The sequence below is a fragment of the Nostoc sp. CALU 546 genome (genome assembly GCF_048836525.1).
The window spans coordinates 1-44,494 of sequence record NZ_JAWJTF010000083.1; the positions used below are offsets into that span (position 1 = coordinate 1).

Annotated in this window: 40 protein-coding genes, 1 tRNA gene, 1 other RNA gene and 1 pseudogene; 22 read left to right on the forward strand and 21 right to left on the reverse strand. The window is 42.2% G+C overall.

Features of this window, described 5'->3' with window-relative positions; genetic code table 11:
- Positions 1 to 143: 143 nt before the first annotated feature.
- Positions 144 to 1,191: pseudogene (locus RRG12_RS30390) on the reverse strand (IS630 family transposase); the annotation flags it as partial.
- Positions 1,192 to 1,313: 122 nt separating this feature from the next.
- Here RRG12_RS30390 and RRG12_RS30395 point away from each other — a divergent pair.
- The 3 genes from RRG12_RS30395 (at position 1,314) to RRG12_RS30405 (ending at position 3,668) form a co-directional block, all read left to right on the forward strand.
- Positions 1,314 to 2,087: an SDR family oxidoreductase gene (locus RRG12_RS30395; RefSeq protein WP_420761799.1), complete on the forward strand. Its 774-nt coding sequence runs from the start codon at positions 1,314 to 1,316 to the stop codon at positions 2,085 to 2,087.
- Positions 2,088 to 2,149: 62 nt separating this feature from the next.
- On the forward strand, positions 2,150 to 3,241 hold the full coding sequence (locus tag RRG12_RS30400; protein ID WP_420761776.1) for an alpha/beta hydrolase: 1,092 nt from the start codon (positions 2,150 to 2,152) through the stop codon (positions 3,239 to 3,241).
- A gap of 148 nt (positions 3,242 to 3,389) precedes the next feature.
- Complete coding sequence (locus RRG12_RS30405) at positions 3,390 to 3,668, forward strand: aldo/keto reductase (RefSeq protein WP_420761777.1); 279 nt, start codon at positions 3,390 to 3,392, stop codon at positions 3,666 to 3,668.
- Here RRG12_RS30405 and RRG12_RS30410 read toward each other — a convergent pair.
- Positions 3,632 to 4,240 carry a hypothetical protein gene (locus tag RRG12_RS30410; RefSeq protein ID WP_069072765.1) on the reverse strand — a complete coding sequence of 203 codons (609 nt, stop codon included), beginning with the start codon at positions 4,238 to 4,240 and terminating at the stop codon, positions 3,632 to 3,634. The genes RRG12_RS30405 and RRG12_RS30410 overlap by 37 nt on opposite strands.
- A 191-nt stretch (positions 4,241 to 4,431) precedes the next feature.
- A complete protein-coding gene (locus tag RRG12_RS30415; protein ID WP_420761778.1) occupies positions 4,432 to 5,019 on the reverse strand; it encodes a thylakoid membrane photosystem I accumulation factor in 588 nt (195 codons plus the stop codon).
- A gap of 317 nt (positions 5,020 to 5,336) precedes the next feature.
- Between RRG12_RS30415 and RRG12_RS30420 the strand changes: the two genes are divergently transcribed.
- A complete protein-coding gene (locus RRG12_RS30420; protein ID WP_420761779.1) occupies positions 5,337 to 6,674 on the forward strand; it encodes a MurT ligase domain-containing protein in 1,338 nt (445 codons plus the stop codon).
- Between the two features lie 142 nt (positions 6,675 to 6,816).
- Positions 6,817 to 7,635 carry a type 1 glutamine amidotransferase gene (locus RRG12_RS30425; protein ID WP_420761780.1) on the forward strand — a complete coding sequence of 273 codons (819 nt, stop codon included), beginning with the start codon at positions 6,817 to 6,819 and terminating at the stop codon, positions 7,633 to 7,635.
- 252 nt (positions 7,636 to 7,887) lie between these two features.
- Here RRG12_RS30425 and RRG12_RS30430 read toward each other — a convergent pair whose 3' ends face one another.
- Positions 7,888 to 9,171 (reverse strand): alkaline phosphatase PhoX, encoded by a 1,284-nt coding sequence (locus RRG12_RS30430; RefSeq protein ID WP_420761781.1) that lies wholly within the window; start codon positions 9,169 to 9,171, stop codon positions 7,888 to 7,890.
- Between the two features lie 1,001 nt (positions 9,172 to 10,172).
- Between RRG12_RS30430 and RRG12_RS30435 the strand changes: the two genes are divergently transcribed.
- From RRG12_RS30435 to RRG12_RS30445, 3 genes are all read left to right on the forward strand, one after another.
- A complete protein-coding gene (locus tag RRG12_RS30435) occupies positions 10,173 to 10,664 on the forward strand; it encodes a GNAT family N-acetyltransferase (RefSeq protein ID WP_420761782.1) in 492 nt (163 codons plus the stop codon).
- A gap of 101 nt (positions 10,665 to 10,765) precedes the next feature.
- Positions 10,766 to 11,443 (forward strand): ComF family protein, encoded by a 678-nt coding sequence (locus tag RRG12_RS30440; protein ID WP_420761783.1) that lies wholly within the window; start codon positions 10,766 to 10,768, stop codon positions 11,441 to 11,443.
- 88 nt (positions 11,444 to 11,531) lie between these two features.
- Positions 11,532 to 11,987: a PPC domain-containing protein gene (locus RRG12_RS30445; RefSeq protein ID WP_420761784.1), complete on the forward strand. Its 456-nt coding sequence runs from the start codon at positions 11,532 to 11,534 to the stop codon at positions 11,985 to 11,987.
- Positions 11,988 to 12,052: 65 nt separating this feature from the next.
- On the opposite strand, the gene cobS is transcribed toward RRG12_RS30445, so the two are convergent.
- A complete protein-coding gene (gene cobS, locus RRG12_RS30450; RefSeq protein WP_420761785.1) occupies positions 12,053 to 12,832 on the reverse strand; it encodes an adenosylcobinamide-GDP ribazoletransferase in 780 nt (259 codons plus the stop codon).
- Between the two features lie 362 nt (positions 12,833 to 13,194).
- On the opposite strand from cobS, the gene RRG12_RS30455 reads away from it, so the two are divergent.
- The 5 genes from RRG12_RS30455 to psbM all read left to right on the forward strand — a co-directional run bounded on the left by RRG12_RS30455 (position 13,195) and on the right by psbM (position 16,252).
- Positions 13,195 to 13,647, forward strand: a complete 453-nt coding sequence (locus RRG12_RS30455; RefSeq protein ID WP_420761786.1) for a hypothetical protein — start codon at positions 13,195 to 13,197, stop codon at positions 13,645 to 13,647.
- A gap of 128 nt (positions 13,648 to 13,775) precedes the next feature.
- Positions 13,776 to 14,924 (forward strand): tRNA guanosine(34) transglycosylase Tgt, encoded by a 1,149-nt coding sequence (gene tgt, locus RRG12_RS30460; RefSeq protein ID WP_420761787.1) that lies wholly within the window; start codon positions 13,776 to 13,778, stop codon positions 14,922 to 14,924.
- A gap of 78 nt (positions 14,925 to 15,002) precedes the next feature.
- Positions 15,003 to 15,140 (forward strand): photosystem II reaction center protein K, encoded by a 138-nt coding sequence (locus RRG12_RS30465; RefSeq protein WP_006195022.1) that lies wholly within the window; start codon positions 15,003 to 15,005, stop codon positions 15,138 to 15,140.
- A 184-nt stretch (positions 15,141 to 15,324) separates the two neighbouring features.
- Positions 15,325 to 15,621, forward strand: a complete 297-nt coding sequence (locus RRG12_RS30470) for a 2Fe-2S iron-sulfur cluster-binding protein (protein WP_069072755.1) — start codon at positions 15,325 to 15,327, stop codon at positions 15,619 to 15,621.
- A gap of 514 nt (positions 15,622 to 16,135) precedes the next feature.
- Complete coding sequence (gene psbM / locus RRG12_RS30475; protein ID WP_084227279.1) at positions 16,136 to 16,252, forward strand: photosystem II reaction center protein PsbM; 117 nt, start codon at positions 16,136 to 16,138, stop codon at positions 16,250 to 16,252.
- A gap of 302 nt (positions 16,253 to 16,554) precedes the next feature.
- Here the strand turns inward: psbM and RRG12_RS30480 are convergent, their stop codons facing one another.
- The 7 genes from RRG12_RS30480 to psbZ form a co-directional block, all read right to left on the reverse strand.
- Positions 16,555 to 17,406: a universal stress protein gene (locus RRG12_RS30480; protein WP_069072754.1), complete on the reverse strand. Its 852-nt coding sequence runs from the start codon at positions 17,404 to 17,406 to the stop codon at positions 16,555 to 16,557.
- 748 nt (positions 17,407 to 18,154) lie between these two features.
- Positions 18,155 to 19,726 (reverse strand): alkaline phosphatase D family protein, encoded by a 1,572-nt coding sequence (locus RRG12_RS30485; RefSeq protein WP_420761788.1) that lies wholly within the window; start codon positions 19,724 to 19,726, stop codon positions 18,155 to 18,157.
- A 317-nt stretch (positions 19,727 to 20,043) separates the two neighbouring features.
- Positions 20,044 to 21,309 (reverse strand): glutamate-5-semialdehyde dehydrogenase, encoded by a 1,266-nt coding sequence (locus RRG12_RS30490; RefSeq protein ID WP_069072752.1) that lies wholly within the window; start codon positions 21,307 to 21,309, stop codon positions 20,044 to 20,046.
- A 4-nt stretch (positions 21,310 to 21,313) separates the two neighbouring features.
- On the reverse strand, positions 21,314 to 21,721 hold the full coding sequence (locus RRG12_RS30495; protein ID WP_069072751.1) for a hypothetical protein: 408 nt from the start codon (positions 21,719 to 21,721) through the stop codon (positions 21,314 to 21,316).
- Between the two features lie 881 nt (positions 21,722 to 22,602).
- Positions 22,603 to 22,674 (reverse strand) — tRNA-Gly (locus RRG12_RS30500).
- 119 nt (positions 22,675 to 22,793) lie between these two features.
- Positions 22,794 to 23,372: a 6,7-dimethyl-8-ribityllumazine synthase gene (gene ribH, locus RRG12_RS30505; RefSeq protein WP_420761789.1), complete on the reverse strand. Its 579-nt coding sequence runs from the start codon at positions 23,370 to 23,372 to the stop codon at positions 22,794 to 22,796.
- 192 nt (positions 23,373 to 23,564) lie between these two features.
- The gene (psbZ, locus tag RRG12_RS30510; RefSeq protein ID WP_069072749.1) at positions 23,565 to 23,753 is read right to left on the reverse strand and encodes a photosystem II reaction center protein PsbZ; all 189 of its coding nucleotides are present in this window, start codon (positions 23,751 to 23,753) and stop codon (positions 23,565 to 23,567) included.
- Positions 23,754 to 23,957: 204 nt separating this feature from the next.
- Between psbZ and RRG12_RS30515 the strand changes: the two genes are divergently transcribed.
- Positions 23,958 to 24,107, forward strand: coding sequence for a hypothetical protein (locus tag RRG12_RS30515; RefSeq protein ID WP_176727115.1), 150 nt, complete (start codon positions 23,958 to 23,960; stop codon positions 24,105 to 24,107).
- 201 nt (positions 24,108 to 24,308) lie between these two features.
- Positions 24,309 to 27,014, forward strand: a complete 2,706-nt coding sequence (locus tag RRG12_RS30520) for a CBS domain-containing protein (RefSeq protein ID WP_420761790.1) — start codon at positions 24,309 to 24,311, stop codon at positions 27,012 to 27,014.
- 76 nt (positions 27,015 to 27,090) lie between these two features.
- On the opposite strand, the gene RRG12_RS30525 is transcribed toward RRG12_RS30520, so the two are convergent.
- The 3 genes from RRG12_RS30525 to RRG12_RS30535 form a co-directional block, all read right to left on the reverse strand.
- Positions 27,091 to 27,813 (reverse strand): Uma2 family endonuclease, encoded by a 723-nt coding sequence (locus RRG12_RS30525; RefSeq protein WP_420761791.1) that lies wholly within the window; start codon positions 27,811 to 27,813, stop codon positions 27,091 to 27,093.
- Between the two features lie 96 nt (positions 27,814 to 27,909).
- Entirely contained in the window at positions 27,910 to 28,353 is a 444-nt protein-coding gene (locus RRG12_RS30530) for a type II toxin-antitoxin system PemK/MazF family toxin (RefSeq protein ID WP_420761792.1), read from the reverse strand.
- Positions 28,347 to 28,589 carry an AbrB/MazE/SpoVT family DNA-binding domain-containing protein gene (locus tag RRG12_RS30535; protein WP_069072745.1) on the reverse strand — a complete coding sequence of 81 codons (243 nt, stop codon included), beginning with the start codon at positions 28,587 to 28,589 and terminating at the stop codon, positions 28,347 to 28,349. The genes RRG12_RS30530 and RRG12_RS30535 overlap by 7 nt, the downstream gene beginning before the upstream one ends.
- Positions 28,590 to 28,910: 321 nt before the next feature.
- Between RRG12_RS30535 and RRG12_RS30540 the strand changes: the two genes are divergently transcribed.
- The 5 genes from RRG12_RS30540 (at position 28,911) to queF (ending at position 30,792) form a co-directional block, all read left to right on the forward strand.
- Positions 28,911 to 29,177, forward strand: a complete 267-nt coding sequence (locus RRG12_RS30540; protein ID WP_069072744.1) for a YciI family protein — start codon at positions 28,911 to 28,913, stop codon at positions 29,175 to 29,177.
- Positions 29,178 to 29,214: 37 nt separating this feature from the next.
- An RNA gene (gene ffs / locus RRG12_RS30545) (signal recognition particle sRNA small type) lies at positions 29,215 to 29,311 on the forward strand.
- 25 nt (positions 29,312 to 29,336) lie between these two features.
- Positions 29,337 to 29,726: a phasin family protein gene (locus RRG12_RS30550; RefSeq protein WP_420761793.1), complete on the forward strand. Its 390-nt coding sequence runs from the start codon at positions 29,337 to 29,339 to the stop codon at positions 29,724 to 29,726.
- A gap of 156 nt (positions 29,727 to 29,882) precedes the next feature.
- Positions 29,883 to 30,284 carry a hypothetical protein gene (locus RRG12_RS30555; protein WP_420761794.1) on the forward strand — a complete coding sequence of 134 codons (402 nt, stop codon included), beginning with the start codon at positions 29,883 to 29,885 and terminating at the stop codon, positions 30,282 to 30,284.
- Between the two features lie 94 nt (positions 30,285 to 30,378).
- Positions 30,379 to 30,792: a preQ(1) synthase gene (gene queF, locus RRG12_RS30560; protein ID WP_069072741.1), complete on the forward strand. Its 414-nt coding sequence runs from the start codon at positions 30,379 to 30,381 to the stop codon at positions 30,790 to 30,792.
- 75 nt (positions 30,793 to 30,867) lie between these two features.
- Here queF and RRG12_RS30565 read toward each other — a convergent pair whose 3' ends face one another.
- Positions 30,868 to 32,268, reverse strand: a complete 1,401-nt coding sequence (locus tag RRG12_RS30565; RefSeq protein ID WP_420761795.1) for a cytochrome c biogenesis protein — start codon at positions 32,266 to 32,268, stop codon at positions 30,868 to 30,870.
- Positions 32,269 to 32,297: 29 nt separating this feature from the next.
- Entirely contained in the window at positions 32,298 to 33,038 is a 741-nt protein-coding gene (locus RRG12_RS30570; protein WP_181931379.1) for a cytochrome c biogenesis protein CcdA, read from the reverse strand.
- A 184-nt stretch (positions 33,039 to 33,222) separates the two neighbouring features.
- Here RRG12_RS30570 and RRG12_RS30575 point away from each other — a divergent pair, with 184 nt between their 5' ends.
- Positions 33,223 to 40,308, forward strand: a complete 7,086-nt coding sequence (locus RRG12_RS30575) for an AAA family ATPase (RefSeq protein ID WP_420761796.1) — start codon at positions 33,223 to 33,225, stop codon at positions 40,306 to 40,308.
- Between the two features lie 344 nt (positions 40,309 to 40,652).
- Here the strand turns inward: RRG12_RS30575 and RRG12_RS30580 are convergent, their stop codons facing one another.
- Together RRG12_RS30580 and RRG12_RS30585 are read right to left on the reverse strand one after the other, a co-directional pair.
- Positions 40,653 to 40,952 carry a 2Fe-2S iron-sulfur cluster-binding protein gene (locus RRG12_RS30580; protein WP_069072737.1) on the reverse strand — a complete coding sequence of 100 codons (300 nt, stop codon included), beginning with the start codon at positions 40,950 to 40,952 and terminating at the stop codon, positions 40,653 to 40,655.
- Between the two features lie 167 nt (positions 40,953 to 41,119).
- Entirely contained in the window at positions 41,120 to 41,959 is an 840-nt protein-coding gene (locus tag RRG12_RS30585) for a uroporphyrinogen-III synthase (RefSeq protein WP_069072736.1), read from the reverse strand.
- A 267-nt stretch (positions 41,960 to 42,226) separates the two neighbouring features.
- Between RRG12_RS30585 and RRG12_RS30590 the strand changes: the two genes are divergently transcribed.
- Entirely contained in the window at positions 42,227 to 43,444 is a 1,218-nt protein-coding gene (locus RRG12_RS30590; protein ID WP_420761797.1) for a glycosyltransferase family 4 protein, read from the forward strand.
- 204 nt (positions 43,445 to 43,648) lie between these two features.
- Here RRG12_RS30590 and RRG12_RS30595 read toward each other — a convergent pair whose 3' ends face one another.
- Positions 43,649 to 43,930 (reverse strand): hypothetical protein, encoded by a 282-nt coding sequence (locus tag RRG12_RS30595; RefSeq protein WP_420761798.1) that lies wholly within the window; start codon positions 43,928 to 43,930, stop codon positions 43,649 to 43,651.
- Positions 43,923 to 44,156 carry a hypothetical protein gene (locus RRG12_RS30600; protein ID WP_069072733.1) on the reverse strand — a complete coding sequence of 78 codons (234 nt, stop codon included), beginning with the start codon at positions 44,154 to 44,156 and terminating at the stop codon, positions 43,923 to 43,925. Before RRG12_RS30600 ends, RRG12_RS30595 begins: the two co-directional genes overlap by 8 nt.
- Positions 44,157 to 44,494: the final 338 nt, after the last annotated feature.

The window sequence follows — 44,494 nt, forward strand, 5'->3', positions numbered from 1 at the left end:
AGTCGATATGTTTTTCAACAAGTTCGTAGTAATACCAATTTGAAAAAAGAATGCGACAAATAGACTATTTGTAGAGACGCGATTCATCGCGTCTTTACCCAAGGATGTGTTGCAATCATTAATTGAATTGGTATTAGATGCAGCAAAGCTTTATCGAGTAAAGACTTTAACTCATCTACTGATTGAAATAGACGATGAGCAATGTATTCCTTACATGAATACCAGACTAATTCGATGATGTTGTAATCAGGACTATATGCAGGCAAAAACTCTAATACGAAATTAGGGAGTTCCTGGGCGATTTTAACGAGAATGTCCTTACGTTTATGGAAACTAGCATTATCTAAAATTAAAATAATCTTGGGGCCAATATTCTGAAAATCATCGTTGCTGAATCCAGAGCTTATCCACTCTTCTTTAATTAATTTATTTAGTTGCTGTAATTGCTCATAAAAGATATCTCCCTCACCTTTTTTAATAAAAAAACATACCCGTTTCCGATCTCCTTCTCGGATTCCTCCCATAACATTGACCCGACCACGCCGACGTTGCCCTGTAAGATTTTTGCGTTTTCCTCGCTTACCCCAATTTTTACGGCGAATTACACGTAAACTGAAACCGCTCTCACGCCCATTTCCATACCTGCATACGCTCTGGTTGCTCTCTTGCTATTGTCAAATATTGGGCAAGCTTCTCTTGGAATTCTGCTCTAATTAGAGGATCTTGTTTATCTTCTAAATCATACTTAGCCCAAATATAACTATACTTTTTTCGCTTTAATATCCTCCTAACTTGAGAACTACTTAAATCAACTCCTGTTTGTTCTGTTAAATATGTTGCTAATCTTTCTGCTGTCCATCGACCAAATTCATAACCCAAATCTGATGGTTCTCTATCAACTGTTTTTAATAACAGTTCAATATATTCAGGCGTGGCTTTTCGGTTATGCTCATACTCTCGTTTATTATGTAAACTTTCTAGGTTATCTGGATCTCCATGCATACACCAATAAGCAACAGTTCTGGGCGAACAACCTAGAAATCTAGAAATTTCTTGTTGTGTTTTGCCATCGTTTTGGAGCAGAATAATTAAAATTCTTTCCCTTACGTGCGGTAGTTCGCTCTCCTTAAGAGCCTGCTGTAGCTGAGTAACTTGTTCTAAAATTAAAAAGTTTTTGGCTGGTGGTGGCATACTTTTTTCAATCGACTCTGCATTTATATTATGCAGCTTAAATGCCGATTAGCTTATCCCAACTGATCTCCGCATCTGGTGGTTTTAAGACCTTGTTAAGTAAAGAATTAAAGGAAAAAATCATGACAACGAACGAGAATGGAAAGTACACAGGAAAAGTTGCGTTTATAACCGGAGCAGCGAACGGCATTGGTCGAGCTACGGCGCTGGCATTTGCCCGTGAGGGCGCTAATGTAGTGGTCGCCGACGTTTCAGAACAGGGCAATCAAGAAACGGCATACATGATCGAAGAACTCGGCGGACGAGCGATCGCCATCAAGTGCAACGTAACGCAAGCCGAAGACGTGAAGGCGGCTCTTTCCAAGACTATCGAAACCTTCGGGCGGTTGGACTTTGCTTTTAATAACGCCGGTGTGGAGCAGAAAAATACAGCAACAGCCCAAATCGAAGAGGAAGAGTGGGATCGGATCGTAGACATCGACCTGCGCGGCGTTTTTCTGTGCATGAAGTATGAAATTCCGCTGCTACTCAAGCAAGGGGGCGGCGCGATCGTGAACACATCATCGGGTGCTGGGGTCATAGGCATCAAGGGCGGAGCCGCATACACCGCCGCAAAACACGCCGTGATCGGACTCACCAAGTCGGCGGCTCTCGACTACGCCTCGCAGAACATCCGCGTCAACGCCGTTGCCCCCGGTTACATTGACACACCGATGATGGATCGCTTCACTGGTGGCACTGCTGAAGGACGCAAGCAGGTAATCTCGGAGGAGCCGATCGGGCGGATGGGTCAGCCCGAAGAGATTGCCAATGCCGTTGTCTGGCTGTGTTCAGACGCAGCTGCCTTCATCATCGGACACACCTTGGTCGTCGATGGCGGTCAAACGGTGCAGTGATTGTTCGTCAAAGGCAGACGCGTCGAACCAAAGCTAACCAATCCACACATTTGGAGAACTCAATGAAACACCTGGTTATACTACCCCTCTTGATTAGTGCAATCAGCGCGACGACGGCGGCAGTTGCGCTCGACAAAACGCGCACCTCGCATAATATCTCCCAAGCACCCGCCCAGAACTCCACTGTGGTCGAGGGGGCAGACAACTTCTATAAGAGTGACAAGGTGACTATGCAGAAAGTTACGTTCAAAAACCAATACAACATGCAAGTTGCTGGGACTCTCTTCATTCCCAAAACCTTGAATCAGAGCGCCAAGAATCCCGCAATCATCGTTGGGCACCCAATGGGTGCAGTCAAAGAACAAAGCTCGAATCTGTACGCCCAAAAACTGGCTGAACAGGGATTCGTCACCTTGTCCCTTGATTTGTCCTTCTGGGGCGAGAGTGAGGGGCTGCCCCGCAACGTTGTTGCGCCAGATATTTATGCTGAGGATTTCAGTGCTGCGGTGGATTTTCTGGGTACTCGGCCATTCATTGACAGGAACCGGATTGGCGTTCTTGGGATTTGTGGCAGCGGCAGCTTCGTCATCAGCGCCGCCAAGATCGACCCGCGCATGAAGGCCATTGCGACGGTAAGCATGTACGATATGGGTGCGGCCAGCCGTAACGGGCTTAGGCATTCTACGACCCTCGAACAGAGAAAGAAAGCGATCGCGGAGGCGGCTGAACAGCGCTATGTGGAGTTCACGGGTGGCGAGACCAAATACACTGGCGGGACGGTGCATGAACTCAACGAGAACTCCACCGCCATTGAGCGTGAGTTTTACGACTTCTACCGCACTCCCAGGGGCGAATACACCCCCAAAGGTTCGTCACCGAACCTGACAACGCACCCGACGCTTACCAGCAACGTCAAATTCATGAACTTCTACCCGTTCAACGACATCGAGACGATTTCGCCTCGTCCCATGCTGTTAATCACGGGGGCAGATGCACACTCCAGAGAGTTTAGTGAAGATGCTTATAAGCGTGCAGCCGAACCAAAGGAACTTTATATTGTTCCGGAGTCCGGGCACGTCGATCTTTACGACCGGGTGAACCTCATCCCCTGGGACAAACTTCAGTCCTTCTTCATTCAGCATCTTAGCAAGTAAGGATCTTAAATAAGGTAGGTGACGGCGTTTCCTAACGCACCCTACAGAATTACAGGTTATTTGATCCACGATCCTAAGCGAACAACTGGCAAGAGCCACAGGAATGTAAACAACTAGGAGCATCCATTCATGTCCAACACGAAAGCTTATGCCGCAGCTAGTGCAACATATGGGCATGAGCTTTTCCGGCCCGCCTAAAGACATGCAGGAGACGACCGCCCTGCTTCGGGCTGCCGTCGATCGCGGCGTTACATTTTTTGACACCGCTGAGGTCTATGGCCCGTTCACCAACAAAGAGCTTGTGGGAGAAGCCCTCGCTCCCTTCCGCGGGCAAGTGGCGATCGCCACCAAATTTTTCGTGATTTTCAGCATTCCTACCCAACACATTAATCAACCAATGGGGCGATTTCCGGGATTGACTGCATGAATATATTCACTACCCGATCGCGGTCTTCCTCGTTTATAATAAGCTTCTTCTGGTTTACCCCATCCTAGCTGCAAAATCATTTCCAAAAAGCTAGAATTTTCCCACTTGCACAAACTTGCCCATTCTGTTCTTTGAACAATTATTTCTAAATCAGATGTGGCAATTTGTTGGTATTGTTTACTATTATTAAAACTCAAGTATAAATCCATCCCTATAGAGACTTCATACCAAAATTCTACGATGGAATTTTTAGCAGCTTTTAATATCTCTAAGTCGCAATTGAGGGCAATTAACTCAGTATCTATTTCGGGATAGTGCAACTTTTTTCCTTTAACTGTCAATTCCCGCCAGATAATACCGGAAACTCGATTTTCTTTCTGATATTCGTGAATTGCAGTTTTGAAATCTTGATAAGCAGTGAACTGTTGCAGCCCATCAGTGCTGATAAACTGGTCAATTACAGGATTGCCAGAGACCGTCATTTCTAATTTTAGACGTTTTCCTTTGAGGCAAGCTTGGCGTTCGGCTGCCAAAATTTGAATTAGTTCCTGGGTGGTGTAAACCTGTGACATCAGAATACACTCTAGTTAGTCATTGGTCATTAGTCATTAGTCATTAGTCAGTTTTTGCGGACTTATAGACTATAGATTAACTTTTTAATCTGTTAACACAGATATTTCAATATTATGCTTTGGCATCGGCAGAAATGTAGTAACAGATATCACTAAAAATTAGGGCAGACCAATTTGGTCTACCCCATAAGTTATCTAGCTAACTCACTACTGAACTCATTGAAGGCTCGTCGCTTTAGCTGTGCTGTTTCGGTGCGTGGTAATAAATCAAAGATTTTGCGAAATTCATCGTCTATTTCTTCAAAAGGTACTTGACCCTTTTTATTCAAAACTACTTCACCTGATTTATTAAATACTACGACTTGAGGAACACCCCCAGAATAGTAATATCCTGGTTCTGTAGGATCGTAAGTTTGTTTGAGTGGGATAGTATCTACATTAATCGGCATAATTTCTGCTACCCGACCATAGAATTCCTGTACCCGTGAAATGGAAATCGCATATCTTTTGGAATCGCTGCTGTCATCTAAATAAAAAGCCAAAAATATGGGTTTATGCTCCGCTAAAGTCTGTGCGAGTGACTGTCTCGGTGGAACTAATGAACCATTGCCAGCATAAACGACAAAAATGTTGCCATCATATAAATCATTATCAAGACCAGCATACGCAGGTTGCATACTTATAATGAAAAGACTTGCAAGCAACAACAGGCATTTGGACAACCACCTTTGCCAGCCAGTAATTTGTTTATGTAAAAAAAGAAACTTTGTGCTATTCATCAAAAGGAACCTTGCAAGCTACTACTTGTCGTGATTTTGTGCTGAATTCAGCAAACAGGGCTGGATATGTAATTACGCCCACGCACTATTTTTTTAAGATAACGCTTACTGAGATTATCTCTCGCAAGTGGCTGGTACTGCTACGCAAAAGTCAAAACAGAGGTAAAGTAGTGCAACTATAAGGCTCAACAATCCAAAATCGAAAATTCAAAATTGGTATGACTGGCTTTTTCACCCAGGATTCGCTAAACTCACAAGATTAAATTTGTAACTTAAAGACTATCAATTAGCAACCGCCAGAAGACTAGGGTACAGATATGGGAAAGAAAATACAATTCATAGATAGATTGCGATTAGGTTTCGCGGTGTCAGTAGCAAAAAGTGTGACGTTTATGGTGCGATCGCTCCATCTGGGTGCTGCTAGTGTATTACCAGGCGCAATTGCTCGTCGCATTGAACCCCGACTTTTACAATTATTGAGTCAGCAAGTTAAAAACGGGGTGATTTTAATTGCTGGTACTAATGGCAAAACCACTACAGCGCTGCTTTTATGCACAATACTAGAACGCAAGGGTTTTCGCGTCACTCATAATTCTACAGGTGCAAATCTGGAAAATGGCTTGATGACGGCGCTGTTAGAAAGCACCAACTTACTAGGTACGCTAAATACTGATTACGCCATTTTGGAAGTTGATGAAAATATTGTACCAAGAGTCTTAGCGCCACTCCAGCCGCGAATCATTCTTTGTTTAAACTTGTTCCGTGACCAACTCGATAGGTACGGCGAAGTAGACACAATTAGTAAGCGTTGGACAAAAGTTATTTCTACCCTACCAACAGAAACGGTGGTAATTCCCAATGCTGATGACCCAACTTTGTCTAACCTCGGTCAGCAGTTACCCCAACGGGTGTTATTCTTTGGCTTGAATGAACCAGAACATTATCTAGAAGCAATTCCTCACGCGGTTGATTCTATATATTGTCCCAAATGTGGACATTCTCTAGATTATAAGGGTGTTTATTTGTCTCATTTGGGAGATTTTACTTGTCCCAAGTGTGGTTTTACTAAAAGTAAACCGACTCTAGAAAGTAGTGAATGGTCGCAAATTCTGGTTGGTTTATACAACAAATATAATACTTTGGCGGCTGCTACTGCGGCTATTGAGTTGGGAGTTGATGAAGTAACAATCAGAGATACTATTAACACCTTCCAAGCTGCCTTTGGTCGGGCTGAAGATTTAGTAATTGACGGTAAACGCGTGCGGATATTGTTATCAAAAAATCCTGTAGGAACGAATGAAACTATTCGCGTAGTTACTCAAAGCACAGATAAAACCACACTGCTGGTATTGAACGATCGCACGCCCGATGGTACTGATGTATCCTGGATTTGGGACGTGGATACAGAGAAATTAGTCGAACGCGGTGGGACTTTAGTAGTGAGTGGCGATCGCGTTTATGATATGGCACTACGTCTACGTTACAGCGAAAAGTCTAGTGAGAGTAAGTTAAATTTGATTGTCGAAGAAGATTTGAAACAAGCGATCGCTACTGCATTAGAGCATACACCAGAGAATGAAACTTTACACATTCTGCCCACTTACTCAGCCATGTTAGAAGTGCGAGAAGTTCTGACTGGTCGTAAAATCCTTTAATTTGTCATTGGTCATTTGTCATTTGTCATTGGGCATTGGGCATTGGTTATTCTTCCCCATTCCCCATTCCCCATTCCCCATTCCCCATTCCCCATTTCCAATTCCCCATTCCCTATTCCCCATTCCCCATTCCCCAAATTTTATGAGTTCTCAACAACTAGAATTAACAATAGGCTGGCTTTATCCGACGCTGATGAGTACTTATGGCGATCGCGGTAATGTAATTACTATAGAACGTCGCGCTCAGTGGCGGGGATACGATGTTAAAGTGTTACCCCTAGATCAAAATTCCACAGCCGCAGATATTAAAACTGTAGATGTCATCGTTGGTGGTGGCGCACAAGACCGTCAGCAAGAAATTGTCATGCGGGATTTGCAAGGTGCAAAAGCTGACGCTATGCGCGAAAAAATCGAAAATGGAACACCGGGAGTATTTACTTGCGGTTCCCCCCAACTGCTGGGACATTATTATGAACCAGGCTTAGGACAACGGATTGATGGTTTGGGAATACTCGATTTAGTTTCCGTGCATCCTGGTGAAAATACTAAGCGCTGTATTGGTAACTTAGTAATTGAAGTTACAGCTTCACGTCTAGCGCGAGATTTAAAAGAGATGACGGGTAGCACACCATATTTGGTAGGCTTTGAAAATCACGGTGGACGTACCAAACTGGGAAAAGTGGAAGCTTTGGGGCGAGTGGTATATGGTTTGGGAAATAATGGTGAAGATGGGACAGAAGGAGCATTTTATCAGAATGCCATCGCTACTTATTCTCACGGCCCTTTATTACCGAAAAATCCTTTTGTCGCCGATTGGTTAATTCAAACAGCGCTACGGCTAAAGTATGAGGAAGCGATCGCGCTGTCGCCTTTAGATGATAGTTTAGCTATACAAGCAAGAGAAGCAATGTTTAAGCGGTTAAAAGTAAGTTTGCCAACTGTTGCTACAGCAAAAGCTTAATGTGAGTTTGCTTCTTGCTAGTATTCCTAAAGCAGTGATTTTGGAAACGCAAGGACTGAGACTTACTTCCGTAAAGCTATCACTGAAGATAATTTGCATATTCCCGTATTACGGGCATTGTACAAAATAGTTATGAATTAAGAGTAGGTCTTAGTTGAAAGCGATCGCCATTTGCTACTTCGAGATCAGGCGATCGCTTTTTCCCTAAAAATTACCCTTACTCATTACGGGGAGAATGGCTCGGAAAATCTATTATCTCCTACTCTTCCAAGGGCCCCAGATTGCAAAAATGATCCCAGGGGTTTGGATATTAACAAACATAGTCAGACCATTAGGAGAGAAGCAGGCCCCACAAAGTTCGCTAGTATTCAAGGCGTTACGTGCAAAATTATAGAGTTCTCCTTGGGGTGTTACACCTCTTAAGAACTGCTCACCAGAACCATCTTCGCAGAGAATGAGATCGCCAAAAGGTGCCACAACTAGATTATCGGGCATATCGAGTTCATTTCTAGATTGAGACTCTACAAACAGATCAATTTTCTCTTCACCAGGAATGTAGCGCCATACTTGACCACCGTTTACAGGGCCACCACTGGTAGCAACGAAGTAAAATGCACCCTTGCCATCATACCAAATGCCTTCCCCACGATTAAACCGGGCTGCACCTAAGCTACGGCCTTCCACTCGAACAGTATCTGAAGTTGGGTTAGGGTTAAGAATGTCTACCCAATCTACATCCCATTTCTGTCCTACTGTGAAACCTGTAGTGGTGTTAACCCCATTTCTACCTATAATTCTTAGAGCTTGGAGTCTGCCACCTTCTGCTAACTTGCCAGGCACATTGGGGATAAAACGATAGAAGAGGCTATCTCCTCTATCTTCAGTCTCATAGACATATCCAGTTTTAGGGTCTACAGCTACAGCTTCGTGATTAAACCTTCCCATAGCAATGAGAGGCACTGGCGTTACAGGCTCGGTGGCGCTAGCTGGAACCTCAAAGTTATAACCGTGGAACTGCGTGCGTCCGCTACCCGGTACACTTACATCCTCTTCACAGCTAATCCATGAACCCCAAGGAGTTGGGCCACCAGCACAGTTACGAATAGTTCCACCGAGAGAAGCAAACTGTTTGATTAGCTTGCGATTGGGGCCGATAACCAGGGTTGTAGTGCCACCTCTGCAAATCGGATCGTAGCGATTCGGCACTATTACTTGTGTAGCAGAATTGTTGCTCAACTCGTGGTTGCAAATCAGGATAGTCGTGTTTCCGGGCCCTTCGAAGGCTGCCATGCCATCATGAGCACCAGGCACTGGGTTGCCATCGGCCATGATATCGTTCGTGCGAGCTAAAATTCGATATTGAAATCCTTCTGGTAAGTCTAATAAGCCATTGGGATCTGGTAAAAGTGGCCCATATCCTGTGCCAATTTGACCAAAGGCTTTTTTCGCCAAAAGACCTTCTAATGGAGATATAGCTAAAGTTCCAGCAGCAGTTGCGCCTGCTACTGCAAAGAATTTACGTCTTGAAAATGTCATCAGGAACTTTTTGGTTACATAAAATACTGGACTAAACAATATGTGGTCTTGATTAAGCTTGGGTAATGATTAATTTAATACTGGATTATTTATTAATAGGAGAACTTTTAGCAAATTTTCCTAAAAAAATGAAAAATTTAGAATTTTAAAATTCAAAATAAATCAGCCAAGAGTCCTTAATATGGGGCTGTTTTTAGTTATTTAAGCCTAGTTTTTTGTTGGAAAAAATCTTAGTTTTATTGAGAATATATATCAATCAGATTTGACTTTTTCAAAAATCTAAATATATGTAAAGTGCGTTATAAACGCGTAACGTAATACTAGTTGCTATAATGAGGGGAACCTTCGCAATGCACTGGTTCTCCTACATCTATTTCACAAATTAAATATGAGTCTTACAAATCAATAAATTGTAATTTAACTTGTTTAAGTTTGTCATTGCGATCGCCATACTTGAAGCGGAGGCTGCCTCTAACCTAATAGTTGTGCGTTTAAGCCCTTGGAGAAGGTAATAGAGACTGATATCATGTCGTATGCTACTACATCCTCAATTGCCATTGTTGCTGTAACAAATGTTATTAAAACAGTTCATAAATTTCAAAGAAAAAAGTCTATAACTATGATAAAGCGGGGTAAGTAATTTATTTGTTGGAAGTCCTTCGCTTTCCTCCCTTCTTCTTTAATTTTAAATGATTATCATTATCGTAAGTTGTTATTTAAGTAGATTAACCGATTGACAAAAGTTACCTTGTCTTAACATCTCACAATTGTGGATAATTAGAAGTGTAAGAACTCAATTTCTGGCAAGAATATATCTGACTCTGCGTTGATGATATAGATGTAGTGCCAATTTATTTGTTAAAAATGACTGTTTTCAGCACTGGCACAATTCACGTTTTGAGAGTACCGCCTGAAATCGACTCTGCCATAAAAGCTATTTGCTGAGTAAATTGGGATATAGAACCAGAAAAATTTCTGTGTAAACTTGCCCAGCAAATGGTATGAAAAACTATTATCAAGATTTTTTAATTCGTGATTGGGTGGAAAGCGATCGCACGAGAGCCGCTGAAGTCATCAGTTATGTATTATCGGAATACGGTCTAGGTTGGGAACCAAAGGGCGCTGACCGAGATGTGCTGCGAGTAGAGGAATATTATTTAGCTACTGGGGGAGAGTTTTGGGTAATTGAACACCAAAGCCAGTTAGTCGGTACTGGGGCATACTACCCCATCCACCGAGGTGAAAAAGCTGTAGAAATCCGCAAAATGTATCTTTTGCCCAGCATCAGGGGTTTGGGATTAGGGAAATATTTGTTACAACAGCTAGAAGCAGCGATCGCAGAGCGTGGTTTTCAACAAATTTGGATTGAAACCGCCAGCGTTTTGGTGGAAGCAGTCAAGCTGTATGAAAGCAACGGCTACACTCCAGCAACAGGAGTAGAAACAACAAGGTGCGATCGCGTCTATTTTAAGTCATTAGTCATTGGTCATTAGTCATTAGTCATTGGTCGTTGGTCATTGGTCATTGGTCATTGGTCATTGGTCATTAGCTAAGGACAAATGACAAATGACAACTGACAAAGGACAATTCTAAAATGCACACTTGGATTAAAAATCTCACAGGCTTACTCAATCTTTTTCTTCAATCCCATTGCCCTTTGTGTCAACGTGCAACCTCGCAAGAATTTTGTCAAAACTGCACCAGACAACTGCAAAAATGTCAACGTAAAGACCCAATTTCTCTATGGAAAGAACCCATACCAGTGTTTGGCTGGGGAGAGTATGGTGGCCCCGTGAAACGAGCGATCGCGGCGATGAAATACGAAAATCAGCCCCAAATAGCTCGTCCTTTGGGTCAATGGTTAGGAGAAGCATGGTTGTTAAATTCACCGAAGCGAGATAGCCAGCCTGTGGTGGTTCCCATCCCACTCCACGCTAGCAAGCAAAAGCAACGTAAATACAATCAAGCTGCACTGATTGCACAAAGCTTCTGCGAAATAACTGGATTAAAATTGAAACTAGACGGTTTAGCTAGAGTGCGAGAAACGGAAGCGCAATTTGGTTTATCGGTATCTAAACGAGAAAAAAACTTGGCCGAAGCTTTTGCTGTTGGGCAAGAATTTCGCGATCGTCCCCCAAGTGTCCCAGTGCTGTTAGTGGACGACATTTATACTACTGGTGCTACTGCCAGGTCTGCTGTGCAAACACTTCGTCAGTATGGAATTGTGGTCTTAGGAATAGTAACAGTAGCCACTGCCGTCAAAGATGGATAAATCCAGACTTAATGGGCAAACTTTGACTGAAAAGTGGATTAATTGACCAATTAACCTTATTTTTGTAGAAAAATTCCTTGAAGTGTATATGAATAAAGTTTTTGCGGCAGGTTTGAAACAACTCATCATTATTCCTGCTACATTGCTGGCAATAGGCATAAGTACAAGTGCAGCTTTTGCTCAAAATAAATTGTATAGTCCAATACCTTTATCTAACAGCACTGAACTCGCCGATAGCCTCTCAGACAAAGACATTCCCACAGGTCAAGGTGGGTTTGCCCGTGATTACACAGTGAACTTGCAGAAAGGCGATAATTTAGCAGTTGACCTGTCATCTGAAAGCTTTGACAGCATTATCACATTACTAGCACCTGATGGTTCGACTCTGGCAGAAAATGATGATGGCCCTGATGGTAGTAGCAATTCCTTACTATTTACTCGCATCGTAGAGACAGGAAATTATGTTATTCGTGTCCGTTCTTTTGGGGAAACTGGGGTTGGGGCTTTTAAACTCAAGGTGACAAAGTTGCAACCGATTAAATGAGTGCTGAGTGCTGAGTGCTGAGTGCTGAGTTAGGAGTTTGAATTTTTAACTCCTCACTTTTCACTCTAACTCCCCAGAGCGGTCAATACGCAGAGAAATAAGGCTTCAGTCCACTCGACGACTGCGCCGTAAGTATCTCCACTGTGTCCGCCTAGTTTGTGGTTGAACCATGCACCAGTTAAAGTGGCGATCGCACTTCCAGCAATTATCATTGCCAGTGCGAGAAATAGCTGCTGTTTATCTATCAGCACAAGTAAACCACTCAAACTCAACAACAACAACAATCCCGGTAACAAATCTTTGTAAGAACGAATAGCTTGTTTATGAAATGCACCTTTGCCAGTTGGTTTTAGGTAAGGGTATCGCGCGATCGCCACCTGCTGTCCCCAACGTCCCCAGCCACAAGCAGCCATCAGCAACAACCAACGGTTTTCTGGTATATCCGTCAAAGCTGTTATTTTCAGTATCACCAAGGCGATCGCAGCCATTGCCCCAAAGGCTCCTGTAGCACTATCTACCATCACCTCCAGTCGTCGATCTGGATCACCCACTGCTAAACCATCAGCAGTATCCATTGCCCCATCTAAATGCAATCCTCCAGTAATGGCAATCCAAATACTTACTACCAAAGCACTACGAGTTAGCACGGGCATACCAAGATAATCCATCCCCGTATCCAGAAACCCTAAAATTCCCCCAATTATCAATCCTACAAGGGAAGCAAGACGTGCCACTCCCCCAAAGTCCAAACCGTTTAAATACGGTAGTGGAATACTTGTGTAAAATATAATACTAGCTGCCAGCTTTAACAGCAGCTTTTTCCACCACTGTTGCTGTTTCGTCATTTTTTGGTAAATTGCTGGATAATATTTTTGATCTCGGTACAACCGACATAACCAAATTTTAAAACTTTAGATAAGATTTACTTCTATCAGATATTCTCCTGAAAAATTTTGTTATGCTGGTCTAAGTGGCAATTAAGTAGTTTTGGGTCAATTTATATACAAAAATAATTGATTTAAGAAGTTAAAATTCCATCAGGGAGCAAAATTTGTGTTTTGTATTCGTTAACTAAAAACTTACTCCAAATTATTAGACGATTGCCCCATAAAATTGATATTTTTTTAAATGTAGGGAGTAAACAAGCTATTCAATTATGACAGTTTAGCTATGTTGTCGCTCTCCTTAGCTCAATCGCTATTTTCCTATGAGTCACCATCTACCCGACACCAGGATACCAGCTCCGTGCATTATTAACACGGGCATTATTGTGAATAAGCTCGACATCCGGCGATTGCTGGCAGATTTAGGTCGAGTCCACTACATCTACACCCACCAAGATAAGGTACTGAGCGAGGGTGAAGGGGATGTGATGGAAGTTTTTGCCAATCCGCAAAGGTCTACCTTAGTGGCAAACCATGCGCTATATTTGAATGTTTGTAGTTTTGATTACTTGGAACTAAAACAGTCACCGCAACAAGAAACCTACTTCGATTTGATGCAAGAAGGAGTGTGTCTGCGGTTGATTCCCCGCTCAACCCCCCTACAAGAACGACGAGAGCGAAGCTTCAATGTCAGCGCCATAGAAGCGATGATGGAGCAAGTACTCTCAGCCAGGTGGGATGCAGAAATCGACGATGACTGTTCTGATTCTTTCTAAAATAGCGACTGTTATACAAATTTATGTGAGGCTGCGCTTTATTGATGTAGGGGCAATTTATGAATTGCCCCTACATCGTATAGTTTTGTGTAAGTCCTATAGGCGCATCTTCAACAATCCAAAATGGCATGAGTGCGAATTTTTCTTTTCAATGTCTTGCTTGCTGTAGCGAAACCAAAGCTAGAGCAGGAGTGTTTTTCACCCCTCACGGTCTTGTAGAAACCCCCAGATTTATGCCAGTGGGAACGCTGGCAAATGTCAAAACTATCACCCCATCTCAGCTGCGAGATACTGGGGCGCAAATGATTTTATCCAATACTTATCATCTTCACCTACAACCAGGGGAAGCGATCGTGGCTGGGGGTGGTGGGTTACACAAGTTCATGGGGTGGAACGGCCCAATGCTTACAGATTCGGGCGGGTTTCAGGTCTTCAGCTTAAGCGAGATGCGAAAAATTACTGAAGAAGGTGTAACTTTCCGTTCACCCCATGATGGACGAATTATTAACTTGACACCAGAACGCTCCATCGAGATTCAAAATACTTTAGGGGCCGATGTGATTATGGCCTTTGATGAGTGTCCGCCCTACCCAGCGACTCGCCAAGAGGTAGAAACCGCAACTGAACGCACTTACCGCTGGTTAGAACGCTGCATGACGGCTCATCAACACAGTGAACAGGCGTTGTTTGGAATTGTGCAAGGGGGCGTGTATTTAGATTTGCGTTGTCGTGCGGCTGAAGCTTTGGCTAAGTTGGATTTACCCGGATATGCCATTGGTGGTGTGAGTGTGGGAGAACCACCAGAATTGATGGCTGAAATTGTAAAAGTGACAGCACCGCTTCTACCGCCCGACAAGCCGCGTTATTTGATGGGTGTGGGTACTTATCGAGAAATGGCGATCGCGATCGCATCTGGTGTAGATTTATTTGATTGTGTAATTCCCACCCGCTGGGCCAGACATGGGACAGCGATAGTCAAGGGCGGACGCTGGAATTTAAAAAATGCTAAGTTTCGTGAAGATTTTACGCCATTAGATGAAACTTGTCCCTGTTACACTTGTCAAAATTTTAGCCGTGCTTACATATCTCATTTAGTGCGATCGCAGGAAATTTTGGCTTATACCTTGTTAAGCATTCACAACATTACCGAACTAATTCGCTTTACGCAGCATATTAGAGAAGCAATATTGAGCGATCGTTTTGCCACAGAATTTGGTCACTGGCTCAACTCATCTGAACCAGCACCAGATGAAGGGGAAATTACAAATGACTATTGACAAATGATCAAGACTCAAACCATGTTAAGATACTTCTCAATTATGAAAGCTGTGTTGGATAGGTGGATTTAAACAAACATGGAAGCAGCACTTTTATTAGCAAAACTGCCTGAAGCTTACCAAATCTTTGATCCTTTGGTGGACGTTCTCCCAGTCATCCCTGTATTCTTCTTGTTACTTGCCTTTGTTTGGCAAGCAGCCGTGGGATTTAGGTAAGTTAATCTATTTTTCAATTTATAGGACAGGTACTCTACCTGTCCTATTTTTTGTGATGCAATGTTTTGCAAAGTTAATATTTATTAATATTTTGTAATGAATTAGTATAATAACTAAGATGTGAATCAAGCCATGTCAATATGAAGCCTTGAAAGCCAAGCTTAGAGTCAAGGAGGAATCAGTTATGGGTAATATCAAATTCGTTAAAGAAAATAAAGAAGTCGTGGCGGCAGATGGTGCTAATCTCCGGCTCAAGGCGATACAAAATGGTATTGACATATATACATTCATTGGCAAGATGACCAACTGCGGCGGTAATGGTCAATGTGGTACTTGCATTGTCGAGATAGTTGAAGGATTAGAAAATCTTTCCCCCCGCACAGACGTAGAAAACCGGAAATTCAAGAAAAAGCCAGAAAATTACCGCCTTGCCTGTCAAACTTTAGTGAATGGCTCAGTTAGCGTAGTCACAAAACCTTAACAGTACCGGAAGTCCCCACCCTCAACTCTTAGTAGGGTGGGGATGAATAGCGGGGGTTGAGGATTGCATCTAGAATTGATTTTAAACGAAGAGTCAAAACAAATTCGCTTATAGATGACGAATCCTGCTTGTTTTCCTGGTAAAATACCCAATATCTTGACCATCAATGCCATAAGCGAAAACCAAGCTAATTAGGTATATGTTGCAAGTAAAAAATTTGGGTCTTGGGAACCAGGACTCCTGCCCTTGGAGGGAATGTAAGACCAAAAAAACTGCGGAGTTTTTAAGGCTGTTCCCGATGAATTGGGAAGCTCAGACTTCAGCCGTAGGCAGGTCTGAGTAGTTCACGTTTTCACAATTTGTATCCAGTCAGTAGTCAAAATACTTACCAAAATTGAGTTTACTCATTTTGAATTTTGAATTTTGAATTTTGAATTTTGAATTGGTATAACTCTGTCATCGATGATGCTATCCTAATGTTGTTGACTGGAAATTCAAGAGAGGTTTTCTTGCCATGCAAGTTAATGACCTGGGGTTCATCGCGAGCATTTTGTTCGTACTTGTCCCCGCTGTGTTTTTACTAATTCTTTACATCCAAACTGCTAGCCGCGAAGGTGGAAAAGATAGTTAAGAGTTTGTGTATAAAATAAATAACCCCTGCACCAATAGTGTAGGGGTTTTTATTTATCAAACGTTAATTTAGCACTATCTCCTTTAGAGGATGTTTGAAAAGTCATGATTGATGTATAAAATTTTTTTACCCCACCCTAGCCCTCCCCTTATAAAGGGGAGCCACTGCGTTGGGCGGCTTCGCCGACTTGAAGCATGTGGCGTGAGGGAACTGGATTTTATTGTTTCCCCCCTTTATAAGGGGGGACTAAGGGGGGTAATAATTCGATTAAAATCACAACATACTACTTTTCAAACAACCTCTTAAGCGATTGTCCGCGCCAACAATACCGGACAAGTGGCATTAACTCGAACATAGTCAGACAAGGAAGAACCAATGAGTCTATCTATGTCAACAAAACTCTTAGCGATGGATGGACGACGATCTGGAGAACCGAGTAATAATAAGTCTATATTTAACTCTTCTGCCAATCGACAAATTTCTTCACCAGGTTTGCCACTGCTGATATAAGAACGAGATTGGATGCCCTGTTTTTCAGCTTCGGCAACGGCGGCTGCCAAAACTGGATTCTTGTCTGAGTTAACCTGAGTTATTTCCGATTTTTTACCGCCTAAATCTGTACTAATATTTGCCAAAATTAACTCGCCACCCTGAATATCTCGCAGTAGAAACAGTGCCAATTTTAAGCAGTTTTTTGATGAATCTGAATTGTCGATTGCCACCATAATCCGCTTAATTCTTTTGACGTAAATATCATCTTTCACCAGCAACATGGGGCGAGAAGATAGTTGAAAAACATACTGACTGACTGAGTTTGATAAAATCGATTGCAGCCGCTTCAGTCCGCGTGAACCCATAATAATCAAGTCAGCGTCGATTTCATCAGCTACTTGGCAAACTACATCTTTGGGATCGCCTTCGCGCAAAATTGAAGAAACCTCGCTAGGATCTAAGTTCAAAGTTTGAATGGCGTTCGCCAGAATTTTACCACCATTTTCCCATTTACTTGTCATGGTAGCAGCGGTACTTTGTGCTTGAACAACATGCAAAATGGTAACTTTTGCAGATTGAATTGAAGGGATTTCTTTCAGGGTTTTGAGCATTTCTTCCGCGTGTCCCAATCCCGATACAGCTAGCAAAATTCTTTTTATCATCTTACGAATTTTTGTTAAGTTTACTTTTGTTTTCGCTGTTATTAACTGGCTCAGGTCAGATTTTAACCGCCCTGCTTGACAACCTAGTTATGACTTACGCAACTGGCATATTATTTTAAGTTTGCAGTGTTCGCGCAGCGTCTCGCAGAGAGGACTTTAGTCCTAAAAATAAGGGCTGAAGCCCTTACTACAAGCAAAATAAATTATTTTTTGTGACACTTGCGTAAGTCCTGCTAGTTAGTAATTAGGCACAAACAAACTTTATTTTTTAGTATTTAACCCTCAAACAAATGACAAAGTATAAGAAACTCAACAAATGTTTAAGTCTATTTGCACCTAGTTACTTAAATTCTCAACTAGACTTCAATTATTAAGCATACTCTCAATTTAGCTTGAATAACTTAATAAATTATGATGTTAGTTATCATTTTTAATCTATGTTCACTTTTTTTAATTAGAAGTTAGTTAAGTATTGCAAAGAAATGCCAAAATAATTCTTTAGGAAGATTGATTCAGTGTAATCTCTAACAGGCGATCGCTTCTGGCTTGAATAGTCTACACTACTCCTAGATTTCCCATATTCTCCGATTTTTTTAAGTCTCTTGCAGTTTTTGTAACTCAGATAGGATTGCTATATCCAAACAGCAAAAAAATACGGGTGTTCTAATAGTTAAAGTCATATTTAATACTATATTAAAACCCCCCAGATTCTATTTGGGGGGTTTGATTGATTACTTGTGAGGTTTGCTTAACTTAGATGTGCCCCTGGTTGTCCGTTTTGGACTACAAAGGAAGCTAGGGTTTTAATAGAAGCATTCAAGTCAACAATGCTCGATACCACGCGGTAGTCACTTTGCCAGCGTTGTGGAGTAAGTTTGCAGCGGACGTATCCCCGGAAAGCACCATCAAAGAACTTAGTATGGGGATTGTTGGGTAAGGAAGCTAGAACTGGAGCAATGAATTGGGCAGGAAAGTCAGAGCTAATTGAAGTTCCTACGAACTCAGTGCCTACCGTCGGTGAGTTTGGGTTTTTAAAGTCAAGCTTTAGGTCGTTTACCCAACTAGAATGAATGTCTCCGGTAATCACCACTGGATTAGAAGGTTGGCGCTGGTTTAAAAAACTCAAGAGCCGATTACGTGCAGCTACGTAACCGTCCCACTGATCCACATTGAAGACACCTAAACCGGGATTACTATTAAAATTGTACTCGGCTAGTATAGTCTGTTGAGCAATCACATTCCAGCGCGATCGCGATTGGTCTAAACCTTTTTGTAGCCACTGCTCTTGTTTTGAGCCAGTCATCGTAGCATTTGAAGCAAAAGCTTCGGAGCAGCGAGGTTTCAGTCCATCATCACAAGGTTGGTCACTGCGGTACTGCCTGGTGTCTAGTACATTAAACTCAGCCAAATTACCGTAGGTGAACCGCCGATAAAGCAGCATATCTGGGCCATTGGGCAATGAAGACCGACGTAAAGGCATGTGTTCGTAGTAAGCCTGGTACGCATTGGCTCGGCGCTTCTTAAAAGCCTCTTGGGTTTGGTTATCTTCGGGGATTAAGTTGGCGTAGTTATTGTCAACTTCATGATCATCCCAAGTGACAATCCAAGGAAAAGCCGCATGAGCAGCTTGGAGATTCAAGTCAGTTTTGTACAGGGCGTGGCGATCGCGGTAGTCTTTAAGAGTAATTATTTCTGGACTATTATGCTGGCGGGGCCCACCAGATTGTGGGCCATATTCGTAAATGTAATCACCGAGATGAACCACAAGGTCGAGGTTTTCATCAGCCAAATGCCGATAAGCCGTATAGTAGCCATTTTGCCAGTCTTGACAGGAGACAAAAGCAAAATTTAATTGTTGGATAGAGCCATAAAAAGCTGGTGCTGTCCGAGTCCGCCCAACGGGGCTAGCTTCTCTACCCGCTTGAAATTGATACCAGTACCAACGGTCAGGGTCTAGTCCACGGACATCAACGTGAACTGAGTGTGCTAATTCTGGTGTCGCCAGCACCGTTCCTCGACGCACCACCTGTCTCATGTTTTCATCAAGGGCAACTTGCCACCGCACTGGAACATTTACGACTGGCATTCCACCTCCAGAAAGTGGATTTGGAGCTAGTCGTGTCCAGATCACAACACCATCCGGTAAAGGGTCGCCAGAGGCAACACCAAGACTGAATGGATAGCCAGAAAACCTTGAGTTAGCTGATACTGGATGCCATTGGCTAGCGATTGTTAACCCCGTTAAGAATCCTGCACCCAACAAAAAACTCCGCCGTCTGCACCGATTTGCTAACAGGCGCGTGCCATCCATAAGTTCCATATTCACCCCTACCCAGATGTAAATACAGTTGGCATTCAGGAGAGTCAGTTGTCCAAAGCACAAATAATGCTTGATTTGACTGATTTCTCAATTGCCTGCTCAACCAAATACAAGGAACCTAGCAACCTCGGATCAAGCAGAAATTAAGATTTTGTTAACTTTAAGATTGGATTGGGGCATTGGACATGAGGGATTCAGACCCCAACTACAGCAGTTTGCTTTTTAAGTAAGCGACAAAATGCAGGACTCACGCATCAGATATAAAGAGTTTCTATCTCCTGCCTCCTGCCTCCTGCCTCCTGCCTCCTGCCTCCTAATTAAAATCTGCCATTTCCCTGAACAATATGCTTGACGGTGGTCAAGGTTTCCAGGCTGATAAATCCCCGGCGATGACCTTTTTGGTTAGACATACCGAGAAACACTGAATCTCCCCGCGAGGGGTTGCGGGAAAAACGCGGGGAAGTGTTGATGTAGGTAGAGGCACTGTTAACTCCTAAAGCAAACTGGCGACTTTCCTGGTAGGATTCAGTCACGATGGAGTCGGCATGACCACTGCTGTATTGATTAATCCAAGCGATCGCACCCTCTAAGCTATCCACCAGTTTAAAAGCTACTGTCCTCGTTAAATAAGGGTTTCCCCATTCGCCTTCCTTCACCAACTGCAATTGGGGAAAAGCTTCTACTAGTTCTGCATCTCCTTTAATTTCAAAGCCTTTTTCCATCAAGCTATTCCACAGAACTGCTAAAGATGATGGCAAGGCTTGACGATGAATTAGTACCTTTTCAATGGCGTTGGCTTGATCGGGTTCACTTTGATGGCTATCAAGAATCATCCAGCGTACCATTTCCAAGCTGCTATTCAGCGACCAGTAGAGATAACAGTTACCCATCGCTGACTTTAAAACTGGGCAAGTTGCTTGTCGTACAACCTGCTGCACTAAGCTGGGACGTCCGTAGGGAATCGCTAAATTCACGTACTCGTCTTGGGTAACTAAATCCCGAATGGAAGCACCATGTTCTGCTGTGATCAGTTCTACACAACCTGGTGTTAGACCAACTTCTGCGATCGCATTTTGCAATACCTCAGCGATCGCAGCGTTAGAATGGCTAGCTTCAGTACTGCCTTTGAGAATTATACTATTGCCAGTTTTGATACAAAAACCCGCTGCGATCGCTCCTAAATCGGGGAACGCCTCATAAATAAATCCAATCACTCCCAAGGGCATTAACTGGGTGTAACTTTGGGAATCTTCCAGTTGATAATCAGCAGTTCTGACGCGCCGCAGCGGATCTGATAATTCCCCCAACCTTTGTAAAATGTCCACGGTTGTCTCTAGCCTTGTGGGAGTCAGCTTTAGCCAATCCAATATCAACTCTGGCACTGCCATTTCTCGACTAGCTTCTAAATCCAAGGTATTGGCTTCTAGAATGTCGTCAAATGAGCGCTCAAGAGCCTGTGCCATCGCCAATACTGCACGACTCCGGTCTGCTCCCTTTGTGATCCCCAACTTTAGGGAAGCTTGATAGGCTCGTTGGGCACTAGTAATCGGTTCGGGGTGGTCATCCAAAACTTCAACAGTCATTGAGTTAACGTCTGTAGGTAAGCCAGACCATTAGTGCTGGCAGAATAGCTAATAGCACCGCCACCATTGCCCAAGCAATAATGCTGGAACTATTTGCTAATCGCAGTGCTAATGGCAGCCATATAATCACTAGCACGAAAATAATGCCAAGTGCTATAGGCAGATAGCTTTCTCCCAAGCGGGGATGGACAACATGCCAACTATTTCCCATCCAACGCCAAGCCCGCTTGTAGGGATAGGTGGTAGAAAGCTGTTCTAGGACATGACCATTATCTTCTACTACAAAGATTTGCTGACAGCGATCGCAACCAAATGCTTCTGTCAGCGTAATCGGAATTAACTGACCCCGGCGACGACAGGGACAGGGGTATTCGGTATTGAAGTCGATTTTTTCAGGTTTTTGAGATTGCACAAGCGTTCTAATGACTTGAGCGTGTTTTACACGAACTACGAGAATATAATGTCTTGGTAAATGCCTGATAAGGCTTCTTTCTTTATATAGATAGACAGGCGATGCAAATATCGCCATGATTGCAAACAGTAGATGTAGCTAACTTAAGGTATCCTAATTGCCATATCAGTACGGGGTTCTCTGTTTGTAGTCTTTCCCCATAGCTGACAATCTTATTGAAAAATTTCCTTCTCTTCATCTGTCGCTTTCAAGGTAAGTGGTTGCGTTTTTGGGCATTTATTATGCTGACACACCTGGTACAATTTTAAGCCTACGTGGCGACCACTCCTAAAACAAATCGTTTGGGAAGGCTACGCTGATAAACAACAGACACCAATAAACCCGCTAATTTTCCTTGGGGTTACTATATATTACTATCCAACTATCAAGGTTAGATCGGGATTATCTCCAATCTGTATTCCTTGCATCTCATCAGCATTTCAAGAGCGGAAATTGGCAAAACATCTAGAGAATGTGTGTGACTCTTTGCCCAAATAGATTGTGGCTCACTTCACTGCTAAAAGACGTTTTGCACCTGACAACACTATTATTTAAGTAGCCACCTTTAGTCCAGTGTAATACACCCTATAGGAAACAAATTGATTACACCTATAAAGATTGTAGTCAAGCTAATGAATATCTAAACTATTGTGAAGCTGAGTTTTATATTTCTTAGCGAGTGGGTGACACAATTTGAGTGGGCAATATTCAAATTGGGAGAGTAGACGATTTGTTTACTCGATCTGTCCACAGGATTGAAGAGTGAATCGACGAACACTGAAATGCACCCTAAAAACACTAAACCCCTTAGAATTTTTTAACTCTAAGAGGTTTTAGTTGGAAGCGGGTGACGCGATTCGAACGCGCGACATTCACCTTGGCAAGGTGACGCTCTACCACTGAGCTACACCCGCAATCAATTGCCATATATCAATATCTCAGATTTATCCTTAATTGTCAACCCCTTAATTTATTTTAGTCATTAGTCATTGGTCATTAGTGAATAACAAAGGACAAATGACTAATGACTCATTTAGCCTAGTTCTTCTGACTCCGCAGTTAAATTGCCGATGCTGGCACCTTGAAAAGAGGCTGGCAAAGACTGGCTATTACGAGAATATGGCTCTGCCAGGTTAGAACGCAGTTGCCGCATCAGGCTTGCCATTTCTAGGGCATTCAGGGCATAATCCCAGCCATGATTACCTTTGATGCCTGCCCGTTCTAAGGCTTGCTGCATAGTATCTACTGTCAAAATGCCAAAAATCACTGGCACTCCAGTTTGAAAGCTAGCGGCGGCAATGCCTTTAGAAACCTCGGCGGATACGTAATCAAAATGGGGTGTTTGTCCTCGAATGACTGCACCTAGACAAATTACAGCATCATAACGATGGGAAAGTGCTAGTTGCCGAGCTACTAAAGGTACTTCAAAACTTCCCGGAACCCAAACATAGTCCACCTGAGTACCTTGTGGGTTAGGATCTACACCGTGGCGTTTCAAACAATCTTGACAACCCTCTAGCAGCTTTCCGGTAACGAGGTCATTGAATCGACCAATAACCACTGCAAAACGCAAAGGTTCCGTTTGAGTAAAAGTTCCCTCGAAAACTGCCATGACTGCCTCTTTATCAACTATACTTCTGGCCAATATACATTTCTTATTTAAATGTAGAAGAGCAGGAAAGCCCAGTCAGGATGAAGGAACCAGGAAAAAGAAAAAATTTCTTGTTTCCTTTAACCTTTGACCTTGGCTTTTCTGCTCCTCTAGTTCTTATATTATGTGCCTGCGCCAGAGCGAAGCCGTCGCCTACACGACAAAAAAGTTTAACAAACCAACTAAAAACACCAAACCAATCCAGACACCAGAGCCAACCCAGAGCAGTTTTTTAGAATCATTCCAATTTTGGGGAGTGGCGTAAGCAACAGGAACCCCAACAACTAGGACAAAGGACAATAGGACTAGACCTATCAAGGCAAATTGAAATATTATGGTCATTTTTGCTTCTCCCAATACAGCGAAATAGTGATATGTCCTACATTAACAGTAAGCTGTACAGTGTAGGCTTCTCAGTGACTCCTGCGATCGCATAGGACATTTCCTGAGCTTTAGTTTTATGTCCCCGTGATACCCCAACGGAGACAATTTGATTTTTTCTTCCTTTCGTACCCCACAAATTTTACGACACAGGATGAATTGCTTATGACTTTTGCACTGATGTGTCAACCAATGGTAAATTTGCTTTCTTTGAAAGGATGCCTACTCGTTTCCCGTTGTCCAACGTTTCACGTAGGTTTCCCAGAGGGCTGTCTAGAGGTGTATCAACGACCGTGGCGGCGAGTAACCAATTAAATCATACAACGCCCCGATCATCTATATTCAGAATATTTGACAATTACAGTGCTGACTTTCAGGGCTTAAGGGTGAGGCTTCTGCCCATTTTAGCTAAAGGGCGACACTGACACTTTTTTCTTGTTTTTAAGCTACCAGAAACTACAACATCTTAGTCATTTGTTCTTTGTTTAAGTACCAATGACTAATGACTACTTAACTATGGATTTAATTCTTTGCCACACGACAGCAGATTTTGACGCATTAGGAGCAGCAGTAGGGTTAACGCGCCTACTACCGGGAAGTAAGATTGTGCTGACTGGCGGTTCTCACCCTCCTGTACGGGATTTTTTAGCATTGCATCGGGATGAATATCCGCTAATTGAACGGCGTTCGGTGAATGCCGAAAAAATTCGTTCTCTGACTGTGGTGGATACGCAACAGCGCGATCGCTTGGGTAAAGCTGCTGAGTGGTTAGATTTACCCAATCTCAAAGAAATTATAGTTTATGACCATCACTTAGGACAAGAATCAGATATTCCCGCCACGCGATCGCATATTGACTCAGTAGGAGCTACCACAACTTTAATTGTGGAGCAATTGCAACAACAGGAAATTTCCCTGACTCCTGCTGAAGCGACTGTGATGGCTTTGGGTATCCACGTTGACACTGGCTCCTTGACCTTTGACCAGTCCACACCACGGGATGCTTTAGCTTTGGCTTGGTTGATGCAACAAGGTGCAAGTTTATCGGTAATTTCTACTTACCGTGACCCTGGCTTGTCTTTGCAATTGCAACAGTTATTAACTGAATCGCTGGAAAATTTAGAATATCTTTGTCTACGCGGATATACGATTGCCTGGGTAACTATAAGAACTAAAAATTTTGTGCCTGGATTATCGAGTTTGGCATCGGAACTCGTGGAATTAACCGAAATTGATGCCCTACTGTTGGCTAATGAGTATCTAGGTAAAGGGGATTCAAGTTTAAGTGTGATTGGGCGATCGCAAATTCCCAAGACGAATCTTAACCGATTATTCCAACTCTTGGGTGGTGGCGGTCATTCACAAGCCGCATCGCTAAATCTAAGGGGAGTTGATTCGCAAGCAATCTTAAAACAACTCCTTGACGGGATAAAAGCGCAAATTCCCCATCCCCCCACCGCGAGGGATTTGATGTCTTCTCCTGTCCGCACGATTCTGCCCGAAACCACAATTGCTGAAGCACAACGCATTTTATTACGCTATGGACACTCTGGTTTATCTGTAGTTGATACTCAAGAGCAACTAGTAGGTATTATTTCACGGCGGGATATTGATATCGCCTTACATCACGGATTTAGTCATGCGCCAGTTAAGGGCTACATGACAAGAAATCTGAAAACAATTACACCAGATACGACACTGCCACAAATTGAGTCGCTGATGGTGACTTATGATATCGGACGCTTGCCAGTATTGGAAAATGGGCAGTTAGTTGGTCTTGTCACTCGTACTGATGTCTTGCGGGAATTACATCAGGAAAGGGATGAAGATGGAGAAGAGGAAAAATTCAAAATTCAAAATTCAAAATTCAAAATTCCTCTTAGCACTGAGTTGCAAAATAAACTTGCTCCTCAGTTATGGCAATTACTCACCATCGCATCGCAAGAAGCCGAAAAAAGGGGTTGGCATCTTTATTTAGTAGGAGGTGCGGTGCGGGATTTGCTGTTAGCTGAAGCAACATCGGACACTTTGATAATTAACGATATTGACCTAGTAGTTGATGGCTTTCACAAATCAGCAGATGTTGGCGCTGGTGTGGAACTAGCAAAAGCACTCCAACAACTTTACCCTGCGGCTCGTTTAGAAATCCACGGGGCTTTTCAAACTGCGGCTTTGTTGTGGCACAAAGACCCAGAATTAGATTCTCTTTGGGTAGATATTGCTACGGCTAGAACAGAGTTTTATCCTTACCCGGCGGCGAATCCAGAAGTTGAGGCGAGTTCGATTCGTCAAGACTTGTATCGTCGAGATTTTACCATTAATGCGATCGCTTTGCGGCTTACTACTCCCCGTGCTGGTGAATTACTCGATTTCTTTGGGGGATTACTCGATTTACAAGCTAAACAAATTCGAGTTTTACACGCCAACAGCTTTATAGAAGACCCCACCCGGATTTATCGCGGTGTGCGGTTTGCTGTGCGCTTCGGATTTCACATAGAACCGCAAACTGAAGAGTTTATTCGCTATGCGATCAACAGTGGTGTTTACGATCGCACTTCCCAAGAGAATACCAAAACCCCAGCCCTACAAACTCGACTGAAAACAGAATTAAAACACATCTTAGAAGTCCCCTACTGGAAATCGGCTTTACAGTTACTCGATAATTTAGGGGCATTGCAATGTATCCATCCTACCCTGAAGCTAGATGTGGAAGTCCTACAACAATTACGTTTGCTAGAACGCTGTTTGCGGCGATTTGATGCCGAACAAACCCTCATCCATTGGGAAATGCGCTTAGAAACGTTAATCGCCTATTTAGCACCACAATATCGGGCGAAAGTAGCAAAAAATCTGCAACTACAAGAAGATGGCATTAAACGCTTGCAAAACTTGGCTTCTGCCCAATCTGAGATGATGCAATCTTTGCCTAAATGTCAAAGTCCCAGTCAAGTAGTACAGCTGTTGCGAAAGTACGATTTACCACTGCTGATTTTAATCGCTGTGCAAAGTCCGCGATCGCTTAGACATCAGATTTGGGAATATTTAACTGTTTGGGCGAATGTGCAGCCACTATTGAATGGTAATGATTTAAAAAAACTTGGTTACAAACCAGGGCCTCAATATCGGCAGATATTAGATGATATGCTTGCTGCTACCTTGGATGGAATAATTAAAGATAAGACTGAAGCTGAGGAGTTTTTAGCACAACACTATCCTAAATGAAATAGTGAAGCGATCGCTCATATATTTGTGGAGTGTTGAGCAATAGATTATAAATTCAAGAGGCGATCGCAGTAGTCTAAATTGTATCTGGGTCAATATTTAACTCCCGTAGTTTTGCTGCTAAACGTTCTGCTTTTTGTTCAGCTTGTTCAGCTTGTTGTTGTGACTGTTCAGCCTTTTGTTCGGCTTGTTCTGCCGTTTCCTCAGGTGTTGGTACTAATTGCCCATCTCGTGTAAAAAACCGCAATAAACCTTCATAAACTCCCAAATATAACCCTAGCTGATGACTCCACAAATATCCTTGTTCACTTACTTGTAGAGGTTGATATTCTCCATCTACTAAATGAAATCCCGCAAATTCTTGTGTGTAAGGGTCAAACCAAAAATAATCGAGTGTGCGGAAAGTCTGTTGATAAATTGTTTTCTTTAAACCTTTATCAGTATTAGCTGTTGAGTTAGACAAAATTTCTAAAATTACATTCGGATATTTGCCATCTTCTTCCCAGACTACCCAACTTTTACGGGTTTTGCGTTCAGTTCCCAAAACTACAAAAAAGTCTGGCCCTCGGAAGTATTCTGATTTGCGTTGGCGCGGACTGTAATAAATAGTCAGATTTCCCGCCGCATAGAAATCATTTCGATCTCGCCACAACCATTCCAGACATGTTAAAAGTAGGATTATTTGCCGTAAATGCAGTTCGCTTTCCAAGGGAGGCTCATCACTATATAAATCACCAGGGGGAAATATAACATCTTGGCAGATGCCTTCTTGAAAATCTAATTCTTGAGCTATGGTCATAGAATGGATACGGCATCAAGTAGTTCTGGATTTATTTTAGCAGTGTTGTAGTTAGCTATGCGTAGCTAACTGTAAAAGATTTAAATAAAATTAGTTTTATAAAATTAATGTTTCGAGTTTTGCCTGTACTTCTTCTATTAAATCTTGTGAAACACTTTCAACAAATTTTGCCCTTCTAGCTTGCCAAGATAATGTTTTAATTTGGTCAGCTAACACAACTCCTTTTGTTTGCATTCCCTCAACAAGTGGAACTTCAAACCTAAGCCCTTTTGCTTTGCTGGTTATAGGACACGTTAAAACTAAAGAAGCTATTCGATTGTATTGAATTGGAGATATAACAAGAGCAGGGCGGTAGCCCCTTTGCTCCCGCCCTTGCTGTTGTAGTTCATTGTTCAATGTTATAGCAATGTCATTAAATGACATTCCTGAGTTGTAAAGGGCAAATGCACGCTGGATTGAATCAGCCGTAAACTGCTGTTCTGATCCAAATTCTAATTTGATAATATCTCCTCTTTTAGGAAAGTATTGATTGACTACCAATGCTCATTCCCCACAGCATTTCCAGTTTCAAATTCTGGATGAAATTTATCAGGAGTCATACCTTCAAGCAATTCATCAAGCGTATACTTTTTTCTTTTTCGTGGTGTGAAGATAAGACTGCTACCTTCCACAGTAATATCCATACCTGTCCCTTCAGTTATATGTGCTTGTTCAGCTACCGCTTTTGGAATCCGAATAGCTAAACTATTTCCCCATTTAGCAACAACTGCCGTCATAGCTATCTCCAAATATTTTGTTAGCGAGGTACACGCCCGAACTTTAGATTTTCGGAGTGAAACACTTTTAAAAATTTGTCTAACGTATATACTTTGAAGATACATTTTTTATTGCTGGGTGTCAACACACCCTTGGAAGCCAATCGTTGATGGCTGAATGCAGCGCTGCACGTTGCGGTAACTTCCGACTTCAACTTACAGCAACACGGGCTAGTTAGTGGAAGTTGGAAGCCAAGAGTTGGAAGTTAGGGACTTCCAGAGAATAAAATATACAGTTATTCAAACAAGGTTCAGATATTTGTAACTGGAGTTAAAACGCTTATGCCTTGGTTTGTAAAGATTGAAGAAGGCAAAGTCGATAAACCTACCTTTGACCAATACGTACCTGCCCACAAAGCCTACATTCAGGACTTGATTACTAAAGGACACAAAGCCCGAACAGGCTATTGGGCGGAGCAAAGGGGCGGGATGTTGCTGTTTGAGGCAACCTCAAAGGCTGAAGCAGAAGCGATTGTAGCTGATGACCCGTTGGTGAAACACGGCTGCGTCACCTATCAACTTTATGAATGGCGAATTGTTATGGAATAACACACACTTACTGGATTTTAATGCTATGCTTTTATAAGACCTGGATCTATGCGATCGCAACACCCAAATCTTGTCAGAACCGGAAGGTAGCAGCAACACGGGAGGCTTGTGGTAGGCGTAGTCTCCGGGTCGCCCTATTTTTAGGAGCGGTCAGCAACAATGCCTGGTTTTGGAGATATTGTTCAAAAAGCTTTTTACCTCGGTGTTGGATTAGCTTCTTACGCAGGTGAGAAAGCAGGGGGAAAATTAGCCCAAGTGCGATTGCAAGTCCAAAAACTGGCAGATGAAATGGTTGCCAAGGGCGAAATGAACACCGAAGAAGCCCGCCGCTTCGTTGAAGAGATGATGAAGCAAGCCCAACAAGCCCAACCATCTGCTGAAACCTCTGAGACAACACCCCCTTCTGAACCTCGCCGCATTGAAATTTTAGAGGACGATGAAGAACCAACGGTGAAAGAGGCATCAACTGATGATGAGAATGTAGATAAGTTGCGCCAAGAAGTGCTAAACCTGCAAGATGAGTTAAAACGATTGCAACGCGATCAATAAAAAGCATTCTTTGATCGAAATATTAGCAATCAGTGGCATCTTGACATGACACTTCGGATAGAAACTTGATAAGATACATTGCCTAGTGTGTAATTTAGTGCTTCAAGCCAGATAACACAAAGCGTCCTGTTTATAGCCTGCAAAGGTGTCAAGTTTATGGAACAGTGGCAAAAAGATTTAGTAGAAATCGTTGAAACGGTGGCTGATGAAGTAGAGCGTTTCTTCCTGGGAATGGGTGAAGTGGTAGACGCATTTTTTGAGTTAACGGAAGAAGTCACTGGGCAAGTACACAGTAACATTTTCACTGAAGTCGATCAGTATTTACAGGATTTGGCTGAACCAATGTTGGAGGCTTACTGGGAACTGGAAGACATTGTAGCAGATGTAGATCCAGGTTTTCCCTATTCAGTTGAACCCACAGCCGAAAAAAATCCTGCTTGTATTGGTTGTACTCACTACCACGGTCAAGTTTATGGTGGTAATTTGTTAGTTTGTGCCATGCATCCCAACGGTTGTGAAGATGAGAATTGTCCAGATTGGCAGAAGGAAGAGTATTGAGGGGGAGTTAGGAGTTAGGAGTTAACAAGCTATAACAATTACTAAAAGGGTGTAAAGACGGCTAAAATAACCAATGACAAGTGAAAACTGACAAATGACAACCGATAAATTATCTGAAAGTGCATCTCAGGCAAGCCAAGAAATGAAGTATGGCGAACGCGACATTGCGGAAGGTAAACTAATTACTTTTCCGAATCCGCGTGTGGGCAGACGATATGACATTAACATTACTTTGCCGGAATTTACCTGTAAATGTCCGTTTTCCGGTTATCCTGACTTTGCGACAATTTATGTTAGCTATGTACCTGATGAACGGGTAGTGGAATTGAAGGCACTCAAACTTTATATTAATAGTTACCGCGATCGCTATATTTCCCACGAAGAGTCTGCTAATCAAATTTTGGATGATTTTGTAGCTGCTTGTGATCCGTTGGAAGTCACTGTGAAAGCGGATTTTACGCCTCGCGGTAATGTACATACTGTGGTTGAAGTGCGTCACCAAAAGTAAGGTAAGTTTTAAACGCAAAGGGACGCGGAGGAAATCGCAGAGGAACGCGGAGGATTACTTTGCGTTCCTCTGCTTTTAAACTTCAATCGCCGTTTCTTTCTCCTCACCTTTTGGTTGTGAACTTAGGCGATCTAAAATTTCTAAAACTTCTTGTTCAAAAGCAACTTGGGCGCGATTAGTTTTGCCACCAACATATAAGCGATCGCCTTTTTGCAATGCCCATATTTGCGAGTGGGAAAAATAACTCATCACCACACCCAGCATTAGCAAACCAAACCCTGTGTAAACAATTGGTATGCCTGGATCGGCTTTAATTTGTAAGCCAGTGCTACCAATGACATCCAGAATTTTCAGCTTCACGCCATTGATTTCGGTGAACATCCCAGCGCGGACTGTATCAACGAGTTTGCCAGTGGCATCATAAATTAATACCATCCCTTGCAAGTCTTTGGCTAATAGGGAGACACCCTCACTCAAATCCGGTTTAGTTGGAACCCAGGTTCCCCAAATGCGCCCGTTACCGTTGGTGTTCAATTGCGCCATCGGTAGCTGAAAAACGGGGCTGTTGTTAAATTGGACGCGAACACCTGCAATTCCCCAATCAGTTTGATAGAAAGTTACGCCATGATAGCGCAGAGGTTCGTTGACAAAAATTTTCTTATGGTCAACTTCCTTTCCCTGATTATCCAAGACAGACATATCTGAATAAAATTGATCAATGCCGCCAGATGGAGTGTAGTCAATCCAAAAACGATTGACGCGCACAGACCAATCTTTAGGGACTTGGGCTGCTGCTAAAGGGCCAGCATCGACAATATTTGTCACTTTAAATGTATCGCCACTGGCAACCATTTCTTGAGCCAGAAACCCAGTCATCGCTCCCCAAATTCCCCCTAGCAAAATAGCGACGATGCCAATATGAACGATAATTGGGCCGATGCGTCCAACTATTCCCTTACGGGCGTAGAGGAGATTTGCTTTTTCTGGATCTGGAAAAATTTTATAGCGGTGTTTCTGTAATATCTGGTTTAAGGAATCTAGGGAACCAGTATCTAGTTCTGCACTCAAAGCTAACTTTTGAAATTGCCGTGGTTCTTCGTAATATTTCCAGCGCTGGGCAGCTTTTAAGGCTGGTAACTGACGGGTAAATGAACAAGCAGTTAAGCTAGTGCCAAATAAAATGAGTAATGCCAGAAACCACCAGGTACGATACACATGGTCTAATCCGACTACCTGAATTACCTTCCAAGTTAGGAAACCAAATAAAGCTGGATGTTCTGGGTAGTTGGCTTGGTAAAATGCGGGTGATTGACCTTGCTCGATTACAGTACCAGTGGAGCTAAAGATGGCAATCAATAGCAGTAGTGCGATCGCTAGTCGTAAGTTGGTCAGTACAGGCAAAAGCTCTTGGCGTAAGAACTTCCCAGGTATAGCCCACCATTTTAATTCTTTGGACGCTGAATCTTCTAAAGTCATTATGTGTAAAAACTAACAAAGTATTGATATTAAAAACTGCCGAGGGGAATCCGAGAAATTAAGGAAAATACACCGAATCCTACCAATAGCGCCCCACTAACTGGGTTAATCCAACCAGACCAGCGACGCAATTCCAGTAATTTTTTAATTGAAGCTGTAAAAGTACCCGCCAAAATCAACGGCGTTACGTAACCGGCTGTGTAAGAAAGTAGCAAAACAGCGCCTAAAATTAAGTCTTGTGTACTAGCAATCCAACTTAACAAGCTGGCTAAAACAGGCGTGCTACAAGGGGATGCCACTAAACCGAAAGTCAGTCCCAGCAAATAGGAGCGCAATCCGGCTGGCAAATCTGGCGAAATCCAATTGGTTTCGCCCAAGGATGGAAATTGTAGAGGTAGTGCTTCTAATAAGTTCAGCCCCATGAGAATGGCGATAATGCTGACGATAATCGGCAAACCAATTCCCACTTGACCATAGACTTTTCCTACTAAACCTGCTATAATTCCCAATCCTGCCAATGTTGTTGCTAATCCGAAAGCAAACCAAGTTGATTGGGCAGCTGCTTGCAGGCGGCTTTTGGCTTCATAACCGCCGATGTAACCAATGGTAATTGGCAGCATAGAAAGCATACAGGGTGTGAGACTGGTGAGCAAGCCAGCGGCAAAGATGATACCAACACTCACCATGCTAAGGTGTGTCAGTTGGTTAGAAACGAGGCTGTTGGCAAATTGTTCTAGTTGGTAAATTTGGGTTTGCAGGTTATCAAACATGGGGAGTCTCTGAGCGGGAAATGCTTACTCTGCTTGAATTTTAGCCTATTTTTGCTTTTTGAGTCAGCAGAAGTGATTATCCGAACCTGATATCATCTAAATTTCATCTGCCCAAGGAAATGTATCTAAAATACAATAATTAAGCTCGGATTATCCCTGAAGAAGCACGGCTGGAGTATTTGGCATGATGATTGCATTACCCGGATTTAAAATTGTCACTTTGTTAAAAGCAGGGGTAAAAGCAGTCATATACCGGGGAATTAAGGTTAAAGATCAGTGTCCGGTAATTATCAAAGGGCTACGTCCAGAACAGTGTACACCCAATAATATTGAACAACTCAAACACGAATATGCGATCGCTCAAAGGTTAAACACCACAGCAGCAGTCAAAGCTTACGCCTTAGAGATGCACCAGGGAATCCCTTATTTAATTATGGAGGATTTTGAGGCGCGATCGCTCGACCAGTTCATAGACCAATTTCAACAGCCTGTTCCGTTTCTGAAGATTGCCATTGAAATCACCAGTAAACTCGCACAAATTCACACTTATCACATTGTCCACAAGGATATTAAGCCGCAAAACATTTTAATTAACCTCGAAACTAATCAGGTAAAAATTTCCGATTTTGGAATTGCTGCCTTCATTCCATACCAGCAGCAAATAGTTAGCAGTTCCAGTTGCATTGAAGGCAGTTTACCTTATTTATCACCTGAGCAAACTGGGCGGATGAATCGAGGAATTGACCATCGCAGCGATTTGTATTCGCTGGGAGTTACCTTTTATGAGATGCTCACAGGTCAGCTACCATTTCAAGGTAAAGACCCCTTAGAGTGGGTGCATTGTCATATTGCCAAATCTCCGCTATCGCCGAAAAAGCTAAACTCTGATATTCCTCAAATACTTTGTGACATCATCATGAAATTGCTGTCGAAGGTTGCAGAACAGAGGTATCAGAGTGCTTTAGGTTTACAACTTGATTTGGAAAAATGCTTAAAGCAATTGGAGACAACTAGACAAATTCAATCCTTTGTTTTGGGTGAACAAGATATCTCAGAGCGCTTTCAAATTCCTCAAAAATTGTATGGGCGAGAACTAGAGATTGCCAAGCTTTTACAAGCATTTGAGCGAGTTGTTAGCCAAGGAAAACCAGAAATAGTGTTAGTTTCTGGTTATGCTGGCGTTGGTAAATCAACTCTTGTGAAGGAGATTCACAAGCCCATTGTTAGGGAACGCGGGGTTTTTATCTCTGGTAAGTTTGATCAGTATAAACGAGATATTCCTTATTCCACAATTGTTCAAGCTTTTCAAACATTAGCTCGACAAATTTTAACTGAACCAGAAGATCAACTTGCTACCTGGAAAAAGCAAATACAAGCAGCATTAGGGAACAATGGCAAACTAATCACAGATGTAATTCCAGAAGTTGAACTAATCGTTGGAAAACAGCCTCATATACCAGAGTTGGGGCCTGCCGAATCTAAAAATAGATTCAACTTGGTGTTTCAGAAATTCATCAGCATCTTTGCTCAAAAAGAGCATCCACTCACTGTTTTTTTAGATGATATGCAGTGGGCGGACACCGCTACTTTGAATTTAATTCAAACTATTATCACTGGCTCTAGTATCCAGTATCTCTGCTTCATTTTGGCGTATCGAGATAATGAAATTGATGTTGTACATCCCTTCAATTTGATGATAGAGAAGGTTCGCCAGTATGGAGCAAGAACGACTGAAATTCTGCTGACACCGTTGAATCCTATCTATGTCAATCAGTTAATTGCTGATACCTTACATAGTTCAGCAGAACAAGTAGAAACTCTTGCCCAATTAATTATCCGAAAAACTGACGGCAATCCCTTTTTTGTCAATGAATTTCTGAAAACACTGCATCAAGAAAATCTGCTGAATTTTAACCGCCAAGATGGTGTTTGGCAATGGGAAATAGCTGAAATTGAAGCCCAAGGTATTACAGATAATATTGTCAATCTAATGATTGAGCGGATGCAAAAACTTCCACTTGCGACTCAACAAGTGCTGAAGTTAGCCTCTTGTATTGGTAATCGCTTTGATTTAGAAGTTTTAGCACTTGTTGGAGAACAATCTATTGAAGGAACAGCAAATGCACTTGTTGAAGCAATTTTAAGAGGATTAATTATCCCTATAGAGTCAGATGAAAGTACCCAAAAAAACTATCGTTTCTACCATGACCGAGTTCAACAAGCGGCTTATGCCCTAATTGCTGATGAATCAAAGTCGGCAGTGCATCTGAAGATTGGGCAGCTTTTGCTGAAGAATGCTAGTTATGAACAAGTGAATGAGCAAATTTTTGATTTGGTCAATCAACTCAATCTCGCGGTCGATATCATTGTTGAGCAGACAGAAAAAGATGAATTAGTACGATTGAATTTAATTGCTGGAAAGAAAGCAAAAGCATCTACAGCCTATACTCCTGCTAAAAAGTTTTTTAGTGTTGCCATGCATCTTTTAGATGAGAATGCCTGGATAGAACAATATGAACAAACGTTTATTTTATTTAGAGAATTAGCTGAATGTGAATTCTTAACAGGCAATTTAGAACAAGCGGAAAAATTATTTGAACTACTATTTAGTAAAGCGGAATCATATATTGAAAAAGCCAATATTTATATACTGCAAATCAGACTCTACCAAGTTGCAGGTAGGTATGAAGAGGCATTGATATTAGGATTAGCAGCTTTAAAAATTTTTGGTGTGATATTTCCTGATTCAAATGAGCAAATTCAAGGTGCGATCGCAGTTGAAAAAAAACAGGTATTAACCAATCTAGATAAGAGACAGATTTCTGATTTAATTGATGCTCCATTAATTCAAGACCCCAATATTCAAACAGTAATTAGTTTGTTGACAACTTTGGGGCCACCTACTTATCTCGGTAGACCTGATATTTTTCCTTTAGTTGTACTCAAAGCTGTTAACTACTCACTCAAGTTTGGTAATACAGAAGACTCCTGTTTTGCTTACAGCATGTATGCGATGTTGTTGGTTTCTATCTTCCATGATATTCCTACAGGCTACGCATTTTCTGAGATGACGATTCAATTGAATGAAAAGTTAAATGATTTGAAACTTAGAGGAGTTGTTCTACATATTCATGGAAGTCATATTAACGTTTGGTGTAACCATATTGCCACCGATATTCCCTTTTTAGAGCGGGGATTTATTGGCTGTGTAGAAGCAGGTGATGTGACGATGGCAAACTACAACGGTTATCAAGGATCGTGGCAAATTATCCAGTTAGGCTATCCACTTTCAGAGACATACAAATCTCTAGAAAAATACACCGCATTTGCCCATCAGTCTAAACATGAGGCTGTCTATCAGACAATCAGACTACAGCAGATGCTACTGATGAATCTGCGCGGACTAACTCACCAAAATCTGACTCTAAGTGATGATAATTTTGATGAGTCACGCGCTTTATCTATTATTACAGATGCAGGGTTTGTTAGTGGAATTATTTTTTATTACATTATCAAATTAATTATCTTTTTTACATATCGACAGTATATAGAGGCTCTTAATTGTGCCTTAAAATTATCCAATTTTCCAGTTACGACACTGGCATTACCAATTGAAACAGATTATGTTTTATATTACTCATTAAGTCTAACGGCTCTTTATCCAACAGTCTCTTCTCAAGAGCAAAAGCTGTTTTTACAAACCCTAGAATCACATCAGCAACAATTGCAATATTGGGCTAAACACGGCCCTGAAAACTTTTTACATAAATCTCAATTAGTAGCTGCTGAAATAGCTCGAATTGAAGGTCGGGATTTGGAAGCAATGCGCCTGTATGAGCAATCAATTACTTCAGCCCGTGAGCAGGGATTTATACAATATGAAGCTTTAGCTAATGAGCTAGCTGCTAACTTTTACTTTGAGCGAGAGTTTGAATTAATTGCCAAAACATACTTAGAAGTAGCTAAAAATACTTATATGCGTTGGCAGGCATTTGCTAAAGTCAAGCACTTAGAAGAATCCTATCCTCAACTATTGCCACAACAACAGCTTATTTCTAATGGAACGTTTATTACCACAGGTGAGCATTTAGACTTTTTGTCAATAGTTAAAGCCTCTCAAACTATATCTAGTGAAATTGTTTTTTCGCGGTTGTTGAAGACATTAATGCAAATTGTCGTTGAGCAAGCAGGAGCAGAAATCGGTTATTTGTTGCTAGAACACGAGCAAAATCTGGTGATTGAAGTAGAAGCGAAGGTTAATCACCAAGCAGAAAAGCTCAATGTTTCTCGACTTGTATTAGAGAGTGAAATTTCACAAGTTATTCCTCAATCAATGCTGAATTATGTTCAGCGCACTCAAGAAATAGTGATTTTGCAGAATGCCACTGAGCAAAATCTGTTTTCAAAAGACGAGTATATAATTCAAAAACAACCTAAATCTGTACTTTGTTTACCGATCGCCCGTCAGTCGAAATTACTTGGTATTTTATATTTAGAAAATAATTTAATCTCCAGTGCCTTCACACAGGAAAAACTTTCTGTGCTGGAAATTTTGACGGTTCAAATTGCTATTTCTCTAGAGAATGCTCGTCTTTATCAAGGTTTGGAAAATAGCCAAGCACAACTCAACCTGGCGTTAAAATCTGCTCAAATCGGTGTTTGGAGTTGGGATATCGCCAGCGATCGCTTTGACTGGGATGAGCAGATTTATCAACTATTTGGGCTGACGCCGGAAACCTTTGCTGGCACTTCTGAAGCGATTTTAGCTCGTCTGCATCCAGATGATCGAGAATTCCTAGCTCAATCCTTAAGTCAAGCGATTAACGAAGGCTTGGAGCATGATTTAGAATATCGAATTATTTGGGATGACGGCAGTATTCGTTACTTAGCCTGTCGGGGAAAAGCCTTTTTTGACGATGCGGGTATTGCCACACACATGAGTGGTATTGTGCTTGATATCACCGATCGCAAACAATCTGAAGCCAAACGTATCCAACTAATTCAAGAGCAAACCGCCCGACAGGAAGCAGAAGCCGATCAGCAAAGAGCAACGTTTTTGGCTCAAGTCAGTGCAACCCTCGCCTCTTCTCTTGATTACGAAAGTACGTTAGCAAGTGTGGCTAACCTGGTGGTACCTTACTTGGCCGATTGGTGTGCCGTTGATCTGTTGCAAGATAATCAATCAATTAATCGGGTAGCAGTTGCTCACCGAGATCCAGAGAAAGTAAAACTCGGTTGGGAACTTTATCAACGTTATCCCAGAAAGTTGGATGAACCTCAAGGTGTGCCTAAAGTGCTGCGTACAGGAATTGCTGAAATGGTAACTGAAATTCCAGATGCGGCTTTACTAAAATACATCTTAGACGCAGAACATCTAAGAATTGTGCGTGAACTTGGTTTAAAGTCATGTATAATCTTGCCCTTGGTGGCACGTGAAAGAATTTTTGGTGCAATTTCCTTTTTTACTGCTGAATCAGAACGTCGTTACAGCACGGCTGACTTGTCACTAGCGGAAGATGTTGCCCATCGAGCTGCGATCGCGATCGATAATGCCCGCCTTTACCAAGAAGCGCAACAAGCACAAAAAACAGCAGAACTAGCCCTAGAGCGCATTGCCCGTCTCCAATCTATTACAGCTGCCCTTTCAGAATCCCTGACACCAGCCCAAGTATCTGAAGTGATTGTAGAGCAGAGCATGGCTGCCTTGGGAGCCACTTCTGCCCTCGTCGCCTTGGTGAATGAAAGTAAAACTGAACTGGAAATTGTGCGTGCGGTTGGCTATAACCAAGATTTGGTAGATAGTTGGCGTCATTTTGCCATCGATTCACCTTCTCCTCTAGCAGAAGCAGTGCGAACTGGGAAAGCTATTTGGGCTGAATCAACAGAAAATCGGGTTGCTCGTTACCCACATTTATCCCAAATATATGCCCAATATGACTTTAAAGCCTGGATTTCTATTCCATTGATGGTAGAGGGTTCGGCAGTTGGAGGTATAAGTGTGGGATTTGCCCAGCCTCAACAACTAAGTGAGGAAGATCAAGCGTTTCTCTTGGCTGTAGCTCAACAATGCGCCCAAGCGATCGCTCGTGCCCATCTTTACGAAGCCGAACGAACGGCACGAAGCGCTGCTGAAGCCGCAAACCGCATCAAAGATGAATTTTTAGCGGTGCTATCCCATGAATTGAGAACACCACTCAACCCAATTCTGGGTTGGGCAAAACTGATGCGGAGTCGCAAGCTTGATCAAGCAACAAGCGATCGCGCCCTCGAAACCATTGAGCGCAACGCCAAGTTACAAACCCAATTAATTGAAGATTTGCTTGATGTCTCCCGCATCCTTCAAGGTAAACTTATTCTCAACTTCGGCCGAATTAATTTGGTATCAGTGATTGAAGCTGCGATCGAGACAGTGCGTTTATCAGCGGAGGCTAAATCTATCCAGATTCACAGAAGTATTGAATCTGGTGTTGGGGAAGTTTTAGGTGATGCTAATCGATTGCAACAAGTAATTTGGAATATTCTTTCCAATGCCATTAAATTTACTCCTATTGAAGGAGAAGTAAAAATTAAATTAGAGGAAGTTGGCTCACAGGTAGAAATCCGTATAACTGATACAGGGAAGGGAATTGCACCTGAGTTCTTACCTTATGTTTTTGATTATTTCCGTCAAGCTGATGGTGCTACAACTCGAAAATTTGGCGGTTTAGGTTTAGGATTAGCGATCGTTCATCATCTCGTAGAACTTCACGGGGGAACTGTTCAAGCAGAAAGTCTCGGCGAAGCTAGAGGAGCAACTTTCACCGTCAGACTTCCATGCATACAGAATGAAAGCAAGGGAATCAAGGATGCAAAAGATAATTCCGCAGTTGTGGCGGCTCAATCCTTACCTCTGTTTGGTTTAGAGATTCTAGTGGTGGATGATGATGCAGATATGCGAGAGTTTTTGCCCTTTATGCTGGAGCAGTATGGCGCAACTGTTACCATTGTCGCTTCAGCCATTGAAGCTTTAACTGCACTGAGTCAATCGCAGCCAAATATAATTGTCAGCGATATTGGGATGCCAGAAATGGACGGTTATATGCTAATGCAACAGATCAGGAGTCTGGAACCAGAGAAAGGCGGGACTATTCCAGCGATCGCTTTAACTGCTTATGCTGGTGAGATGGATCATCAGCAAGCGATCGCTGTCGGATTTCAAAAGCATATTTCTAAGCCTGTAGATCCAGAAGAATTGGTGAAGGCGATAACATCATTAAGTAAAAGTTTGTAGTAATTGGACTCAACTGAGAAGCACTATATAAACTAAATAAAAAGCGCTCCCCTTTTGGAGAGCGCTTTCTAGTGTGAATTACTTAGCCTATAGAGATTTTTTAGGAAAGTGCAAAATTTTAAATCAAGTAAGGTGTGTGATGGCCGACAGTACGGCACTACCTCAGATTTTAGATGTCTTACGGAAATTCATCACTAACACAACGGCAGTTATGATGCTTTTTGATGCGTCTGCTTCTCTACGAGATGCTGCGCTAAGGGTGGTACTCTTTTTGGAAAAACCGCAGAGTAGCCACCACTCATTCTGCCTTTCCTACAAAACTTGCTCTTGATTAAATCCACTAGTTAAGCGTTAAGCGCTTCCTCTTGATGGGTTTCGATTACACAATCAGAAAGGGGCTTGGCCACGCAGGTGAGAACCCATCCTGCGTCAATTTGATCGTTGTCTAAGAAGTTCTGATCATCTTGGTCAATTTCACCTGAAATCAGCTTACCTGTGCAGGTAGAACAAGAACCAGCATTACAGGAATAGGGCAAGTCTAGCTCATATTCCTCGTTAGCGATCTCTAGAATGTATTCATCTTCAGGGACGTCAATTACTTTTTCGCCGTCTGGGGTACGTAATGTAACTTTGTAAGTTGCCATGTAAAAAGTCCTAACTCAATATAAACTCCATTTTCGATACTACGGGTTTATGTGCTGCTAGTCTAGAGTTGATTATGGTTGACTGTTTTAGATTCTCAAACGGTTAGTAGGGGTAGTTGATGTATACCAAAAGCCCCACATCAAAATCACAGAGGGAAAAATGCTACTTAGGCGTAGCTCGTCGTAGACATCGCTTCAGCAAATCCCTCAAATGAACTATAATCTCTAGACACGATAGAGACATTCATACCCAACTTTCGCGCATTAGCAGTTGTATAAGGGCCGAAACATGCAATAATGCAACGTTCATAATCGCTTGGCGAATTGACCATTGTCAAAAAGCTTTCTATTTCCGCTGTGCTACTAAAGGCAATTACATCAATAACTCCTTGACGCATCAGGTTTAATTCAATACCGTAAATACTTTTGTTTAAACCCTGCGTGATATAGGTAGGGACACAAGTTACTTCTATACCCAATCTCTGCAAATCCGTAATTAAATTGGGTACAACATCAGGTTCAGGCAAACCAACCACTTCTGGAGCAGGTATCAGCACTTTTTTATCTTGAACTTGCGGAAGTTTTGCTAATTCAGCCACAATTCCGGCTGGGCTAGATTCTGCTGGAATTAAATCCACCTTGCCACAAAAAGACAATAAGCTTTCTGCATCTTTTCCTAAAGCACATAAGTGACATTTTTGTACCACAGAGATAGGAATATCTAAATCATTCATCCGATGAAAAAATGCAGCGATCCCATTTCTACTGGTGAAGACAATCCAATCAAATTCGTCTATGTGATCTAAAGCAGCATCTAACTCAGTGTAGTTTGATAAATAGCAGGTTTCGATAGTAGGCATGAAAACAGGTAAACCACCTTTCTTGATGATTTGTTCAGACAACCTATAAGCATAATTTCTCGGCGCTGTTACTAAAATTCTCTTCCCATATAGAGGTAACTCTCTAGATGGAGTCAGCAGGTTAATTTCTCTTGATTGGGTGTGCATTTGTTTACCGGAACAGAATTCATGGGTCAGGAGTCAGAATGGGCTAAACCTTAGCTATCCGCTAACAGAATGAATTTTGTACGAGTGGTGGATAGCGCCGGCGGCAAGCGAGTCCACGATAGCGTAGCGTTAGCTCACCCTGGAGCGTCTTGATTCTCGGCTTTGCTCCTGAATTCTGACTCCTGAATTCTTTTTAATAAATCAAATGATGACATACAGCCTCTAATGAGGTCATGGTGTACATATCACATTTGATTCATCACTTGTATGAACATTTTAATGCTATCTTCCACCTTTCCCTACCCACCAACGCGCGGGGGAACCCAAGTCAGGACATTTAATTTACTTAAGTACTTGAGTCAAAACCATAATGTTACCCTCGCGACTCAACGCGAGGGGGATGTTACAGACGCAGAAATAGCAGGACTACGCGATTGTGTGGATCATCTAGCCATTTTTGAACGCCCGCCAGATTCTCAAACCACCGGAATATTCCAGAAAATACAACGATTTGGTAGATTTTTGCAACAGGGAACACCGCCAAGCGTACTCAATCGCTACTCAGCTGAGATGCAAACCTGGGTTAATAACTGGGTGGAAGTGGGGAAATGTGATGTGATTACCTGCGAACATAGCGTCAATGAAATTTATGTCCAGCCACATTTTCAGAAACAGCTAAAAACTATAGTTAATGTTCATAGTTCTGTTTACGCTACTTGTCGTAACCAACTAGCAACCGGCATTTCGGAAAATTCCCTCCGAGACAAAATTAATCTGCCACTTTTGCGTCGTTATGAGCAAAACTACTGTGCTAAATTTTCGGCAATTGTCGCGACAACAGAAGAAGATAAAATTCAACTACAAGAATTTAACCCCAATAGTGAGATTACAGTTATTCCCAATGGCGTAGATTTAGTTTCTTTCCCCAAGCGCACCAAAGATCCCGGCGGACATCGCTTAATTTTTATCGGTGCAATGGACAATTTAGCAAACATTGATGCTGTCTGCTTTTTCAGCAACGAAGTCTTACCAGAAATCCAAAAATTGTATCCTGATACAACTTTCGATATTGTCGGTTCTTATCCAGTGCCAGAAGTTTTAGCACTTAATAAAAAGCCAGGGATTAATGTGCTTGGGCGTGTACCTTCGATGGCAGAATATTTACATCAAGCCACCATCTGTGTTGTATCTATGCGGACTGGGTTTGGCATTAAAAATAAAACTTTAGAGGCAATGGCAGCTGGTATCCCTGTAGTAGCTAGCGATCGCGGTTTAGAAGGATTAGCCGTAGATAGTGCTAGTTATCCATTACGAGCATTACGAGCAAATAAACCGGCAGAATACGTCACCGCTATTAGTCAACTCTTTGAGCATCCACCTCTGCGTTCAAAATTGTCTCACAACGGCAGACAACTGGTAGAAACAGAATTCACTTGGGATATTGCTGGTAAAAGTTATGAACAAGTTTGTCTTGGGAGAGAGTAATACTAATTCATAATTAGCACATACATAAAAATGTTTGGTCTAATTAAGATCCCACCACTAACTTTAGATAAAATCTCGTTGTTTTATTTTATCGGTGTGGGATAAATATCTGTAGAGACGTTGCACTACAACGTCTCTACATCGAGCGTGCAAATTATCTTATCTAAATCGTATTGGTTGTTAGTTGGCTTGTAAACAAACACATCAATTATTGTCAAATCTAGTCGAATAACCTAACACAAGTAATTTCTTCTGCTTACGCTTCTTTTTATTTTTGAGAGTAGTCAAATAATTATCAACGTAACGAAAAGCAGCTTCACCGTCGTAATCGGCAATGGCTATAGCTTGCAAGAAAACCTTTGAGGGAATTTCAAGCCCTAAAAATTTTTCTGTTAAAATTAATAAATCTTCATCTGTGGCCGGAAAAGTAGTTTCTTCTGTCCCTTCCGAATCATAAAATATATCATCAATTAATGCTTTATACACTTTGTACCTCCCCAAAAGCATAAGATGCAAAGCCTGTGATAAAGTTTAGCTGCTGATCGCGAGTTTGTAAGTTAACTGGGAGTTCAGTACCAGGACATCCTATCTCCCGTAAAATCTCCAAACAATAAGTACTGAGTTGAGTGTATGGAGCTTGCTCCAATTCTTGAGCTACTTCTAGAGCCATCTCCAGATTGACTTGGATAACCGTCTTTACAGGGTTGGTCATAAACACGCCCTCATAAACTGGATGCTCTCAGTTTTGATCACAAGGACAAATAGCGTAACGGTGTTTTTGCGGAATTTATGAAGAAGGGAAATTAAAATATCAGCGCATTTGCGGTAATGTCTTCGAAGTTATGCAAACTAGGCTGAAAGCTAGGCAATTTTGATCTAAGTGTGAACGTTACATTAATACGTATAATTATGTAAAAATAGTAATAAATCTTACTACAGCCTTATAAATATTGCTGTGCCCCTACAGCATCGTCTATTCAACCAAAATCGGCTATCCATCCCAACTCTTAGAGACGCTGCGCGAACGATGGGTGGGAGGGATAGCCGCCC

Coding starts and splice junctions, on each gene's coding strand:
- RRG12_RS30540 (WP_069072744.1), top strand. CDS start 28,911: ATGCCTTGGTTTGTAAAGATTGAAGAAGGCAAAGTCGATAAACCTACC.
- tgt (WP_420761787.1), top strand. CDS start 13,776: ATGAGTGCGAATTTTTCTTTTCAATGTCTTGCTTGCTGTAGCGAAACC.
- RRG12_RS30600 (WP_069072733.1), bottom strand. CDS start 44,156: ATGACCAACCCTGTAAAGACGGTTATCCAAGTCAATCTGGAGATGGCT.
- RRG12_RS30440 (WP_420761783.1), top strand. CDS start 10,766: ATGCACACTTGGATTAAAAATCTCACAGGCTTACTCAATCTTTTTCTT.
- queF (WP_069072741.1), top strand. CDS start 30,379: ATGACAACCGATAAATTATCTGAAAGTGCATCTCAGGCAAGCCAAGAA.
- RRG12_RS30420 (WP_420761779.1), top strand. CDS start 5,337: ATGGGAAAGAAAATACAATTCATAGATAGATTGCGATTAGGTTTCGCG.
- RRG12_RS30535 (WP_069072745.1), bottom strand. CDS start 28,589: ATGACGGCAGTTGTTGCTAAATGGGGAAATAGTTTAGCTATTCGGATT.
- RRG12_RS30405 (WP_420761777.1), top strand. CDS start 3,390: ATGCCGCAGCTAGTGCAACATATGGGCATGAGCTTTTCCGGCCCGCCT.
- RRG12_RS30570 (WP_181931379.1), bottom strand. CDS start 33,038: ATGTTTGATAACCTGCAAACCCAAATTTACCAACTAGAACAATTTGCC.
- RRG12_RS30525 (WP_420761791.1), bottom strand. CDS start 27,813: ATGACCATAGCTCAAGAATTAGATTTTCAAGAAGGCATCTGCCAAGAT.
- RRG12_RS30485 (WP_420761788.1), bottom strand. CDS start 19,726: ATGGAACTTATGGATGGCACGCGCCTGTTAGCAAATCGGTGCAGACGG.
- RRG12_RS30590 (WP_420761797.1), top strand. CDS start 42,227: ATGAACATTTTAATGCTATCTTCCACCTTTCCCTACCCACCAACGCGC.
- RRG12_RS30580 (WP_069072737.1), bottom strand. CDS start 40,952: ATGGCAACTTACAAAGTTACATTACGTACCCCAGACGGCGAAAAAGTA.
- RRG12_RS30490 (WP_069072752.1), bottom strand. CDS start 21,309: ATGACTGTTGAAGTTTTGGATGACCACCCCGAACCGATTACTAGTGCC.
- cobS (WP_420761785.1), bottom strand. CDS start 12,832: ATGACGAAACAGCAACAGTGGTGGAAAAAGCTGCTGTTAAAGCTGGCA.
- RRG12_RS30555 (WP_420761794.1), top strand. CDS start 29,883: ATGGAACAGTGGCAAAAAGATTTAGTAGAAATCGTTGAAACGGTGGCT.
- RRG12_RS30575 (WP_420761796.1), top strand. CDS start 33,223: ATGATGATTGCATTACCCGGATTTAAAATTGTCACTTTGTTAAAAGCA.
- RRG12_RS30410 (WP_069072765.1), bottom strand. CDS start 4,240: ATGTCACAGGTTTACACCACCCAGGAACTAATTCAAATTTTGGCAGCC.
- RRG12_RS30425 (WP_420761780.1), top strand. CDS start 6,817: ATGAGTTCTCAACAACTAGAATTAACAATAGGCTGGCTTTATCCGACG.
- RRG12_RS30435 (WP_420761782.1), top strand. CDS start 10,173: ATGAAAAACTATTATCAAGATTTTTTAATTCGTGATTGGGTGGAAAGC.
- RRG12_RS30550 (WP_420761793.1), top strand. CDS start 29,337: ATGCCTGGTTTTGGAGATATTGTTCAAAAAGCTTTTTACCTCGGTGTT.
- RRG12_RS30465 (WP_006195022.1), top strand. CDS start 15,003: ATGGAAGCAGCACTTTTATTAGCAAAACTGCCTGAAGCTTACCAAATC.
- RRG12_RS30470 (WP_069072755.1), top strand. CDS start 15,325: ATGGGTAATATCAAATTCGTTAAAGAAAATAAAGAAGTCGTGGCGGCA.
- RRG12_RS30515 (WP_176727115.1), top strand. CDS start 23,958: ATGACTTTTGCACTGATGTGTCAACCAATGGTAAATTTGCTTTCTTTG.
- psbM (WP_084227279.1), top strand. CDS start 16,136: ATGCAAGTTAATGACCTGGGGTTCATCGCGAGCATTTTGTTCGTACTT.
- psbZ (WP_069072749.1), bottom strand. CDS start 23,753: ATGACCATAATATTTCAATTTGCCTTGATAGGTCTAGTCCTATTGTCC.
- RRG12_RS30400 (WP_420761776.1), top strand. CDS start 2,150: ATGAAACACCTGGTTATACTACCCCTCTTGATTAGTGCAATCAGCGCG.
- RRG12_RS30565 (WP_420761795.1), bottom strand. CDS start 32,268: ATGACTTTAGAAGATTCAGCGTCCAAAGAATTAAAATGGTGGGCTATA.
- RRG12_RS30480 (WP_069072754.1), bottom strand. CDS start 17,406: ATGATAAAAAGAATTTTGCTAGCTGTATCGGGATTGGGACACGCGGAA.
- RRG12_RS30455 (WP_420761786.1), top strand. CDS start 13,195: ATGAGTCACCATCTACCCGACACCAGGATACCAGCTCCGTGCATTATT.
- RRG12_RS30520 (WP_420761790.1), top strand. CDS start 24,309: ATGGATTTAATTCTTTGCCACACGACAGCAGATTTTGACGCATTAGGA.
- RRG12_RS30415 (WP_420761778.1), bottom strand. CDS start 5,019: ATGAATAGCACAAAGTTTCTTTTTTTACATAAACAAATTACTGGCTGG.
- RRG12_RS30395 (WP_420761799.1), top strand. CDS start 1,314: ATGACAACGAACGAGAATGGAAAGTACACAGGAAAAGTTGCGTTTATA.
- RRG12_RS30585 (WP_069072736.1), bottom strand. CDS start 41,959: ATGCACACCCAATCAAGAGAAATTAACCTGCTGACTCCATCTAGAGAG.
- RRG12_RS30430 (WP_420761781.1), bottom strand. CDS start 9,171: ATGACATTTTCAAGACGTAAATTCTTTGCAGTAGCAGGCGCAACTGCT.
- ribH (WP_420761789.1), bottom strand. CDS start 23,372: ATGGCAGTTTTCGAGGGAACTTTTACTCAAACGGAACCTTTGCGTTTT.
- RRG12_RS30445 (WP_420761784.1), top strand. CDS start 11,532: ATGAATAAAGTTTTTGCGGCAGGTTTGAAACAACTCATCATTATTCCT.